41 protein-coding genes and 2 pseudogenes are annotated in these 44,398 nt (G+C 71.1%); 26 read left to right on the forward strand and 17 right to left on the reverse strand.

Annotation, left to right across the window (positions count from 1 at the left end):
* Both ACRDTB_RS17785 and ACRDTB_RS17790 read left to right on the forward strand, forming a co-directional pair.
* Positions 1-557, forward strand: a 557-nt coding sequence (locus ACRDTB_RS17785; protein WP_431431620.1) for an FHA domain-containing protein, incomplete at its 5' end; no start/stop codon positions are given.
* Positions 558-983: 426 nt separating this feature from the next.
* On the forward strand, positions 984-3,482 hold the full coding sequence (locus ACRDTB_RS17790) for a DEAD/DEAH box helicase (RefSeq protein ID WP_431431622.1): 2,499 nt from the start codon (positions 984-986) through the stop codon (positions 3,480-3,482).
* A 485-nt stretch (positions 3,483-3,967) separates the two neighbouring features.
* Here the strand turns inward: ACRDTB_RS17790 and ACRDTB_RS17795 are convergent, their stop codons facing one another.
* On the reverse strand, positions 3,968-5,257 hold the full coding sequence (locus ACRDTB_RS17795; protein ID WP_431431624.1) for a phosphoribosyltransferase family protein: 1,290 nt from the start codon (positions 5,255-5,257) through the stop codon (positions 3,968-3,970).
* A gap of 406 nt (positions 5,258-5,663) precedes the next feature.
* Positions 5,664-6,308: a DNA alkylation repair protein gene (locus ACRDTB_RS17800; protein WP_431431690.1), complete on the reverse strand. Its 645-nt coding sequence runs from the start codon at positions 6,306-6,308 to the stop codon at positions 5,664-5,666.
* A 309-nt stretch (positions 6,309-6,617) separates the two neighbouring features.
* On the opposite strand from ACRDTB_RS17800, the pseudogene ACRDTB_RS17805 reads away from it, so the two are divergent.
* Both ACRDTB_RS17805 and ACRDTB_RS17810 read left to right on the forward strand, forming a co-directional pair.
* A pseudogene (locus ACRDTB_RS17805) lies at positions 6,618-6,721 on the forward strand (transcriptional regulator); the annotation flags it as partial.
* 72 nt (positions 6,722-6,793) lie between these two features.
* The gene (locus ACRDTB_RS17810) at positions 6,794-7,447 is read left to right on the forward strand and encodes an SRPBCC family protein (RefSeq protein WP_431431626.1); all 654 of its coding nucleotides are present in this window, start codon (positions 6,794-6,796) and stop codon (positions 7,445-7,447) included.
* 236 nt (positions 7,448-7,683) lie between these two features.
* On the opposite strand, the pseudogene ACRDTB_RS17815 reads toward ACRDTB_RS17810, so the two are convergent.
* Together ACRDTB_RS17815 and nudC are read right to left on the reverse strand one after the other, a co-directional pair.
* A pseudogene (locus ACRDTB_RS17815) lies at positions 7,684-8,443 on the reverse strand (methyltransferase domain-containing protein).
* A gap of 40 nt (positions 8,444-8,483) precedes the next feature.
* Positions 8,484-9,371: an NAD(+) diphosphatase gene (gene nudC, locus ACRDTB_RS17820; protein ID WP_431431627.1), complete on the reverse strand. Its 888-nt coding sequence runs from the start codon at positions 9,369-9,371 to the stop codon at positions 8,484-8,486.
* 18 nt (positions 9,372-9,389) lie between these two features.
* Here nudC and ACRDTB_RS17825 point away from each other — a divergent pair, with 18 nt between their 5' ends.
* From ACRDTB_RS17825 to ACRDTB_RS17890, 14 genes are all read left to right on the forward strand, one after another.
* A complete protein-coding gene (locus ACRDTB_RS17825) occupies positions 9,390-9,914 on the forward strand; it encodes an XdhC family protein (RefSeq protein ID WP_431431629.1) in 525 nt (174 codons plus the stop codon).
* Positions 9,915-10,342: 428 nt separating this feature from the next.
* Positions 10,343-11,098 (forward strand): 3-oxoacyl-ACP reductase FabG, encoded by a 756-nt coding sequence (gene fabG / locus ACRDTB_RS17830; protein ID WP_431431631.1) that lies wholly within the window; start codon positions 10,343-10,345, stop codon positions 11,096-11,098.
* 1 nt (position 11,099) lies between these two features.
* Positions 11,100-11,552 carry a MaoC family dehydratase gene (locus ACRDTB_RS17835; RefSeq protein ID WP_431431633.1) on the forward strand — a complete coding sequence of 151 codons (453 nt, stop codon included), beginning with the start codon at positions 11,100-11,102 and terminating at the stop codon, positions 11,550-11,552.
* Entirely contained in the window at positions 11,549-12,733 is a 1,185-nt protein-coding gene (locus tag ACRDTB_RS17840; RefSeq protein WP_431431635.1) for an acyl-CoA dehydrogenase family protein, read from the forward strand. The genes ACRDTB_RS17835 and ACRDTB_RS17840 overlap by 4 nt, the downstream gene beginning before the upstream one ends.
* Complete coding sequence (locus ACRDTB_RS17845; RefSeq protein WP_431431637.1) at positions 12,712-13,830, forward strand: acyl-CoA dehydrogenase family protein; 1,119 nt, start codon at positions 12,712-12,714, stop codon at positions 13,828-13,830. The genes ACRDTB_RS17840 and ACRDTB_RS17845 overlap by 22 nt, the downstream gene beginning before the upstream one ends.
* A 62-nt stretch (positions 13,831-13,892) precedes the next feature.
* On the forward strand, positions 13,893-14,441 hold the full coding sequence (locus tag ACRDTB_RS17850; RefSeq protein WP_431431692.1) for a TetR/AcrR family transcriptional regulator: 549 nt from the start codon (positions 13,893-13,895) through the stop codon (positions 14,439-14,441).
* An 86-nt stretch (positions 14,442-14,527) separates the two neighbouring features.
* A complete protein-coding gene (locus tag ACRDTB_RS17855) occupies positions 14,528-15,286 on the forward strand; it encodes an NPP1 family protein (RefSeq protein WP_431431638.1) in 759 nt (252 codons plus the stop codon).
* Between the two features lie 106 nt (positions 15,287-15,392).
* A complete protein-coding gene (locus tag ACRDTB_RS17860; RefSeq protein ID WP_431431639.1) occupies positions 15,393-16,334 on the forward strand; it encodes an ROK family protein in 942 nt (313 codons plus the stop codon).
* Entirely contained in the window at positions 16,331-17,251 is a 921-nt protein-coding gene (locus ACRDTB_RS17865; RefSeq protein WP_431431641.1) for a 1-phosphofructokinase family hexose kinase, read from the forward strand. Before ACRDTB_RS17860 ends, ACRDTB_RS17865 begins: the two co-directional genes overlap by 4 nt.
* Entirely contained in the window at positions 17,232-18,062 is an 831-nt protein-coding gene (locus ACRDTB_RS17870) for a class II fructose-bisphosphate aldolase (protein WP_431431642.1), read from the forward strand. The genes ACRDTB_RS17865 and ACRDTB_RS17870 overlap by 20 nt, the downstream gene beginning before the upstream one ends.
* A 660-nt stretch (positions 18,063-18,722) precedes the next feature.
* Positions 18,723-20,636, forward strand: a complete 1,914-nt coding sequence (locus tag ACRDTB_RS17875; RefSeq protein WP_431431644.1) for a M48 family metallopeptidase — start codon at positions 18,723-18,725, stop codon at positions 20,634-20,636.
* A 57-nt stretch (positions 20,637-20,693) separates the two neighbouring features.
* Positions 20,694-21,110, forward strand: coding sequence for an NUDIX domain-containing protein (locus ACRDTB_RS17880; protein WP_431431646.1), 417 nt, complete (start codon positions 20,694-20,696; stop codon positions 21,108-21,110).
* 86 nt (positions 21,111-21,196) lie between these two features.
* The gene (locus ACRDTB_RS17885; RefSeq protein ID WP_431431648.1) at positions 21,197-21,505 is read left to right on the forward strand and encodes an ArsR/SmtB family transcription factor; all 309 of its coding nucleotides are present in this window, start codon (positions 21,197-21,199) and stop codon (positions 21,503-21,505) included.
* Between the two features lie 6 nt (positions 21,506-21,511).
* Positions 21,512-22,459, forward strand: a complete 948-nt coding sequence (locus tag ACRDTB_RS17890; protein ID WP_431431650.1) for an SRPBCC family protein — start codon at positions 21,512-21,514, stop codon at positions 22,457-22,459.
* Between the two features lie 13 nt (positions 22,460-22,472).
* On the opposite strand, the gene ACRDTB_RS17895 is transcribed toward ACRDTB_RS17890, so the two are convergent.
* The 5 genes from ACRDTB_RS17895 to ACRDTB_RS17915 form a co-directional block, all read right to left on the reverse strand.
* The gene (locus ACRDTB_RS17895) at positions 22,473-23,720 is read right to left on the reverse strand and encodes an aspartate aminotransferase family protein (protein ID WP_431431652.1); all 1,248 of its coding nucleotides are present in this window, start codon (positions 23,718-23,720) and stop codon (positions 22,473-22,475) included.
* A gap of 48 nt (positions 23,721-23,768) precedes the next feature.
* Positions 23,769-24,398, reverse strand: coding sequence for an MBL fold metallo-hydrolase (locus ACRDTB_RS17900; RefSeq protein ID WP_431431654.1), 630 nt, complete (start codon positions 24,396-24,398; stop codon positions 23,769-23,771).
* Positions 24,398-25,483 (reverse strand): S-(hydroxymethyl)mycothiol dehydrogenase, encoded by a 1,086-nt coding sequence (locus ACRDTB_RS17905; RefSeq protein ID WP_431431656.1) that lies wholly within the window; start codon positions 25,481-25,483, stop codon positions 24,398-24,400. The genes ACRDTB_RS17900 and ACRDTB_RS17905 overlap by 1 nt, the downstream gene beginning before the upstream one ends.
* A 100-nt stretch (positions 25,484-25,583) precedes the next feature.
* A complete protein-coding gene (locus ACRDTB_RS17910; protein ID WP_431431658.1) occupies positions 25,584-26,444 on the reverse strand; it encodes a phosphotransferase in 861 nt (286 codons plus the stop codon).
* Positions 26,445-26,469: 25 nt separating this feature from the next.
* Complete coding sequence (locus ACRDTB_RS17915) at positions 26,470-29,055, reverse strand: bifunctional FO biosynthesis protein CofGH (protein WP_431431660.1); 2,586 nt, start codon at positions 29,053-29,055, stop codon at positions 26,470-26,472.
* 329 nt (positions 29,056-29,384) lie between these two features.
* On the opposite strand from ACRDTB_RS17915, the gene ACRDTB_RS17920 reads away from it, so the two are divergent.
* From ACRDTB_RS17920 to ACRDTB_RS17930, 3 genes are all read left to right on the forward strand, one after another.
* Positions 29,385-29,795 (forward strand): CGNR zinc finger domain-containing protein, encoded by a 411-nt coding sequence (locus ACRDTB_RS17920; protein ID WP_431431662.1) that lies wholly within the window; start codon positions 29,385-29,387, stop codon positions 29,793-29,795.
* 112 nt (positions 29,796-29,907) lie between these two features.
* A complete protein-coding gene (locus tag ACRDTB_RS17925) occupies positions 29,908-30,855 on the forward strand; it encodes a hypothetical protein (protein WP_431431663.1) in 948 nt (315 codons plus the stop codon).
* Between the two features lie 4 nt (positions 30,856-30,859).
* Positions 30,860-31,480 carry a TetR family transcriptional regulator gene (locus ACRDTB_RS17930; RefSeq protein WP_431431665.1) on the forward strand — a complete coding sequence of 207 codons (621 nt, stop codon included), beginning with the start codon at positions 30,860-30,862 and terminating at the stop codon, positions 31,478-31,480.
* Between the two features lie 174 nt (positions 31,481-31,654).
* Here the strand turns inward: ACRDTB_RS17930 and ACRDTB_RS17935 are convergent, their stop codons facing one another.
* Both ACRDTB_RS17935 and ACRDTB_RS17940 read right to left on the reverse strand, forming a co-directional pair.
* Positions 31,655-32,272: a TetR/AcrR family transcriptional regulator gene (locus tag ACRDTB_RS17935; protein WP_431431667.1), complete on the reverse strand. Its 618-nt coding sequence runs from the start codon at positions 32,270-32,272 to the stop codon at positions 31,655-31,657.
* Positions 32,265-33,125 (reverse strand): oxygenase MpaB family protein, encoded by an 861-nt coding sequence (locus tag ACRDTB_RS17940; protein WP_431431669.1) that lies wholly within the window; start codon positions 33,123-33,125, stop codon positions 32,265-32,267. The genes ACRDTB_RS17935 and ACRDTB_RS17940 overlap by 8 nt, the downstream gene beginning before the upstream one ends.
* A 102-nt stretch (positions 33,126-33,227) precedes the next feature.
* Here ACRDTB_RS17940 and ACRDTB_RS17945 point away from each other — a divergent pair, with 102 nt between their 5' ends.
* The gene (locus tag ACRDTB_RS17945; RefSeq protein ID WP_431431670.1) at positions 33,228-34,118 is read left to right on the forward strand and encodes a MarR family transcriptional regulator; all 891 of its coding nucleotides are present in this window, start codon (positions 33,228-33,230) and stop codon (positions 34,116-34,118) included.
* Here the strand turns inward: ACRDTB_RS17945 and ACRDTB_RS17950 are convergent.
* Both ACRDTB_RS17950 and icmF read right to left on the reverse strand, forming a co-directional pair.
* Positions 34,106-34,957, reverse strand: a complete 852-nt coding sequence (locus ACRDTB_RS17950; protein WP_431431672.1) for a 3-hydroxybutyryl-CoA dehydrogenase — start codon at positions 34,955-34,957, stop codon at positions 34,106-34,108. The two genes, ACRDTB_RS17945 and ACRDTB_RS17950, sit on opposite strands and share 13 nt — an antisense overlap.
* 177 nt (positions 34,958-35,134) lie before the next feature.
* Positions 35,135-38,407: a fused isobutyryl-CoA mutase/GTPase IcmF gene (gene icmF, locus ACRDTB_RS17955; protein ID WP_431431673.1), complete on the reverse strand. Its 3,273-nt coding sequence runs from the start codon at positions 38,405-38,407 to the stop codon at positions 35,135-35,137.
* Positions 38,408-38,529: 122 nt separating this feature from the next.
* Here icmF and paaI point away from each other — a divergent pair, with 122 nt between their 5' ends.
* Positions 38,530-38,907, forward strand: coding sequence for a hydroxyphenylacetyl-CoA thioesterase PaaI (gene paaI / locus ACRDTB_RS17960; protein WP_431431694.1), 378 nt, complete (start codon positions 38,530-38,532; stop codon positions 38,905-38,907).
* Positions 38,908-39,035: 128 nt separating this feature from the next.
* On the opposite strand, the gene ACRDTB_RS17965 is transcribed toward paaI, so the two are convergent.
* Positions 39,036-39,626, reverse strand: a complete 591-nt coding sequence (locus ACRDTB_RS17965; RefSeq protein WP_431431674.1) for a hypothetical protein — start codon at positions 39,624-39,626, stop codon at positions 39,036-39,038.
* Between the two features lie 33 nt (positions 39,627-39,659).
* On the opposite strand from ACRDTB_RS17965, the gene ACRDTB_RS17970 reads away from it, so the two are divergent.
* Complete coding sequence (locus ACRDTB_RS17970) at positions 39,660-40,109, forward strand: peroxiredoxin (RefSeq protein WP_431431675.1); 450 nt, start codon at positions 39,660-39,662, stop codon at positions 40,107-40,109.
* Between the two features lie 26 nt (positions 40,110-40,135).
* Here the strand turns inward: ACRDTB_RS17970 and ACRDTB_RS17975 are convergent, their stop codons facing one another.
* From ACRDTB_RS17975 to ACRDTB_RS17985, 3 genes are all read right to left on the reverse strand, one after another.
* Entirely contained in the window at positions 40,136-41,311 is a 1,176-nt protein-coding gene (locus ACRDTB_RS17975; protein ID WP_431431677.1) for an LCP family protein, read from the reverse strand.
* Between the two features lie 83 nt (positions 41,312-41,394).
* Positions 41,395-42,081, reverse strand: a complete 687-nt coding sequence (locus tag ACRDTB_RS17980; RefSeq protein ID WP_431431679.1) for an alpha/beta hydrolase — start codon at positions 42,079-42,081, stop codon at positions 41,395-41,397.
* Positions 42,082-42,083: 2 nt separating this feature from the next.
* Positions 42,084-42,851 carry a TetR/AcrR family transcriptional regulator gene (locus ACRDTB_RS17985; RefSeq protein WP_431431682.1) on the reverse strand — a complete coding sequence of 256 codons (768 nt, stop codon included), beginning with the start codon at positions 42,849-42,851 and terminating at the stop codon, positions 42,084-42,086.
* A gap of 61 nt (positions 42,852-42,912) precedes the next feature.
* Between ACRDTB_RS17985 and ACRDTB_RS17990 the strand changes: the two genes are divergently transcribed.
* On the forward strand, positions 42,913-43,761 hold the full coding sequence (locus ACRDTB_RS17990) for an SDR family oxidoreductase (protein WP_431431685.1): 849 nt from the start codon (positions 42,913-42,915) through the stop codon (positions 43,759-43,761).
* A gap of 22 nt (positions 43,762-43,783) precedes the next feature.
* Positions 43,784-44,350, forward strand: a complete 567-nt coding sequence (locus ACRDTB_RS17995) for a nucleotidyltransferase family protein (protein ID WP_431431687.1) — start codon at positions 43,784-43,786, stop codon at positions 44,348-44,350.
* Positions 44,351-44,398 lie beyond the last annotated feature (48 nt).

The raw sequence follows: 44,398 nt of genomic DNA on the forward strand, positions 1-44,398 counted from the left end.
GTGCACCGCTCGCCGGCCGGTTCTGCGAGGCGTGCGGGCACGACTCGCTGGCCACTCCCCCGGCGGCCGGCACCCCCGCGTCGCCCGCGTCGCCCGTGGCGCCCGCGCCGCCCGTGGTCGAGCCGGTGCCCGAGGTCCGGATGCCGGCGCCGACGGCGTGGACGGCGACGGTGAGCGGCGACCGCGCGTACTACGACACGGTGATGGCCGCCGAGGGGCCGGACTCGGGCGGCATCACGTTCCCGCCGTTCTGCCCGGACCGGCACTTTCCCTTGCAAGGCAAGCAGGTCAGCATCGGCCGGCTGAGCCGCAGCCGCGGCATCACCCCGGACATCGACCTCACCGGGCCACCCGAGGACCCGGGCGTCTCGCACCTGCACGCGCTGCTGCTCGCGCAGGAGGACGACTCGTGGTCCATTGTGGACCTCGACTCCGCCAACGGCGTGACGGTCAACGACGAGACGCGGCCGCTGCGCCCGAACACCCCCCGCCCACTGGCCGACGGCGACCGCGTCTACCTCGGCGCCTGGACCCGCATCACACTGCGCCGGTCTTGAGTCGGCCAGCGGCCGGTCTTGAGTCGGCCAGCGGCCGGTCTTGAGTCGGCCGGCGGCCGGGACGCCCAGGCTCGCCGGCTCCGCGCGACCGGTCACGCGGATCATCCGGACCTCGCCAGCGCGCCCGTCCCGGTCACCTGACCGGCCGTTCACGAGCGCGCCCGCCCTGAGCACCGTCCGCCCAACCGCCACCCCGGCACCAACCGTGCCGCACCGGCGAAATGAGGAAGTGTCGGTCCCCCGGCGTAGCGTGAAGATCAGGGGACCCCCTGGGCGATTGAATGGACCGTTCAATCGGTCTGCTTGTCCACAAGCGCCGCCGACGTGCGCCGATCTGTCAGTCCCCCCGCGTAATCTGGTGACCGGGGGCCGGAGGCCGACCGGGTCGCGACAGCCCCAGGCCAATCAGGCACGATCGGTGGCACCATGACACTCATCGAGGCCCTGCCGGCCGACCCAGACCCGGACTCCCTGTTCGACGCGTTCAGCTCCTGGGCCGAGGACCAGGGCCTGTCGCTGTACCCGGCGCAGCAGGAGGCGATGATCGAGATCGTCTCCGGGTCGAACGTGATCCTGTCGACACCCACCGGGTCCGGCAAGAGCATGGTCGCCACCGGCGCGCACTTCGCCGCGCTCGCAGAGGGGCAGCGCACGTTCTACACCGCGCCGATCAAGGCGCTGGTGTCGGAGAAGTTCTTCGCACTGTGCGAGATCTTCGGCGCGGTCAACGTTGGCATGCTGACGGGCGACTCCAGCGTCAACCCGGCCGCGCCGATCATCTGCTGTACCGCGGAGATCCTCGCCAACATCGCACTGCGCGAGGGCGCGGCGGCCGACGTGGGCCAGGTCGTGATGGACGAGTTCCACTTCTACGCCGACCCCGACCGCGGCTGGGCGTGGCAGGTGCCGCTGCTGGAGCTGCCCCGCGCGCAGTTCCTGCTGATGTCGGCGACACTCGGCGACGTGTCCTTCTTCGAGAAGGACCTGACCCGCCGCACCGGCCGGTCGACCGCGGTGGTCACCTCGGCGCAGCGGCCGGTCCCGCTGTTCTACTCGTTCCGCCTGACCCCGCTGCACGAGACGCTCGAGGAGTTGCTCACCACCAACGAGGCGCCGATCTACGTCGTGCACTTCACCCAGGCGGCGGCGCTGGAGCGGGCGCAGTCGCTGATGAGCATCAACGTGTGCACGCGCGCGGAGAAGGACGAGATCGCCACGCTGATCGGGAACTTCCGGTTCACGGCGGGGTTCGGCAGGACGCTGTCCCGGCTGGTGCGCCACGGCATCGGCGTGCATCACGCGGGCATGCTGCCGAAGTACCGCCGGCTCGTGGAACGGCTGGCGCAGGCCGGGCTGATGAAGATCGTGTGTGGCACCGACACGCTCGGCGTCGGGATCAACGTTCCCATCAGGACGGTCGTGTTCACCGCACTGTCCAAGTACGACGGTCAGAAGGTGCGGCTGCTCAAGGCCCGCGAGTTCCACCAGATCGCCGGCCGCGCGGGCCGGGCGGGCTACGACACGGTCGGCAACGTGGTCGTACAGGCACCCGAGCACGTGATCGAGAACGAGAAGGCCCTCGCGAAGGCGGGCGACGACCAGCGCAAGCGGCGCAAGGTGGTGCGGAAGAAGCCGCCGGAGGGCTCGATCGGCTGGGGTGAGCCGACGTTCCAGCGCCTGGTCGAGGGGGAGCCGGAGCCGCTGACGTCGAGCGTCACGGTCACCCATTCGATGCTGCTGAACGTGATCGGCCGTCCGGGCGACGCGTTCGCCGCGATGCGCCACCTGCTGGAGGACAACCACGAGGAGCGGCCGGCGCAGCGCAAGCTGATCCGCAGGGCGATCGCGATCTACCGGGCGCTGCTGGCCGCGGGTGTGGTGGAGAAGCTCACCGAGCCTGACGAGCAGGGCCGCGCAGTGCGCCTGACCGTGGACCTGCAGCTCGACTTCGCGCTGAACCAGCCGCTGTCCCCGCTGGCGCTGGCGGCGATCGAGCTGCTGGACCGGGAGGATCCGGCGTACCCGCTGGACGTGCTCTCGGTGATCGAGTCCACTTTGGAGAATCCGCGCCAGGTGCTGTCCGCGCAGCAGTTCAAGGCGCGCGGGGAGGCCGTCGCGGCCATGAAGGCCGAGGGCATCGAGTACGACGAGCGCATGGCGCTGTTGGAGGACGTCTCGCACCCGCAGCCACTCGCGGAGTTGCTCGGGCCCGCGTATGAGACGTACCGGCAGGGGCATCCGTGGGTGGCGGACCATCACCTGTCGCCGAAGTCGGTGGCACGCGACATGTACGAGCGGGCGATGACGTTCGTCGAGTACGTCGGCTTCTACCAGCTGGCGCGGGGTGAGGGTCTGGTATTGCGGTACCTGGCTGACGCGTACAAGGCGCTGCGCCAGACCGTGCCGGAGGAGGCGAAGACCGAGGAGCTGGCGGACCTGACGGAGTGGCTGGGTGAGCTGGTCCGCCAGGTCGACTCGAGCCTGCTTGACGAGTGGGAGAAGCTGACCAACCCCACGGCCGACGTAGAGTCCACTCCGGACGACCGGGCGCCCGCGGTCACCGCGAACACGCGGGCGTTCCGGGTGCTGGTGCGCAACGCGCTGTTCCACCGCGTGCAGCTCACGGCCCGCCGGGCGTACGAGGAACTGGGTGCGCTCGACGCGGCGTCGGGCTGGGACGCCGACGCGTGGGCGGACTCGCTGGAGCCGTACTTCGACCTGCACGACGAGATCGGCACGGGCCCGGACGCCCGCGGTCCGCGGTTCCTGATCATCGAGCCGCGACCGGACCGCTGGCTGGTACGCCAGATCTTCGACGACCCGGCCGGCGACCACGACTGGGGCTTCACCGCGGAGATCGACCTGGCCTCCTCGGACGACCAAGGCACCGCCGCCGTAACGATCACCGCCGCCGGCCAACTCTGACACCGACCATCCACATTGGCCACCACCGCATCGAGAACTGTCAGCCCTCTCGAATAGACTGAAAAACAGGGGGACCCCCTCGCAGTTGTCCACAATGCATGCGGCTGTCCACAGATTCGTGCGCATACGCCGGAACCGTCAGCGCCCGCCGGTAGAATGGAAATCGGGGGCACCCCGGGCGGCTGTCCACAACATGCCGGGCCATCCACAGATTCGTCTGCGCCGGTCAGAACTGTCAGTCTTCCCTGGTAGCCTGAAACCAGGGGGCTCTCTCACGGCTATCCACAACGCGCCCGGCCATCCACAGATTCGGTCGCGTACACCAGAACTGTCGGCCCCTCCCGGTAGGCTGGAAAGCAGGGGACCCCCTCGCGATTGTCCACAATGCACGCGGCTGTCCACAGCTTCGTGCGCATACGCCGGGAGTGTCGGTGGCCGCGCGTAGGCTGGTGTCCGGGGCCGGAGGCCGAGCGCCGAGCCAGGTGTCAGCGTGGGGTACCGAGATGCTCTTCGAACCAGCTCACCGCCAGCCTTGCCACCTGTTGCAGTGCACCGGGTTCCTCGAACAGATGGCTCGCGCCACGCACAATCGTCACGTCGGCCCGGCACCGCATCTGCTCGCGGGCCTCGGTGTTCCACATCAGCACCTGCTCGTCGCGGCCGCCGACGATCAGCAGTGTCGGCGCGTCCACCGCGGGTAGCGCGTCTCCCGCCAGATCCGGCCGGCCGCCGCGGGACACGACTGCCGACACCTTCACGTCTGGCGCCGCAGCCGCGCGCAATGCCGCCGCCGCGCCGGTGCTCGCGCCGAACAGGCCGATCGGCAGCCCAGCCAGCCGTGGATCATCCCGCACGAGCGTGACCGCCGCACGCAGTCGCGACGCCAGCAACTCGATGTCGAACACCTTCGCCCGGTCGCCCACCTCCGCCTCGTCGAGCAGGTCGACCAGCACCGTGCCGAAACCAGCCTCGTACAACGACCCGGCGACCACACGGTTTCGTGGGCTGCCGCGCCCGCTCCCGCTGCCGTGCGCGAACACCACGACGCCGGCGGGGTTCGCCGGCACCGACAGTTCACCGGGCAGGCGTCCGGCCACCACGACCGGCTCCTCGATCGCCTCCCCGGGCGGCGAACCTCGACTGTCCTTTGCGGACACGGCGAGCAGCTCGCGTACCTCTTCGTCGCGCACCTGGCGGAAGTCGTCGTACCACTGGCCGACCGCGAGGAACCGGTTCGGCGCCAGGCCACACACGACCTCGTCGGCGATGTCGCAAAGCCGCTCGACCGTGTCGGCCGGCGCTACCGGGACCGCGAGCACGATCCGCCGCGCACCAAGCCGGCGGGTCACCCGGATCGCGGCGACGACCGTCGCACCGGTGGCGATCCCGTCGTCCACCAGCACCACCGTCCGATCGCGCAGGCTCGGCCGCGGGCCCGGCCGAAGCGTCGTCGCCCGCCGATCGATCTCCGCCCGTTCACGCTTCACCTGGGCGTCGAGGTCCGACCAGGACAACCCCAACTCGGCCAGCACCGTCTCGTTCCGGACGGTCACGCCATCCTCACCGATTGCGCCGACGGCCAGCTCCTGCCGGTGCGGAGCGCCGATCTTGCGCACCAGCACGATGTCGAGCGGCGCGCCCAACGCGGCGGCGATCTCGGCCGCGACCGGGACGCCACCCCGCGGAAGTCCGACTACGACGGTGTCCTCGGCACGCAGGTGGCCCAGATGCTCGGCCATCCGGCGGCCGGCATCCACCCGATCCCGGAAGCGCATGACGTCACCTCCAGCTCCCAGTGTCCCCGTGATCGCCCCAGGTCTAAACCCCCTTCCCGTTCCTTGCCGCCCACCACACAATCCGATAGTATCGAACGCATGAGCGATAGCTGCTCGTGCCCCTACTGCGACAGACCGATCATGGAAGACGACATCGACCACACCGAAGCCCCGCTCGACGACCCCTGCACACGAGACGCGAACCTGACGCCGGTCAGCCGGCGCCGGAAGGAGATGACGCCGCACTGACGAATAAACCGTGCTTTAGCCTGGTCGGAGCGACTCATTGATCGCGACGATGTGCGGTTCCGACGGAAATCACTGGACTCCAGGTCCCTCACGGCCGATTCGTATTGGGACGCCGGGTTCTGAGGAGTAGCGGTACGAGCGCGAGCGCGAACCCTTCCTACCTGTCGTGCTGTCGGCGCACCATCTCGGTGATCCAGATGGGCGCGAACGGAGACGTGCAGTTCGGAGGAGTCGGGTAGTCCTTGAGCACCTCCAGGCGCTCACCGATGTCGATCGCACGGGCGCGGTGCTCGGCGTGCTCGATCCCGATCTGAGCCAGGCAGTGGTTCATCGCCCACTGCAGGCGATCCGGGGCGTCTCTCATCGCCGCCTCGATGACGTCGAGCAGTCCTGCGAGGTCGAGGCCCGCGGGCTTCTTCGCCACGCGTTCGGTGGTCAGCGCCCAGCCGGCGCTCGCGACCACTGGATCCGGATCGGCGGACCAGGCCATGCGCAGCTCTTCGGAGTGCGGGTTCTTCTTCACCACGTAGTTCACGAGCCAGTCGTGCACCTTGGGGGTACGCGCCTCACGCAACATGACGTCCAACTCGTCACGCTCGAACGCCTTCGGGCGGCAGATCAGGATCGCCAGCAGTCTCGCCGCGGTGTCATCCGTCTCCCAGAGCTGGCGTGCGAGGTCCTGCTGCGTCTTCAGCCGCTTCGCGAGCGCGCGCAGTTTGCCGAGGTTCACACCGTGATCGTCACCGTGTTTCTCGTTCACCTCGCGTGCCTTCGAGTCCTCGAACGCGGCCAACTCGGCCATCACCTCGACCACCGTCGTCTCGGCCACCTCAGCCTCCTGTCCAGCACGTGTGAGATTCAGCCTACGAAGAAAGCTATGAAGAAAGCACAGTCAACCAGGTGATCAGCAAGCACAGCCCTCGCAGCCTGACCCCGGTCCCGCGGAAATCACTGGACTCCGCCCGGCTGTCGAGCCGGGGCTCGATGGCCACCGCATGACGCGCAATTTTCACACTTGACTTATATAAGTTTCAAGTGATATTCTTGATGTCGGGTGGGCCTTTCGACGTCCTCTGCGACCTGGTGAAGCGCCGCATTCTGGAGCGACTCGCCACTACGGGAGGTCGACACTGGTTGAAGCCCTTCCGCCGGTTCTGGAGTCAGCGTCTGGACGCGTTGGGCACCGAACTCGCGCGCGGCCGGCGCGAACGCCGACACCAACGCAACAAACCCGCCGGCACGCCGTCTACCGGCGGACAATCTTTCTACGAAGGGCGAGGCAGACACGTGATCGACATCGTCAACCAGGTCAACGCCACTCAGCGGGAGATCGGCAACCTGCCGGTCGCCACCGGCGAAGGGCGGTCGCTGCTGCTGCGCCGCGGCTACGAGGCCCCGATCGAGGACGTGTGGAACGCCTGCACGGACCCCGACCGAATCAGCCGATGGCTGGCCCCGATCGAGGGCGACCTACGGCTCGGCGGCACGTTCCAGCTCAAGGACAACGCCGGCGGGGAGATCCTGCGCTGCGATGAGCCTCGCCTGATCAAGGTGACCTGGAGGCTCGGCGAGGGCATGGCCACCGAGGTCGAGGTCCGCTTCGCACCCGACGGTGACGGCGGCACCGTTCTGGAGTTGGAGCACGCGTCGCCAGCCGAGATCGTCGACGAACTGGTGCGCGCCTACGGGCCCGGCGCCACGATCGGAATCGGCTGCGGCTGGGACCTCACGCTGCTCGGCCTCGACCTCTTCCTGCACGGCGTGCGGTTTGACCCCGCTACGTGGGAGGACAGCCCCGAGGGGAAGGAATTCGCCACCCGCAGCTGCCACGCCTGGGGGCCCGCGATCCAGGCTGCCTGGGGAACGAGTGACGAGGACCTCGCCGCGGCTATCGCGTTCGGAGCGCACCATTACGCGCCCGGCGGGGACGACAATGGCTGACCGCTGCCCGGTGGGACGTGCCATCCAAGTACCTGTGAGCGGGGTGGATCGATCACCGAGACCGTCACCCCGGCAGCCGGTAGAGCGCCCGGCGCGGTCGTCGGGTCGACGAAGGGAGCGCTGCCGACCTGAGGCATCGTCGCCGGCCCGCTCAACATCGTCGTAGTGGTTTGACCGGGGATGGATCCAGATCGTCACGCGGGATCCGCGCCACCAATCCGATCAAGACCCGCACATCAAGCAGGCTTGTGCGCCTCCACCAGGGTCCTCGACGAGTACGCGACGAACGACCCCTCGGCCTCGATCAGGTCGTGCAACTCCCGCAGCCGCGGGCGGTAGGCCGCCACCGTGAAGCCGGGCACGATCCAGATCACCTTGCGCAGGAAGTAGACCACCGCGCCGACGTCGTGGAACTCGGCGCGCAGTCGCTCCGTACGCAGGTCCACGATCTCGAGCCCGGCGGCCTCGGCGGCCGCACGGGTGCGGTCCGGGTGCCGGGTGTTGCGCTTGTCCTCGGTCTGCGAGCCGAGGAAGTACTCGGCCAGCTCGATCATGCTGGCCGGGCCGACCTCCTGGGACAGGTAGACGCCGCCGGGCGTCAGCACGCGGGCGATCTCATCCCACCAGGCGCGCACCGGGTGCCGGCTCACGACCAGATCGAACGCGTCCCCGACGAATGGGAGCGGGGTTCCCCCCGGTCGGCGACGACGGTGACGCCTCGCGGACCGAGCCGTGCCGCCGCGCCAGGAGGTTCGGCGGCCAGCCCTCGGTCGCGACGGTGACCGGTGGCAGCCGCGGAGCGGTCGCGAGCACCTCGCCGCCGCCGGTCTGGATGTCCAGCGCCACCCGTGCGCGGGCCATGCGGCCGGCCATCAGCCGGACGTAACCCCACGACGGGCGCTCTTCGGTGGCCCGGCCGTGCAGCCACGAGAAGTCCCACCCGTCCACCCATGCCGCGTCCGCCTCGGCCACGAGCTCGTCGAAGACCCGGCCCATGCGGTGATCCTCGGGCGGCCGCGCCCGCGCCGCAATGGGGCTACTCCCCGTCGAGCCAGCTCGCGATGAGAAAGGCCTCGATCGAGTCGGGCCGGTCCAGGCCCTCGGCCCGGTGCACCGCGAGCAGTGCCAGCAGCTCGTCGCGGGTGAACCAGCGCGCCTCGAGCAGTTCCTCGCGGTCCACCGAGACATCGTCGGACTCGGCCATCGCGCGGAAGCCGACCATGATCCCGGACGGGAACGGCCACGCCTGCGACGCCTGGTAGCTCACGGACCTGACCCGTACGCCGGCCTCCTCGGCGAGCTCGCGGCGCACCGCGTCCTCGAGGCTCTCGCCGATCTCGACGAACCCGGCGAGCGTGGAGTAGGCGTTCGGCGCGGCGCCCCGGTGCCGGGCGAGCAGGCAGCGTCGCGGCGGGTTCGGCGCCTCGACGAGCATGATCACCGCAGGCTCGATGCGCGGGAACAGGAGCTTGCCGCACCCGCGGCAGACGCGCTGGTGCCCGGCGTGCCGGGGATCGGTGGGACTGCCGCACGCGCCGCAGAAGCGCTGGTTGCGTGCCCAGTGGAGCATGCCGCGCGCGTACGCGAGGGCGGCGGCCTCCTGAGCGTCGACCGTGGCGAACAGCGCGCGCACGTCGGTGACGGCGTCCGCGCCGACCGCCGCGAGAGCGTCCGCCTCGTCCATATCGGACAGATCGGCGGCGAACACGCCGACGTCGCCGTCCCGGCCGAGGAACACCGCCTCGTCCCGGTCCTCGACCGTCACGAGCCGACCGCTCGCGGTGAGGCACCGGTCGCGCCAGAACGCCAGCACCCGGGTGGCCGGGTGGGCTCGCACCCGCCCGACCCAGTCCGGATCGGCGCGTCGCGCCCCGGCGCGATCGAGCAGCAACCCGTTGTACGGCAATGTGACGTTCGCTGGCACGCGTGCCACCCTAAGCGTATGGACACCGACACCACGGACGCCGCCTGCGCGGTCGCGCACGGCGACGCGGACGGCCCGCCCGAGACACGCACGCTGGTGGCGGTGTTCGCCTCGCCCGTGGCCGACTACCTTCTCCGTTACGGTCGCGACCTCGGCTACCACACGACGCTGGTCGAACCGGAGCGCGGCCGGGTCACGAACGACGAGGACGCCGCGACGACGGTCGTCTCCCGTCTGCCCGACGACATCGACGGCGACACCGACGTCATCGTGACCGACCACCACCGCCCCGAGCTGGGCGTCTACCTGCGCGACGCGCTGGAACGAGACGTGCGGTGGGTCGGCATCATGGGCAACCCGCGCCACCCCGGCCCGCACGTGGCCGCGCTCAAGGACCTGGGCGTCCCGGACGACAAGATCGCCCGCGTCCACCGACCGATCGGCCTGAACATCGGCTCCCGCACGCCACCGGAGATCGCGATCGCCACGCTGGCTGGCCTGATCGCCGACCGCAACGCCAAACCCGGCGGCTTCGACTTCTGACCCGGCGGTTGTCCCCAGGCCCGCTCCCGGCCCACCGAAACCGTCAATGGTCACCGGTAGGCTGGAAACAGGGGGACCCCCTCGCGGTTGTCCACAAGTCGAGCGGCTGTCCACAGATTCGCGTGCGCACGCCGGACTTGTCGGTGTCCGCCAGTAGCGTGGATATCGGGGGGCCCCACCCCGATTGAATGGACCGTTCAATCGGGCCCGACCCGGATCCGCGTCGGCTCGCACGCCGAAACGGTCGGTGGTGCCGGGTAGGTACGGCGAGGCCGCGGGCCGCGGCTCCGGCCGGCATCAGCCAGGGACCGGCGACTCGCGACCGCGAGTGACCCGTGGCTCACAGGACTGTTGCCGTCCACCCGATCGCCCGGTAGCTTCCTAAGCGCTTGCTTAGTTGACGCAACCCACAGTGGAGGAACAACACCGTGGCTCACTCCCGTGTCGCGATCGTCACCGGTGCCGCTCGGGGCATCGGGGCGGCGGTCGCCCAGCGACTCGCGCAGGACGGATTCGCCGTCGGGGTCATCGACCTCACCGAGGACTCCTGCGCCGCCACCGTCGAGGCGATCACCAACAAGGGCGGCCAGGCCATCGGCATCGGCGCCGACGTCACCGACGCGGACGCCGTCACGACGGCCGTCGACCGGGTCGCCGGGGAGTTCGGGCCACCGACCGTGCTCGTCAACAACGCCGGGATCACCCGCGACAACCTGCTGTTCAGGATGACCGAGGGCGACTGGGACGCCGTCCTCGGCGTCCACCTGCGCGGCGCCTTCCTGATGAGTCGCGAGGTGCAGAAGCACCAGACCGAACAGGGCTGGGGACGCATCGTCAACCTCTCCAGCACCTCCGCCCTCGGCAACCGCGGCCAGGCCAACTACTCCGCCGCCAAGGCCGGCATGCAGGGCTTCACCAAGACCCTGGCCATCGAGCTCGGAAAGTTCGGCGTGACAGTCAACGCGATCGCACCCGGTTTCATCGAGACCGACATGACCGCCGCGACCGCGGCCCGGCTCGAGGTCGACTTCGAGGACTTCAAGAAGGCGGCCGCGGCCACGATCCCGGTCCAGCGCGTCGGACAGCCGGCGGACATCGCGGCCCTGGTCTCGTTCCTCGCGGGCGAGGAGTCCGGCTTCATCTCCGGCCAGGTGATCTACGTAGCGGGCGGACCAAAGGACTGACATGCGCACCTTCGCGAACCTCGACGAGCTGGACGCGGCCAAGGGCGAGCAGCTCGGTCACAGCGACTGGCTCGAAGTCACCCAGGACCGGATCGACACGTTCGCCGACGCCACCGGTGACCACCAGTGGATCCATGTCGACGCCGAGAAGGCGAAACAGGGCCCGTTCGGCGCCACGATCGCCCACGGGTACCTCACGCTCTCGCTGATTCCCATGCTGGGCAAGCAGATCTACCAGGTGAACGGCATCAGCATGGGCATCAACTACGGCCTCGGCAAGGTCCGCTTCCCCGCGGTCGTGCCGGTCGGGTCGCGGGTGCGGGCGAGCGCCGAGCTGGTCGACGTCGTCGACAAGCCGCAGGGCAAGCAGATCACCGTCCGCACCACGATCGAGATCGAGGGCGGCGGGAAACCCGCCTGCGTCGCCGAGACCATGGCGCTCTACGTGCCATGACCCCCGACCAGCTGCGCGAGCGGACACGCGAGTTCCTGGCCGCCAACGATCCGTCCACCATGGACCGGATGGACTTCCTGCGAGCGCGGTTCGACGCCGGGCTCGCCTGGGTGCACTTCCCCGAGGGGCTCGGCGGGCTGGGGCTCGCCCGGGAGCCGCAGAACGTCGTCGAGGCCGAGCTCGCCGGCACACCCGACAACGACCCGCGCCGGATCGGCATCGGGCTCGGCATGGCGGCGCCGACCATCCTGGCCTTCGGCACCTACGAGCAGAAGCGGCGCCTGCTTCGTCCACTGTGGACAGGCGAGGAGGTGTGGTGCCAGCTGTTCTCCGAGCCGGGTGCGGGCTCCGACCTCGCCGCGGCCGGCACCCGGGCGGTGCCCGACACCAAGGACGGCGTGGCCGGCTGGCGCCTCACCGGCCAGAAGGTGTGGACCTCCAGCGCGCACACCGCGAAGTGGGCGATCCTGCTCGCCCGCACCGACCCGGACGTGCCCAAGCACGCTGGCCTGTCCTACTTCGTCCTCGACATGATCCAGCCGGGCGTCGAGGTCCGGCCCCTGCGCCAGATCACCGGCGAGGCGGAGTTCAACGAGGTCTTCATGACCGACGCGTGGATCCCCGACACCGACCGGCTCGGCGCGGTCGGCGAGGGCTGGAAGGTCGCGCAGACCACGCTGATGAACGAGCGCGTCGCGATCGGCGGCCGGCCGGTCCCCCGTGAGGGCGGCATGATCGGCACGGTCGCGAACACGTGGCGGGAGAACCCGGACAAGCGCACGCCGGAGCTGCACGACCAGCTGCTCGACCTGTGGGTACAGGCCGAGGCGTTGCGGCTGGCCGGGATTCGGCTGCGCCAGCGGCTCGCGGTCGGCTCACCCGGCCCGGATGGCTCGGCCATGAAGCTCGCCTTCGCCCGGCTCTCCCAGCAGCTGACCGCACTCGAGGTGGAGATGCTCGGCGAGGACGGTCTGCGCTACGACGACTGGACGATGCGCCGGCCGGACCTGGTCGACTTCACCGGGCGTGATGCCGGCTACCGCTACCTGCGGGCCAAGGGCAACTCGATCGAGGGCGGCACCTCGGAGGTGCTGCGGAACATCATCGCCGAGCGCGTGCTCGGGCTGCCCGCCGAGGCGCGGGTCGACACCAAGGTCGCGTGGAAGGACCTGCCGCGGTGAACCTGCTCTACTCCGACGTCGAGGACCAGCTCCGGGCGAGCGTGCGCGACCTGCTCGCGGACCGCGCGCGGCCGGACGCCATCCTGGCCCGCTGCGAGACCGACAAGCCCTACGACCTCGACCTGTGGCGCACGCTCACCGGCGAGCTGGGCGCGGGCGCGCTGCACGTTCCCGAGGAGCTCGGCGGGCAGGGGGCGTCCACCCGGGAGGTCGCGGTGGTCATGGAGGAGCTCGGCCGCTCCGTCGCGCCGGTGCCCTTCCTCGGCAGCGCGGTACTGGCCACCACGGCGCTGCTCGGCTGCGAGCCGACCGACGCCGTGCGCGAGCTGCTCGACGAGCTCGGCTCCGGGCGGGTGGTCGGTGCGCTCGCCGTTTCCCTCGGCGCCACACCGGGTTCGTCGTTTCCATCCACTGTGGAGGCTGATGGCGACACGCTGCGCGGCCGGGTCCGCTCGATCGGCGACGCGCTCCCCGCAGACGTGCTGATCGTGCCGGCCGTGGGTGCCGCGGGCCCACGGCTGCACGCGGTGCCGGTCGGCCAGGACGGGGTGAGCGTGACACCGGTGGTGTCGCTGGACCTGACCCGGCCGGTCGCGGACGTCTCGTTCGACGCGGTGTCGTCCACCGTTCTCCCCGGCACCGCCGAGTCCGCATTGGATGGTGCACTGTGGACAGCGGCGGGTCTGCTGGCGTCCGAGCAGGTCGGGATCGCGGAGTGGTGTCTGACGACGACGGTGGCCTACCTCAAGGAGCGCCACCAGTTCGGCCGGCCGGTCGGCTCGTTCCAGGCGCTCAAGCACCGGCTCGCCGACCTGTGGCAGGAGATCGCGCTGGCCCGTGCGGCCGCGCGCGCCGCCGCCGACACGCCCGGTACCTCCGACGAGGCACGGCTCGCCGCGAGCATCGCGAACTCGCTGTGCTCGAACGTCGCGGTGCACGCGGCCGAGGAGTGCGTGCAGCTGCACGGCGGGATCGGCATGACGTGGGAGCACCCGGCGCACCTGTACCTCAAGCGGGCCAAGGCGGACCAGCTCGCACTCGGCACCCCGGGCCGGCACCGCCGGCTGCTCGCCCCGCTGGCGAACCTGCCGGCGTGACCCAGCTGCCGATCCCGGACGAGCTGTGGCCGGACATCCGGCCGGAGGCGGCACGCCGGCTCATGGCCGCCGCGGTGGAGTCGTTCGCCGAGCGCGGCTACCACGCCACGACCACCCGTGACATCGCGACCGCGGCCGGCATGAGTCCCGCCGCGCTGTACGTGCACTTCCCGGCGAAGTCGGCGGTGCTGTTCGCGATCAGCCGCAGCGGCCACCAGCGCACGCTGACGATGGTCGAGTCGATCGTGGCCGCGGACCCGGACCCGGTGGCCACGATGCGCACGCTGGTCGAGAGGTTCGTGGCCTGGCACGCCAAGCGGCACGTGGTCGCCCGCGTGGTTCAGCACGAGCTGCACGCGCTGCCGCCCGACGAGTACGAGACCGTCGCGGACCTGCGGCGGCGCACCGAGCGGCTCGTGCGGGACGTGATCACGCGCGGTGTGGACGGGGGCGTGTTCGCGGTGCCGGACGTGCGGACCGCGGCCCGCGCGGTGCTCTCGCTCGGCATCGACGTGGCCCGCTGGTACTCCCCCACCAGCAAGCCGTCGCCGACGATGCTCGGCCGCCAGTACGCCGACTTGGTACTGAGCATGCTGGGCCACCGCACCTGAGACCGCGCGGAAACTGGGAACAACAGGGAACAAGACGGTCCGTTCGTCGGTGCCGCGGATGATCACCCGGCTGGTTCGCTGGGCCGATGAGGGCCGTGTCGCGCACTTTCACCGTCATTGTCGGAGCCGCCGCGGTGATGCTCGCCGCATCGGCCGTCGCGTGGGCGGAGCCGCCCACCGCCCTGCCGGCGAACTTCACCGACGAGGACGGCAAGTGGCAGCCGGCGTTCGACTACGACGGGGACGGCTGCTACCCCACCCCGGCGATCGGTCCGGACGGGGCGCTCAACCCGGGGCTGAACCCGTCCGGCGCGCTTGACGGCGAGTGCCACGACCAGTCCGACCTGGACAACACGAACTCCTACGCCCGGTCCATGTGCAACAACGGCTGGTGCGCCCACCTGTACGACCTGTACTTCGAGAAGGACCAGGCGGTCTCCGGCTGGGACCCGTTCGGCCACCGGCACGACATCGAGCACGTCGTGGTGTGGGTGAGCGACGGCGAGGCGCAGTACGTGTCGGTCTCCCGGCACGGCGACTACGACGTCTTCCCCCGGTCCGAGGTCGCCTGGGAGGGCACGCACCCGAAGATCGTCTACCACAAGGACGGCCCGACCACGCACTGCTTCCGGCTCGCGGGCGCGGACGAGGATCCGGAGAACCACCACGACGCCTGGCACTACCCGGCCCTGGTCAGCTGGGACAGGTTCCCGGCCGGCATCCGCGACACGCTGACCGGCGCCGACTTCGGCTCCGCCAGCCTCGGCATCAAGGACAGCGCCTTCGCGAGCAACCTCGCCGAGGCGATGCCGTCCGGCATACCATTCCGCCTCCCCGGAATTTAAGTCTTGGTCGCGTTTGGGGAGTGACAGTTCTGTTTGGTCACGTACTTGTGGCTGGGTTGCGTCCCGTTCCCCTTGGGTGCGGTTGGGAGGGGCTACATTCCACCACGTGGATGGAGACCTCAAGGCAGGACAGCTGGTCGCGGCCATCGACGTCGGCGGCACCTCGATCAAGACCGCGCTCGTGGCCGAGGACCTGCGCGTGGTGCACACCCACCGCACGGCCACCCGGCGAGTCGCCGGCAGCGTCGACGTCGACCAGATCGCCGAGCTGATCGAGGAGCTGCGGAGCGCCGCCGGCACCGCCACCGTGTGCGGGGTCGGGGTCGCGGCACCCGGGATCATCGATGAGCGGCAGGGCGTGGCGCGGGCCGCGGTCAACCTCGGCTGGCGGGAGCTGCCGCTGCGCGCGCTGCTGAGCGAGGCCGCCGGCATGCCCGTCGCACTCGGCCACGACGTGCGGACCGGCGGGCTCGCCGAGTTCACCGTCGGCGCGGCCACCGGTGTGCGCAACGCGATGTTCATGCCGATCGGCACCGGCATCGCCGCGGCCGTGCTGGTCGACGACCACCGGCTCGACGCCGACGGCTACGCGGGCGAGATCGGCCATATCGTCGTCGATCCACAAGGGACGGTCTGCGGCTGCGGGACCCGCGGCTGCCTGGAGACCGTCGCGTCGGCGATGCACATCGCCCGCCGCTACGCCGAGATCACCGGCCGGCCCGTGATCCGCGCGGCGGACGTGGCCGACGCCGTGCGAGCCGGCGACCCGGACGCGGTGGCCGTGTGGGGCCGCGCGGTCGAAGGGCTCGCCGCCGCGCTGACCACGGCGTGCACGCTGTTCGCACCGGAGATCGTGGCGATCGGCGGCGGCCTGGCCGAGTCCGGCGACACGCTGCTCGCGCCGCTGCGGGAGGCGCTGGTCGGCCGGCTGACGTTCCAGCGCGTGCCGAAGTTGGTGCCCGCGTCGCTCGGCGACAACGCGGGCTGCATCGGCTCGGCGATCATGGCCTGGCAGGCAGTGAGCGGGCGAGCCGAGGGGCCGGCGTGATCCTGACCGTCACGCTGAACGCCGCGCTCGACGTGACCTACCACGTGCCAACGCTCGTGCCGGGCGGCACGCACCGGGCCGAGCCGAGCGGCGCGCGGGCCGGCGGCAAGGGCGTCAACGTGGCCCGGGTGCTGCACGCGCTCGGCCACGACACGCTGGTCACCGGCTTCGCCGGCGGCGACACCGGCAGCGCCATCCGGGCCGACCTCGCGGCCGCGGGGATCCAGGAGGCGCTCGTCGAGCCGTCCGCGCCGGCCCGCCGGACCGTCACCATTGTGTCCACAAAGGACGATTCGGCGACGGCATTCAACGAACCCGGGCCGCGGCTGTCCATCGAGGACTGGATGTGGTTCACCGATCGGTACCACGAGCTCGCCTCCCGTGCGGAGGTCGTGGTGCTGTCCGGCAGCCTGCCACCCGGGCTCCCCGACCACGTCTACGCCCAGCTGCTCGGCGCGACGCGCACGCCGGCGATCCTCGACACCTCCGGCCCGCCGTTGCTCGAGGGCGTCGCCGCGCGCCCGCGGGTGGTGAAGCCCAACGCGGACGAGCTGGCGGCCACCGGTGTCGCCGACCCGGTCGTCGCGGCGCGGCGGCTGCGCGAGCGCGGCGCGGGGGCGGTCGTCGCGTCGCGGGGTGCCGACGGTCTGCTGGCGGTCACCGGTCACGGCTCGTGGCGTGCGGCCGCGCCGGAACCGTTGCGTGGCAACCCAACCGGCGCGGGTGACGCGTGTGTCGCCGCGCTCGCCGCCGGCCTGGCCACGGGTTCGCCGTGGCCGGCTCAGCTCGCGAACGCCGTGGCGCTGTCCGCCGCCGCGGTGGCCTGCCCGCTCGCCGGCGACGTCGACCTGGACATCTACCGGAGCCTGGTGCCGCTCGTCTCGGTGGAGGACCTCGATGCTGACGCCGACCGCTGAGATCGTTGGTGCCGCCGCGCGGGACGGCCGCGGCGTCGGCGCGTTCAACGTGATCCAGCTCGAGCACGCCGAGGCGCTGGTCGCGGGCGCGGAGGCGGCGGGCGCGCCGGTGGTGTTGCAGGTCAGCGAGAACGCCGTGCGCTACCACGGCGCGCTGGAACCACTCGCGCTCGCGACGCTCGCGGTCGCGCGGACGGCGTCGGTGCCCGTGGCCGTGCACCTCGACCACGCCACGGATGTGACCCTCGTGCACGAGGCCGTGCGACTGGAGCTCGGCTCGGTAATGTACGACGCCTCCACGATGTCCTATGCGGACAACGTGTCGTCCACTTCGGACGTCGTGGCGCACTGCCATGCGCACGGCGTGTACGTGGAGGCGGAGCTGGGCGAGGTCGGCGGCAAGGACGGCGTGCACGCGCCCGGCGCGCGGACCGATCCGGCCGAGGCCCGCGCGTACGTCGAGGCCACCGGGGTCGACGCGCTCGCCGTGGCAGTGGGCACGTCGCACGCCATGCTCACCCGCGACGCGGCGATCGACCTGGAGCTGATCACCCGCCTGCACGAGGCCGTGCCGGTCCCCCTGGTACTGCACGGCTCGTCCGGGGTGCCGGACGCGGACCTTGCGAGCGCCGTCGCCGCGGGCCTGACGAAGATCAACATCGCGACCCAGCTGAACAAGGCGTTCACCGCCGCCGTGCGCGCGTACCTGGCCGAGAACCCACAGGTCGTCGACACGCGCGGCTACCTCGCGGCCGGCCGTGCCGCGGTCGCGGACGAGGTCACCCGCCTCCTCGACGTCCTGTCCGCCTAGAGCGTTGATCGGGCGGGCGAGCTGGCACGGATCGAACGGCCTCGTCATCGGTCAGGCCGTTGTCCCGAACGGCGCGCGCGAACACCAGATCCGGACGCCCCTCCCACCGAAGCACGGTTATCTCGCGGACGAGCAATCGTCGTGTTCCGTGCGTTTCGCACCGTCTCGATCGGCATCGAACCTTTCACGATATTCGAGTCGAAATCGGCGATATCCCCGCGCGGAAATCGCGAGACACATCCCTTGCGACCTCTTCAACGCGGGCATCATCATGCCGATCGCACCGGTAACCCATGGTTCACCCTCATCCAGCGCCCGGCGCACCGACCACAGCAGCCATCCAGCCAGAGGGTGCGGGTGATGCGGTCAACTCGGCACCCCTGTGCTCGGAAGCAGCCGGGTGAACGCGACGAATCTCGGGTTGCCAACATCCGCGCCGGAATGGCATGCACTGAGCGCCGCTCGACGCCGTCACAATCCCCACCAGGACGGTATCGAAAGGCCACCCGCGCCGACCAGCACGCGCGAGTCTGCACCAACCGCCCGTCCCGGCCACGACCGCGACGGCGGAGACCCCCTGCCGGCCGAGTCTGCCCGGTTCCGCCTCCCCGCGGGGCTGACCTCAGAGGACTGTTGCCGGTCGAGTATGCTCCGCGAAACATGAGAATGTTTCGCTCTTCGCTCGCCGCGGCGATTCTGCTGATCATCGTCCCGCTGAGCGGCCTGGCGATCTCCGCCGCATTGATCGGCTTCGGTGTGTTCTTGGGGTTGGTGACCGACGCCCCCACCTCGTCCTTTGTGCTGCGCCGGGTGGACTGGGGCCGCCAGGCGATCATCATCTTCAGCATCCTGCTCGGCCTGTTCATGCTGGTGAGCACGATCCGAGGGATGATCCGGGCGCTCCGCGACCGGCCGATGACCGATGGAGTGCGGCTGCCGCGCGACCGAGCGCCGCAGCTGTGGTCCTTCGTGGACGACGTGGCCCGACGGGTTGGTGTGCCGCCTCCGGACGAGATCCGGCTGCTGCCGGAGTCGACGGCGCGAGTGAACGAGCGGTCACGCTGGCTCGGCCTGCGCACCGGCCGCCGGACGCTGGGGATCGGACACCCGTGGCTGGTTGCCCTGACCGTGCAGCAGCTCGCCGCGGTGCTCGCCCACGAGCTCGGCCATTTCACCAATGGGGACACCAGATGGGGCGCGTTCGCACTGCGCGGCAGCAAGACCATCGGCCACGTCGTCGAGGAGTTCCAGCGGGGCAGCGTGCACTACCGGCTCTACCGCCGGATGCTGGCGTGGTACCTGCGGCTCAGCCTGGCCGAGCAGCGCCGGCAGGAGCTCAGCGCCGACCGCATCTCCGCGACCGTGGTAGGCCGGGCCGGGGTGGCCGACACCTTGTGCCTGGTCCCGGCGATCGACCAGGCGTGGTCCAGCTACGCCGAACGGGTCAGCGACCTGGCGAGCGAGATCGTCGCCGTACCGAGCGACGTTGCCGGGGGCTTCGCCAGCTACCTCGCGGAACCGGAGATCCAGCAGCTCATCGCACGCTTCAGAGACGTCCGCAACCACGCCGACCACACGGATCCGTTCGACAGCCATCCCTCCACAGTGGAGCGTGTGGCCGCCCTGCGGGACGCGCCCGACGTAGCCGAACGGCCGGACCGGCGGCCGGCGCTGGCACTGCTCGGCAACCTCGCCGTGCCGCAGGTGTACGCGCCGCTCGTCGGTGTCCCGGGGCCGGATCGCCCGCTGCTCGACTGGCCCACGCTGTTCGCCCGCGCCCTCGGGGAACGCGACCTGCACGAGACTCGGCACCTGCTGGCTTCGGCGGAGCAGGTGACCAGACAGCGCGGCGCCAACGGGCACAGCGTGCTCTGGCTCCTGGAGCACGGCTACGCCGCGAACCTGGCCGGTGCACTGCTCGGAGCCGACGGCCCGGTCGAGGTCTCGGCGGGCTCACCCGGCGGACCGGTGGTGGCGTCCGCCGTGCGCGCCCTGGTCAGGGCCGCCGCCGTGTCCACCGGCCGCTACCGGTACCAGGTCGGTTGGCTTCGCCCGGTGGTCGTCGACGAGAACGGTATGCCGCTGCTGCCCACCACACCCACGCCGGACGACCCGTTCGGCGTCGCCGCACTACAGTCGAGCCGGCTCGACTTCGTGCCACCCCCGATGCCGGCCACCCGGCCGCCAAAGCCGGCGAGCCTGCTGCCGTGGATGTTCCTGCGCGCCAGCGCCGTCGACCTCCTCGGCTACCCGGAGAGCCTGGTCATCGTGCGCAGGCCGAGCGGGCGCGGGCTGCGCACCAACACCGCCACGCCGGACGTGCTCAACGAGTACCAGGCCGGCATCGCCGCGAGGACCCCGGCCGAGCACGCCGCCGACGGTGCGCGGGTGATCCCGCTCGCGGATGTCGTGCACGTGCGGCTCAGCGGCGAGGCACGCAAGATGACCTTCCTGATGCTGCGCGGCGAGTCGAAGGTCAAGCTCGCCAGGCACGCCGGTGGGCGGGGCCCTGCACGTGCCGAGGTGACCGGGTTCTTCACCGGTCTGCTCGGCGCCGACCGTGTCACGGCGTGACGGAGGTGGAGGCACCTAGGCACCGGCCCGCGGCACACGGTGGACGCCGCCCACCGTGTGCTTCTCCTGCGCTGGCGTGATCCGTTCGATGGGGCGTGGCTTTGGGAGCCGCCCGGTGGAGGTGTCGAACCGGGCGAAACGCCGTTGAAGGCGGCACGGCGTGAGCTGGTCGAGGAGACCGGGCTGGACCCGGCCGAGGTCCGCGACCGGTCGGTGCTGGTCGAGCGTGATGTGCGTGGCACGGCGACCGGTTCGTTGGTCCGGAGCATTTCTTCGTGGCCTGTTTCGTCGAGGAGCGACCGGCCCGTGGCGCGAACCGGCCTACTTGCCGACGAGCAGGTCAACCTGCATGAGTACGCCTGGGTCTTGTGGTCTGACCTGGATTCGTTGCCGGATCGGCTCAAGCCGCCGCGGCTGCCGGCCGTGCTCGCCGCTTTGCTGCCTGATGGGCCTTGGCGCGACTCAACGCCCTGACCATGCGTGGCCGTTGTCGCTGGCGTCGGAGCATCGGCGTGGGCTGGGACTTGGCCAGCACATGCCAGTTGGGCTATATTGCTCACGTGGCATCAACGTTCGAAGTACTGGCCGAGCCACGGCGGCGAGAGATCCTCGATCTCCTGCGCGGCGGCGAGCGGCCGGTCGGCGAGCTGGTCGAGCGGCTGGCCCTGACCCAGCCGACGGTGTCCAAGCACCTCAAGGTCCTGCGCGGCGCCGGGCTGGTCGAGGTGCGGCAGGACGCGCAACGCCGCCTGTACCGGCTGCGGCTGGAGCCGCTCGCCGAGATCGACGCCTGGCTGGAGCCGTACCGTCGCATGTGGACGGCCAGCCTGGATGCCCTGGAACGACGTCTGGACGAGATGGAGGACTGATTCGCCGTGACCGAGGGTGCGACTTTGCGGACGATCGACGGGCAGCCCGTGCTGCGCCTCGAACGCCGGCTGCGCCACTCGCCCGCCAAGGTGTGGCGGGCGGTCACCGATCCGGCCGAGATGGCCCACTGGTTCCCCGCGACGGTCGAGGCCGAGCTACGCCCCGGCGCGCCGATGCGGTTCACGTTCCCGGCGGAGGCGGTCGTGGACGGGTCGTGGGACGGCGAGGTGCTCGAGGTCGACCCGCCGCGGGTCTACATGTTCCGGTGGAACGCCGACGTGCTGCGCATCGAGCTGATCCCGGACGGCGACGGCTGCCGGCTGGTGTTCACCCACACTCTCGGCGGCGGCTGGGTCGGCCGGCTCGGCGCGGGCCGCACGGCGGCCGGCTGGGACCAGTGCCTCGACGAGCTGATGGCCCGGCTCAACGGCGAGACCGTGGAGCCGCGAAGCGACTGGCTCACGCCCATGGAGCGCTACATCGAGGAGTTCGGCCTCGGTTTCGGCTCGACGCGGCCGGTCGCGGACGGGTGGGAGCTGCACTTCGCCCGGGACCTGGTGTGGAAGCCGCCGGCGGACGTGTGGGCGCTGCTCGTCGAGGGGGCCGAACCCGAGGTCGGTGGCGAGCCGCCGACGCGGGCCACCAACGAGTACGTGCCGGCGGGCCGGCTGACCGAGGTGAACCGGCCGCGCCTGCTGGAGTACGAGTGGCTACACGACGGCGCGCCCGCCGGCCGCGTCCGCTGGACGATCACGTCCGACGACCGGCTGGGCGTGCGGGCCGAGGTGACACAGACGGTGCCGACCCGGCTGGCGGATGTGCGGGCGACTGCGATGGCCGCGTGGCACGTGCAGCTGGAGCTGCTGTTCGCCGCCATCCACGGCGAGGTCCCCTGCCCGAGGCCGAAGGACCGCACCGAGGAGCTGGCGAAGCAGTACGCCGACCGGCTCTGAGCCGGCCTCGGCCTCAGACCGCCGTGATCGCCTCCCGCCACAGGGCCAGGCCTTCGTCGATCTGGTCCGCGGTGACGACGAGCGGCGGGATCATCCGGACCACGTTGCCCGCCGCGCCGCACGTCAGCAGGAGCAGCCCCGCCGTCGCGGCGGCCTGCTGGGCACGGGCGGCCGCGGCCGGGTCCGGCTCGCCGTCGCGGTCGACGAACTCGTTGCCCAGCATCAGGCCCAGGCCGCGGACATCGCCGATCGCCGGCACGTCGGCGGCGACCTTCGCGAGGCCCTCGCGCAGCCGCGCGCCCATCCGGTCGGCGTTCTCGACCAGGCCCTCCGACTGCACGACGTCGAGCGTGGCGAGCGCCGCCGCGCACGCGACCGCGTTGCCGCCGTACGTCCCGCCCTGCGAGCCCGGCCACGCCTTGGACATGAGATCGCGCGACGCGGCGATCGCCGACAGCGGGAAGCCGCTCGCGAGCCCCTTGGCCGTGATCACCACGTCCGGGCGGATAGCGAAGTGGTCATGGCCCCAGAACCGGCCCGTCCGGCCGAAACCGGTCTGCACCTCGTCGACGACGAGCAGGATCCCGTGCCGGTCGGCTCGCTCGCGAAGTCCCTGCATGAACTCCGTGTTCGCCGGCACGTACCCGCCCTCGCCGAGCACCGGCTCGACGAAGAACGCCGCGGTCTCGGCGGGCGCGGACATCGTCGCCAGCACGTAGTCCAACTCGCGCAGCGCGAACCGGGTCGCCTCCTGCTCCGACCAGCCGTACCGGTACGCGGTCGGGAACGGCGCCACCACGACCCCGCCCATCAGCGGCGCGAACCCCGCGCGGAACTTCGTGGCCGACGTGGTCATCGACGCCGCTCCGATGGTCCGCCCGTGGAAGGAGCCGTGGAAGACCACGACGTTCGCGCGGCCGGTGGCATGGCGGGACAGGCGCAGCGCCGCCTCGACGGCCTCGCTGCCAGAGTTCACGTAGAACAGCGCGTCGAGGCCCTCGGGCAGGACCGCGCCCAGCCGCTCGGACAGCGTCAGCAGCGGCCGGTGCATGACCGTCGTGTACTGGCCGTGGATGAGCTTGGCGGCCTGCTCCTGGACGGCTGCCACCACGCGAGGGTGGCAGTGACCGGTGCTCGTCACCCCGATCCCGGCGGTGAAGTCCAGATACCGGCGCCCGTCCTCGCCGTAGAGGTACACGCCCTCGCCGCGCTCGGCCAGCACCGGCGTCGCCTGCTTGAGAATCGGGGACAGCTCAGCCATCGGCACTCCTCGTCTGGGATTGTCGACAATCCTACAGATGAGCCTATTCTAGTGGCCCCTGGCGATCCACTCCCCCAGGTGCGGGGCCTCGGCGCCGATGGCGGTGTCCTCGCCGTGCCCCGTGTGCACCACGGTCTCCGGCGGCAGCGTCAGCAGCCGGTCGCGGATGGAGTCGACGATCGTGCCGAAGTCCGAGTGCGAGCGGCCGGTGGCACCGGGCCCGCCGTTGAACAGCGTGTCGCCCGTGAAGACCACGCCGAGCGCCGGCACGTGCAGGCACACCGCGCCGGGCGCGTGGCCGGGCGTGTGCAGCACCTGGACCTCGACCCCGGCCACCGACAGCGTGTCGCCGTCGGCGAGCTCGCCGGCCGGGCGGGTGTCGCCGTGCGTGAGCCGCCAGAGGACGTCGTCGGCCGGGTGCAGCAGGACCGGCGCGCCGGTCTTGGCCGACAGCGCGGGCGCGGCGTTGACGTGGTCGTCGTGGGCGTGCGTGCACGCGATCGCGACCACCTCACGCCCACCGGCCGCGGCGGCGATCGTGCCCGCGTCGTGCGCGGCGTCGATCACCAGGACCTGCTCGTCGTCACCGAGGAGCCAGACGTTGTTGTCCACCTCCCAGCTGCCGCCGTCCAGGTTGAACGTTCCGGAGGTGACGACCTTCTCCACCCGTGCCGGCACTAGAAGACCACCACCGATCGCAGCACGTCGCCGTGGTGCATCTTGGTGAACGCCGCCTCGACCTGGTCGAGCGCGATCGTCTCGGTGACGAACGCGTCGAGGTCGAGCCGGCCCTGGCGGTAGAGGTCGATCAGGTAGGGGAAGTCGCGCGAGGGCAGGCAGTCGCCGTACCAGCTGGACTTGAGCGAGCCGCCCCGCGAGAAGAAGTCGATCATCGGCATCTCCAGGCGCATGTCCGGCGTCGGCACGCCGACCAGTACGACCGTGCCGGCGAGGTCGCGGGCGTAGAAGGCCTGCTTCCAGGTCTCCGGCCGGCCGACCGCCTCGATCACGACGTCCGCGCCGAACCCGCCGGTGAGCTCCTGGACCGCCTCGACGACGTCGACGCCGTTCGCGTGGATCGTGTGGGTGGCGCCGAACTTCCTGGCCCACTCGAGCTTCCGCTCGTCGACGTCGATCGCGACGATCCTCGTGGCCCCGGCGATCGAGGCGCCCGCGACGGCCGCGCAGCCCACGCCGCCGCAGCCGATGACCGCCACACTGTCGCCGCGGCTGACCCCGCCGGTGTTCACTGCCGCGCCGATGCCGGCCATGACCCCGCAGCCGAGCAGTCCCGCGGCGGCCGGGCTCGCCGACGGGTGAACCTTCGTGCACTGTCCACTATGGACAAGCGTCTTCTCGGCGAACGCGCCGATGCCCAGGGCGGGCGAGAGCTCGGTGCCGTCGGTGAGCGTCATCGGCTGCCCGGCGTTGAACGTCGAGAAGCAGTACCAGGGGCGCCCGCGCAGGCAGGCGCGGCAGGTGCCGCAGACCGCGCGCCAGTTGAGGATCACGTAGTCGCCGGGCGCGAGGTCGGTGACGCCCGCACCGACGGACTCGACCGTGCCGGCCGCCTCATGGCCGAGCAGGAAGGGGAACTCGTCGTTGATGCCGCCCTCGCGATAGTGCAGGTCGGTGTGGCAGACGCCGCAGGCGTGGACCTCGACCACCGCCTCGCCCGGCCCCGGGTCGGGCACGACGATCGTCTCGATCTCCACGGGCTCGCCCTTCGACCTGGCGATGACGCCCCGAACCTGCTGAGCCATGTGCCACCTCGTCTTTCATGCACGGATGCGTACGAGTACTTCTACCAGTCGGGCAGGTGGCGCCGCCGGACCGAGTTTTCGCGATCAGCCGGAATACGGCTCAGTCGGCCGTGGAGAGCCGGCCAAGCAGGTCCCGAAGAGCCGGGTCCCAGCCCTCCAGGCGGCCGAAGTCGTCGTGGAAGACGATGAGGGCCAAGGCCACCTGTAGGGTCCGCAGCCGGCTACAGCTGGCGAGGCGGTCGGGATCGGGCCGATGGTGGGTCACCTCGGCGCCGGCGTCCATCATCGTAACGATGTCCCACTCGACCGGGCCGCGGCACACGTCCTCGAAGTCGATCCACACCAGACCGTCCCGCGTGGCGACCAGGTTGCCCGGATGGGCATCGCCGTGCACCGGTCGCCAGTCGTCGTCCGGCACCGCCAGGAACGGGGCCAGCCGCTCCGCCGTGGCGCGGAGCAGGTCGGCCTCCGCCGCGCTCAGCACGCCACCGGCGCCGTCGAGCAGCGCCAGCCCGCGCGGCACGTCGTTGGCGCAGAGGAGCGGAAGCTCACCGGGATAGGACCGGAGCTCGGCATGCAGGTCCGTCAGCATCGCCGCGCCGTCCGCGGCCGTCGGTTCCCGGTCCGGGTCGGGCTCGAGGTAAGTCCAGAAGGTGATCCAGAAGCCGTCCGCGAGGTGCGGCCCCGGCGGCAGCTCCGGACTGGGCGTGACGACCGGCGCGTTCCGTGCGGCCAGGTACGTCGTCACGTCGACCTCCAGGCGCAGCCAGTCGTCGATCGGCGAGCGCAGCCTTGGCATGCGGGTCGCCACGCGGGCCACGACCGGGGCGGGGCGCAGGTGGACCATGAGCGAGAACAGGTCCGCGAGCACGACCGGCTCCGTGACGTCCAGCCCGTTGTCCCGCGCCAGCGCGGTGGCCGCCGACATCGCACGCCGCGAGATCTCGTCATGCGGGCTCACCCGGTGGTTCCCCCCTTCATCGTGATCAGCCGCTGAGCAGGGGCAGCGCCTTCGGACGCCACACGCCGTCGTGTTCGCGCCCCGTGGCCAGGCGTTCCGCGGGCACCTCGCCGTAGGTCGTCGTGCGCTGGCGGGCCGGGCGGCCGGCGGCGCGGGCCAGGGCCTCCAGGTCGGCGATCGTCTTGTAGCTGCCGTTCTCCGAGCCCGCCATGCGGCTGATCGTCTCCTCCATCAGGGTGCCGCCCAGGTCGTTCACGCCGCCCCGCAGCACGGCGACCACGCCCGCCTCGCCCAGCTTCACCCAGCTCGTCTGGATGTTCGCGATCCGGCCGTGCAGCAGGAGCCGGGCGAGCGCGTGCACGGCCCGGTTCTCCAGGTGCGTCGGCCCGGGGCGGGCGATGCCGGCGAGGTAGAGCGGGGCGTTCGTGTGCACGAACGGCAGCAGCACGAACTCCGTGAAGCCACCGGTCCTGGCCTGGAGGTCGCGGATCAGCTTGAGGTGCGCCACCCAGTGCGACGGGTTGTCCACGTGCCCGTACATCATCGTCGACGTCGTGGGCAGGCCCAGCTCGTGAGCGGTAGTCACGACCTCGATCCACGCGGCCGCCGGCAGCTTGCCCTTCGTCAGGATCCACCGGACGTCGTCGTCGAGGATCTCGGCGGCGGTGCCCGGCAGGGAGTCCACTCCGGACTCCCGGGCGGCGGTCAGCCAGTCGCGGATGGACAGGTTCGTCCGGGACGCGCCGTTCACGACCTCCATCGGTGAGAACGCGTGCACGTGCAGGCCCGGCGCCTGCTTCTTGACCTCCGCGGCGAGGTCGAAGTACGCCGTGCCCGGCAGGTCCGGGTGGATCCCGCCCTGCATGCACACCTCGGTCGCGCCGACCGCCCACGCCTGCGCGGCTCGCTCGCCGACCTGCTCCAGCGACAGCGTGTACGCGTCGCTGTCGGTACGCCGCTGGGCGAACGCGCAGAAGCGGCACCCCGTGTAACAGACGTTGGTGAAGTTGATGTTGCGGGTGACCACGTAGGTGACCTCGTCGCCGACCGCGTCCGCGCGGACCGCGTCGGCCAGCGCGGCCAGCGCCTCGATCTCCGCCCCCGGCGACGCCGACAGCAGCATCAGGGAGTCCTCATCGGACAGTCCACCCGGGTCGGACTCGGCGTGCCGCAGCGCGGTGGCGAACGGCGGCCGCAGCCGGTCGGCCGCGCCCGTGGCACCCGACGGCGTGAACGACACCCGCGAGCGCAACTCGTCCCAGTCGCCGTACACCGAGTCGAAGTCGTCGCGGCGGACGCCCGTACGGCCCACCGTGTCGATGCTCTCGTGCAGGTCCGTGCGACCCGAGTCGGCCAGCGCGACCTCCGGTTCCTGCCACGGCCGGCCCACCGGGACGGCACCGGGCGCGGCGAGGCCGGTCGACGGGTCGGCGAGCGCGGCCACGTGTCCGGCGATCCGCGGGTCCAGCCACGGCTCGCCCCGGCGGACGTACTCGGGATAGACCGGCAGCCGCTCGGCCAGGCGGAACCCGGTCGCGCCGGTGCGCTCGGCCAGCTCCTCGAGCCGCGGCCACGGGCGTTCGGGGTTCACGTGATCGATGGTCAGCGGCGACACGCCACCCCAGTCGTCGATGCCGGCACGCAGCAGCAGCTCGTACTCGCCGCCGATGAGGTTGGGCGGGGCCTGGATACGCGTCTTCGGGCCCAGCACCAGCCGCGCCACGGCCACGGTCGCCGCCAGCTCGCGCGCCTCGACGTCGGCCATGCCGGCCATCGCGGTGTCCGGCTTGGCGCGGAAGTTCTGCACGATGACTTCCTGGATCCCGCCGTACTGCCGGGCCACCCCGCGGATCGCGAACAGCGAGTCGACGCGCTCGGCGAGCGTCTCGCCGATGCCGATCAGGATGCCCGTGGTGAAGGGGACGTTGGTGCGGCCGGCGTCCTCCAGCACGCGCAGTCGCACGGCCGGCTCCTTGTCCGGCGAGCCGTAGTGCGGGCCGCCCTTCTCCGACCACAGGCGGGTCGCGGTGGTCTCCAGCATCATGCCCATCGACGCCGACACCGGCTTGAGCCGCTGGAAGTCCGTCCAGCTCAACACGCCCGGGTTGAGGTGCGGGAGGACGCCGGTCTCCTCCAGGACCTTGATCGACATTGCCCGCACGTAGGACAGCGTGTCCGGGTAGCCGGCCTCATCCAGCCACTCGCGCGCGGCACTCCAGCGGTCCTCCGGACGGTCGCCGAGGGTGAACAGGACCTCCGTGCAGCCCAGCTCCGCGCCGCGGCGGACGATGTCGAGCACCTCGTCGGGGCTCAGGTACGCGGCCGGCACCCGACCCGGCACGGTGACGAACGTGCAGTAGTGGCAGCGGTCCCGGCACAGCTTGGTGAGCGGGACGAACACGCTGCGCGAGAATGTGATCACCCCGGGTCGGCCAGTGGCCTCGAGCCCCGCGTCGCGGACCCGGGAGGCGGCCGTGAGCAGCTGGTCGAGCTGCTCGCCACGGGCGTGCAGCAGCGTCTCCGCCTCGGTCCGGTCGAGAGCCGCCCCGTCCCGGGCGCGGCGCAGCGCGCGTCGGATCGCTGACTCGCTGGGCACGAAACCCTCGGTCACGGGCGCCCCCTCCTGCTCATGTGCGGCCGCCGTGCCCCCAAGCTATCCGTCCCGACCGACATCCCAGACGTGATGGTCATCGCTCAACGACAACCCCGCTCCACTCGGGATCATTCCGGTCCTGCTGGGTTACCGAGCCGACCGGCCCGCCGATCGGCTCGGTACCCAGCAGAACGCGGGTCGAGCCGCAGGCACAGCGTTGGTAGCGAACCCAGCCCTCGCTGGTGACGTGGGCTGATCCGCCTCCCCGGAATCAACCCGTGTGGTCACCTTGAGTTGGTGCCGTCCAGTTCAGCACGTACCTGTGGCTGGGTTGCGTCCCGTTCCCCTTGGGCGCGGTTGGCAGGCTCGCGGTTCGACAAGATGTCCTCGAAAGCTGGCTCACGGTCGTCGACGCCGACACGCCGCGGCTGCGCGCCGAGCGGCTCAACGAGCTGCTCGCCGAGACGTCGGCCTACCCGCGCCTCACCGACCACGCGGGCGACGGCTGGCACATCCACTACCGCGACTCCGACCTGAGGCTCGGCGCCGTGCTGCGCGCGCTCATCAGCGTCGGCACCGCCCTGCACCTGACCGGCCGGGGCATGGACCGACTACGCCACTGCGCGCTCACCGAGTGCCGACTGCCGTTCGGCGACTTCACGCGCGGCGGCCGCCAGCGCTACTGCTCCCCCACCTGCGCCAACCGGGACGCGGTCCGCCGGCACCGCGCGAAGGTCAGCCGCCTGACGCACTCCTGACGAGGGTCCGGCGAGGCCGGACGTACGCCGCCGGGCGTACGCGCGAAGCCGACGCCGTGCTGACGACTTCCGCCGCCCGCCGGAGGAGTCTGACGTCCGGAGGTGGGGCATCATGAACACCGCGATTCGCGCGATGGGCCGGTCACTGCGGCGCAGCTGGGACGAGGGCACCCGGGTCGAGCGGGCCGCCTTCGTGGTCGGCGCCGTGCTGTTCGCGAGCGGGCTGGTCAACCTGCTGGTCCTGGTCGCCACGGGCGGGCCGTGGACCGGGCCGACCTCGCTGCGCAAGGCCGCGACGTTCGGGCTGTCGTTCGGGCTGACGCTGGCCACGGTCGCGTGGGTCACCCACTTCATCCAGCTCGGCACGGCCGCCCAGCGCGTGTTGCTCGGCGGGTTCACGCTCGCGTGCGCCGTCGAGACCGCGCTGGTGTCGATGCAGGCGTGGCGTGCCGTGCCGTCGCACTTCAACTTCACCACCCCGTTCGACGCGGCCGTCGCGACCTCGCTGGCGTTCGGCGGCCTGCTGATCGTCGTGCTCGTACTCGGGTTCACGCTGTCGGCGTTCCGCCACGTCGGACGGAACTCGCCGAGCATGCGGCTGGCCCTGCGCTTCGGGTTCGTCGTCCTCATGGTCGCGCTGGCCCTGGGCGCCGCGATGATCGCGGTCGGCGTGCCGATGAGCCGCACCGACCCGCGGGCCGCGTTCGAGACCGCGGGGTTCCTCAAGCCGGCGCACGCGGTCACGATGCACGCGATCCTCGTCATCCCGGGCCTGGCCTGGCTGCTGACGTTCACGTCGTGGCCGGAGCCCGTGCGGATGCGGCTCGTCCGGCTCGGCGCCGGTGGGTACCTGCTGCTCAGTGCGGTGGTCGTGGCCGAGTCGATCGTGCGGGTGTCGCCGCTGTCCGCGTCACTCGTGCCGACGCTGCTCTCCCTCGCCGGGCTCGGCGCGCTGGCCACGGCCGGTGGGATCGCGGTCTATGGCGCGCTGTACCGGCGGCCGGAACAGACCGGCGCCCGGCGGAACCTGCCGGCATCGGCGCACGAATCAGTAACCTGACAGGATGCGCGCGCGAAAATCGAAGACCGGCCGGACACAGCAGGAACGCAGCGCCGCGATGCGCAAGCGGCTACTCGACGCCACCGTCGACTGCCTGGTCCGATACGGCTACACGGGGACCACGACGACCCGGGTCACCGAGCTCGCGGGCGTGACCCGGGGCGCGCAGGTGCACCACTTCCCCACCCGCGCGGACCTCGTGGCCGCGGCGGTCCGCCACCTCGCGGCCCGGCGCGCCGAGCTGGCCTTCGAGAAGATCGACGCCGTGCGCCGGGCCCCCGATCCGATCGACGCGGCGCTGGACCTCATGTGGGAGATCCACCAGGGCTCGCTCCAGTACGCGACGGTCGAGATGTGGGTGGCCGCGCGGACCGATCCCGAGCTGCGCGAGCAGCTGGCCGCGGTGGAGCCGGAGGCGCGGGCGGCGCTGCTGGACTTCTCGGCGGCGGCGTTCGCCGAGCACGCGGACAACCCGCGGTTCCGCCACATCATCTACACCGCACTGGACACCGTGCGCGGCATCGTCCTCGTTGGACTGTCCAATCCGGACAAGGCGCAGCTGGACATGTGGTGGAAGCGCGCGAAGGCCGACCTGCGGCTGATGATCGACGCGGGACTCACCTAGTGCCCGGCTCGTGGATCATCGCGTGAAGTCTTGGACCGACCACCGGAACCTCAGGGGACCGTGACGGCACCCAGCCACAATCAACCGCCCACCCGCACCATCCGCTGGAACGCAACCAACACTTTTAATTCCGGGGAGGCGGGCTGGGAGGCGGGTTGATTCCGGGGAGGCGGACTAGCGCATCAGCGGGGCGAGGTAGCTGCGCGCGAACGCACGCACATCGTCGTCGGTGTGCAGGGGGATGGCGCCCTGCGGCAGCAGCGTGAACGAGATCGCCAGCCGCACGAACACCTCCGCGACACCGGCCGGCGTGCGCCCGGCCACCGGTACGTCGGGGCCCTGCCGGGCGAGCCCGTCCGGGGCCTGCCAGGCGAGGAAGTCTCGCGCCGCGGCGACGACCAGGTGTCCGTTCGTGGTCAGGTACGGCAGCAGCGCCTCCGGGTCGGAGGCCAGCAGGCGGTTGAGCAGTCGGTCGTCCCGGGCGTAACGCACGCCGACGACGAAGCCCTCGACCAGCCGTTCCTCCGCCGTGTCGAGGTTGGTGACCGCATCCGCGATGCTGCCGAAGAACCGCCGGGACTCGCGCACCAGCACGGCCTGCACGAGCGCGTCCTTGCCGACGAAGCGCCGGTACAGCGTCGCCCGGGACACCCCCGCGCGCCGGGCGACCACGTCCACATTGGTGCGCCGCAGACCGTAGGCGAGGAACTCCGCCAGCGCGGCATCCACAATGGACTCGCTGACCGGATCCGTGGACGGCTCGGCCAGAACCAGCTCGAGAAGTTCAGACACCGCGTGGCCCGATCCCCACGCGCGCGTAGCCGCGGCGGGCCCGCTCGGTGTAGCGCAGCCGCGGCGGCACCGCGCGCCAGGCCGTGCGTACCGCGCTCCGGAACCGCCGGTGCCGGCGCTCGTCGCGCTCGGTCCACCGCTCGCCGATCCGTTCCCGGACCGACCCGGGCAGCGTGCCCACCGAGATCCACCACAGCGGCTTCGCGGTCGGCCTGCGCAGCAGGCGGTACAGCGGCGCCGGCACCAGCGGGAACGTCGCCGGCGGCTCCTTGGCGAACTCGATCAGCCCGCGCGCCGCCGGCGTGATCACCAGCTCCTCGCGGCACATCCGGTCGAAGTAGGCCTGGAAGCTCGCCCAGTCCGGCGGGACCACGCGGTCGCTCACCCCGTACGCCCGGTAGACCGCGCAGCCCTCGGCGTAGAGCTGCTCCTTCTCCGCCTCCGCCATCGGGTGGTCGAACAGGTCGATCATCCCGAACAGCGCGTCGAAGATCGTCGCGTGCGCCCAGAAGTACACGTCGGGATCGAGGGCGTGGTAGCGCCGGCCCTGGCCGTCCACACCCTTGATGTGCGTGTGGTACTCACGGATCCGGCGCGCGGTGTGGGCACCGTGCGGCCAGTCGAACGTAACACCCTGGATCTCCGGGACCGAGCGCAGCACCCGCTCCCACGGCTCGTTGAAGAAGTCCGAGTGCTGCTCGACGCCCGCGCCGAGCCCGGGATGCATCAACTGCAGCAGGCCGGCCTTGACCAGCAACAGGTACCCGCGCACCTCGCCGGCCCACCGCCAGTGCAGCGAACCCGGTCCCGGCAGGTCGAGCGCCGGCTCGACCCGCTCCACCTCAGCCGTCACGGCCGCCTCCCGTGAGTCGATGAGACACTCGTGAATCTTTGTATCACGCCACCGAGTGAGTAACAGTGGCCATGGACATAGTGTCCATGTACAGTATGACTCATGGGGACTCCGGACGAGCCGACTACGGGCTTCCTGATCTGGCGCCTGTCCACCAAGTGGCGGGCCGACGTGGACCGTGCGCTCGCGCCGCTCGGACTCACCCACGCGCAGTTCTCGGTACTGGCCGCGCTGGCCGGACTGTCCAGACAGGACACCCGGCCGAACCAACGGCAGCTCGCCGACTTCACCGGCCTCGAGCCGCTCTACGTGTCCAGGCTGGCCCGCGCGCTCGAGGCGGCCGGGCTCGTCGAGCGGCCGACCGACCCGGCCGACCCGCGCGCGGTCCGCCTCGTGCTCACCGAGCGCGGTCAGGCGAGCGCCGCCGAGGCGGTCACGACCGTGCGTCAACGGCACGCCGAGCTGACCGAGGCCATCGGTGGCCCGGACGGACGGCGCGACCGCGAGCTGCGAGAAACCTTGTTGACCTTGCTGAACGAAAGCGAGCCGGACATGACCACGCCACGCGCCCTCGACGGGCGAGACATAAACATCGCCGCAGCCGCGACCAGAGCCGTCCTCACCGTGCTGCTCGACGAGGCCGGGCTGACCTTCGACCAGTCCGTCGCGCTGCGCCTCATGGCGATCGGCGGGCCGGGAGCACGAGACGAGGTCGCCGGCCGGGACACCGCGCCGGGCGCCGACCGCGCCGCCGTGCGAGCCGCGATCACCGAGCTCGAGGCCACCGGCCTCGCCGCGGGAGACGAGCGGGTCGAGCTGACCGAGCGCGGCCGCGAGCTCTTGGAGCGGGTCACCGCGGCCACGCTGCGGGCCAGCGACCGGCTGTTCGAGGGCATTCCCACCGACGACGTCGCCACCACCTCGCGAGTGCTCGACCTGATCACCGAGCGCGCGGTCGTGGTGCGGGCGGACCTCGCCGGTCAGGCGCTGTAGTCGTAGAAGCCGCGGCCGCTCTTCTTGCCGAGGAGGCCGGCGTCGACCATGCGCAGCAGCAGTGGCGGGGGCGAGTAGAGCGGCTCCTTGAACTCGGTGTACATCGACTCGGCGATGGCCTTCGTGGTGTCCAGGCCGATGAGGTCGGTCAGCGCGAGCGGGCCCATCGGGTGCGCGCAGCCCTGCACCATGCCGGTGTCGATGTCCTCGGCCGACGCGAAGCCCGACTCCAGCATCCGGATCGCGGACAGCAGGTACGGCACGAGCAGCGCGTTCACCACGAAGCCCGCGCGGTCCTGGGACAGGATGACCTCCTTGCCCAGCACGTTCTCCACGAACTCGTCCGCGCGCCGCATCGTGGGCTCGGCGGTGAGCAGCGACGGGACGAGCTCCACGAGCTTGAGCACCGGGACCGGGTTGAAGAAGTGGATGCCGATCACCTGCTGCGGCCGCGACGTGGCCATGCCCAGCTTCATGATCGGGATGGACGACGTGTTCGAGGCGAAGATCGCGTCCGCGTCGGTGACCACCTTGTCGAGCGCGGTGAACACATCGGTCTTGATCTGCTCGTGCTCCGCGACCGCCTCCACCACGAGCTGACGGTCGGCGAACTCGCCGATGTCCGTGCTGAACCGCATCCGCTCGAGCGCGGCGTCGCGGCCGGACTCGTCGAGCTTGCCGCTGCGGACCGCGCGTCCGAGGGACTTCTCCACCCGCGCGCGCCCGGCGGCGAGCGTGTCCTGGTCGACCTCGTTGACCACGACGTCCAGCCCGGCCCGGGCGCAGACCTCCGCGATTCCCGACCCCATCAGCCCACAGCCAACGACTCCGACCCGCATGCCCGCCTCCCCGGAATTAAAACTTGTGGTCACGTTAAGGACAAATGTTTGCTTGATCACGTACTTGTGGCTGGGTTACGTCACGGTCCCCTGAGGTGCGGTTGGGAAGGCTGCGGCCACATGTGACCTTGCGATTGACAGAAGATGTCTCAACTCTTGACCTCCACCGTGATGCGCTCACACGTTGCGTCGGTACTGACCGCCGACCTCGAAGAAGGCCTCGGTGATCTGACCGAGCGTGCACACCCTAGCCGCGTCCATCAGCACGCCGAAGACATTCTCCTCGGCCGTCACCGCGTCGCGCAGCCGCCGAAGGGCCTCCTGCGCCTCCTGGGCATGCCGGCGCTGGAACTCCCGGGTGCGGTCGACCTGCGAGCGCTTCTCCTCCTCGGTGGCCCTGGCCAGCTCGATCGTCGGCGGCTCTTCGGCGTTGGCCTTGCTCGGCAGGAACGTGTTGACGCCGATCAGCGGCAGCGAACCGTCGTGCTTGCGCTGCTCGTATACCATGGACTCGTCCTGGATGCGACCGCGCTGGTAGCCGGTCTCCATCGCGCCGAGCACGCCACCGCGCTCCGAGAGCCGCTCGAACTCCGCCAGCACGGCCTCCTCGACGAGGTCGGTCAGCTCCTCGATGATGAACGAGCCCTGCAGTGGGTTCTCGTTCCTCGACAGGCCCCACTCCTTGTTGATGATCAGCTGAATGGCCATCGCGCGGCGCACCGAGCTCTCCGTCGGCGTGGTGATCGCCTCGTCGTAGGCGTTGGTGTGCAACGAGTTGCAGTTGTCGTACAGCGCGCACAGCGCCTGCAGCGTGGTGCGGATGTCGTTGAAGTGCATCTCCTGCGCGTGCAGCGACCGGCCGGAGGTCTGCACGTGGTACTTGAACTTCTGCGACCGCTCGTTCGCGCTGTAGCGCTCGCGCATCGCCACGGCCCAGATTCGCCGTGCCACGCGGCCGATGACGCTGTACTCGGCGTCCAGCCCGTTGGAGAAGAAGAACGACAGGTTCGGCGCGAAGTCGTCGATGTGCATGCCGCGCGCGAGGTAGGACTCGACGTAGGTGAACCCGTTGGCCAGGGTGAAGGCGAGCTGGCTGATCGGGTTCGCGCCCGCCTCCGCGATGTGGTAGCCGGAGATCGAGACCGAGTAGAAGTTGCGGACCTTGTTGGCGATGAACCACTCCTGGATGTCGGCCATCATCCGCAGGCTGAACTCGGTGGAGAAGATGCAGGTGTTCTGGCCCTGGTCCTCCTTGAGGATGTCCGCCTGCACGGTGCCGCGCACGTTGGCCAGCGCCCATGCGGCGATCTCCGCACGCTCCTGTTCGGATGGTTGGCGGCCGTGCTCGGCGGCGAACTTCGCCACGTTCTGGTCGATCGCGGTGTTGAGGAAGAACGCGAGGATCGTCGGCGCCGGGCCGTTGATCGTCATCGAGACCGAAGTGGACGGTGCGGTGAGGTCGAACCCGTCGTAGAGGACCTTCATGTCCTCCAGCGTCGCGATCGAGACGCCGGATGTGCCGACCTTGCCGTAGATGTCGGGCGGCGTGTCCGGGTCGTGGCCGTACAGGGTCACCGAGTCGAACGCGGTCGAGAGCCGTGTCGCCTCGGATCCCTCGGACAGGTAACGGAAGCGGCGGTTCGTGCGGAACGCGTCGCCCTCGCCGGCGAACATGCGGGCCGGGTCCTCGCCGTCGCGCTTGAACGGGAACACACCCGCGGTGAACGGGAAGTGGCCCGGCAGGTTCTCCGCGCGGAGGAAGCGGAGCAACGACCCTTCGTCGTCGTAGCGCGGCAGCGCGACCCGCGGCACCTGGGTGCCGGACAGGGTCTCCCGCCACAGCTGCGTGTGCAGCTCCTTGTCCCGCACCTTCACCACGAGCTCGTCGCCGGTGTAGTTGTCCTTTGTGGACTCCCAGGTTTCCAGCAGCTCGGCGGTGTCCCGCTCGACGCGGCGCTCCGCCTCCTTGGCGATCGCTTCGATGTCCTCAGTGGACGAACCGGCCGCGGCGAGCGCGTCGCGGGCCCGCGTGAGCGCGGACCGCTCGCGCACCGCGGCCACCTGCTCGCCGGTCCGCGCGTGGTAACTGCGCACGGCGTCGGCGATGTCGGCGAGGTAGCGCGCCCGCTGCGGGGGCACGACGGTCGCGGCACGGGTGGACACCAGGCCGTCCACCGGGGCGAGGGTCGGCTCGCTGACCGCCAGCCCGCCCTCGGCGAGCAGGTCGCGGAGGTGGTGGTAGAGCGCGGTGACGCCGTCGTCGTTGAACGTGGCCGCGCTGGTGCCGAAGACCGGCATCTCCTCCCAGGAGGCGCCGAACGCCTCGCGGTTGCGCACCAGCTGGCGGGCCACGTCGCGGCGCGCGTCCTCGGCGCCGCGGCGCTCGAACTTGTTGATGGCCACGACGTCGGCGAAGTCGAGCATGTCGATCTTCTCCAGCTGCGACGCGGCACCGAACTCGGGCGTCATCACATACAGCGAGGTGTCGACGAACGGCACGATGGCCGCGTCGCCCTGGCCGATGCCGGGCGTCTCGACGATCACCAGGTCGTTGCCCGCCGCCTTGGCCGCGGCGATCACGTCGGTGAGGTGCTCGGGCACCTCGGTGACCGCTCCGCGGGTGGCCATCGAGCGGAAGTGGACCGCCTCGCCGTCCCCGCCTGGGACGCCGGCGATGCCGCCGAGCGTGTTCATCCGGATGCGGTCGCCGAGCAGCGCGCCACCGCCGCGCCGGCGGGTCGGGTCGATCGCGAGCACGGCGATGCGCAGCTTGTCCTGCTGGTCGAGCCGGAAGCGGCGGACGAGCTCGTCGGTGAGCGAGGACTTGCCGGAGCCGCCGGTGCCGGTGATGCCGAGGACCGGGACCTGCCTGTGGCGGGCCGTCTCGCGGATCTGGTCGATGGTGTCCCGGCTCAGCCGGCCGGCCTCGAGCTTGGTGATGACCTGGGCGAGGGCGTCGTGCTGACCGGCGTACAAGGCGTCGAGCGCCGGCTCGGGCCGGTCGGCCAGGTCGACGTCGCAGGCCTCGATCATCGAGTTGATCATCCGGGCGAGGCCCATCTCCTGCCCGTCGTCCGGCGAGAAGATTCGCGCGACGCCGCGGGAGTGGAGCAGCTCGATCTCCTCGCGGACGATCACTCCGCCACCACCGCCGAAGACCTTCACGTGGCCGGCGCCGTGCTCGCGCAGCAGCTCGACGAGGTAGCTGAAGTACTCGACGTGCCCGCCCTGGTATGCGCTGATCGCGACACCCTGGACGTCCTCCTGGATGGCGGCGCGGACGACCTCGCGGACGGACCTGTTGTGGCCGAGGTGGACCACCTCGGCGCCCTGCGACTGCAGGATGCGACGCATGATGTTGATCGCCGCGTCGTGCCCGTCGAAGAGGCTCGCCGCCGTGACGAACCGGACGGGGTGCACGGGCCGGTACAGCTCTGGGGCCTTTGCCATAAGAATAGTTTGTCGTCCTACTTTATTACGTGCAACCATTGTGGCTCACGTCTCCCGGTCCTGCCAGGCGTGGCACCACGACCTGCGATGATGGCGCGATGGTCCCGGAGTCCGTACGACGCATGCTCGACGACGACCTCGCCTCGCGTTCCCTGGGCATGACGTTGGTGGACGCCGGCCCGGGCCACGCCGTGGTCCGGATGACGATCACCGACACGATGGTGAACGGCCACGACATCGCCCACGGCGGCTACGTGTTCCTGCTGGCCGACACCGCGTTCGCGTGCGCGTGCAACAGCCACGGCCCGGTCACGGTGGCCGCCGGGGCCGACATCACGTTCGTGACCTCCGCCCGCCTCGGCGACGTGCTCGAGGCCCGCGCCGAGGAGCGCATCGTCTATGGCCGCAGCGGCATCTGCGACGTCACGGTCCGCCGCGGCGGCGAGGTGATCGCCGAGTTCCGCGGCCGCAGCCGCACAGTTCCGCCTCCCCGGAATTAAAAGTGTTGGCTACGTTCCAGCGAATGATGCGGTTGTGGAGGTGGATTGTGGCTGAGTACCGCCACGGTCCCCTGAGGTCACCGTGGTCGACACAGGACCTCGCACGATGACATGAGGCAGTCGGTGGATCAGGCGAGCACGAGGAACACCGCGCCGCCGACGACCGGGCCCAGCACGGCGCCCACCACGACCTGCGGCACCGTATGGTCCGCGAGCACCACCCGCGCCCAGCACACCAGCGCCACCAGCAGTGCGAGGAGCAGCAGCCACGGCCCGTAGAGGAACGCGACCATCGCGACCGCTCCCCCGGCCACCGTCGCGTGCACGGACACCTTCCACCAGCGCGTGATCAGCAGGCAGACCACGAGCGTGAGGATCATCGCCCAGGCCAGCGCGACCAGCTGGCGCGGCGCACCGCCCAGCAGCATGATCGTCATGCCGGTCAGCGCCGACGCCAGGCACACGAGCAGCGGCACCGTGCGGTGCGCGCGGTCGCGGACCCAGTGTCCCTCCCATCGCCCGCGCCGCGCGCCCCGCACGAGGAAGGCCATCGGCAGCACGCTGAAGAGCACCGCCACCAGTACGCCCCACCCGAGCGTCGCCGGCACCGAGTGACCGGTCGCGTGCCAGGCGACCGCCAGCGGAAGCACCACCACCACGACGGCGGGCGAGAGCAGCTCGGTCACGATGTGCGCGGCGCGCCGCCCGGTAAGGTCCACGGCACAACATCATTCCCTGCCCGAGGAGCCCCGATGAAGGCCGGCGACATCGCCCCCGACTTCGAACTTCCCGACGAGACCGGCACGCCGCGCACGCTGCGCGGCTTCCTGGAGACCGGTCCGGTCGTGCTGTTCTTCTACCCGGCGGCGATGACCAAGGGCTGCACGATGGAAAGCTGCCACTTCCGCGACCTCGCCGCGGAGTTCGCCGAGGTCAAGGCGAACCGGGTCGGGATCAGCCCGGACGAGGTCGCGAAGCAGCAGGCGTTCAGCGAGAAGCACTCCTTCGACTTCCCGCTGCTGTCCGACCCCGACGGCGCGGTGGCGACGCGGTTCGGCGTCCGGCGCGGCTTCGGGCCGATGCTCACCCGGCGCCAGACCTTCGTGATCGACACCGACCGGAGGGTGCTGGAGGTCGTCAAGAGCGAGTTCCGCATGGCGGTGCACGCCGACCGCGCGCTCGAGGTCCTCCGCAAGCGGTAGCCGCCGGGGCTCGCGCTGCTCGGCGCTTACTCGTAGATCGCGTCCTTCGGCACCGCGGTGTCGTTCTTCAGCGCATCGAAGAGCTGCTGCGACTTCGCCTCGTCCAGCTGTGTCGCGGAGCCGTCGGTGACCGGCACCGTCGTGGTGACCGTGCCACCGTCGGAGATCCCGCCCATGGCGAAGCCGAGGCCGGCCAGATGGTGCAGGTGGTCGCCCTCGTCCACGGTCAGCGCGTCCGGCGCCTCGGCCAGCAGCGGGAACAGGTCGAACGGGTTGAGGAAGGTCGCCGGGCTCGAGACCTCCGCGGCCAGCGCGCCGATGAACTTCCGCTGGTTCGCCACGCGGTCCAGGTCCGACCGCGGTGTCGCCTCGCTCTTGCGCGTGCGGACGAAGGCCAGCGCCTGCGCGCCGTCCAGCGTCTGGCGGCCTTTCTTGATCACCACACCGGTCTGGTCGTCCTTGATCCTCTTCGGAATGTCGATCTCGACCCCGCCGATGGCGTCGACGACATTCGCGAACCCGCCGAAGTTGATCTCCGCGTAGTGGTCGATGCGCAGCCCGGTCGCCTGCTCGACGGTCTGCACCAGGAGCTTCGGCCCGCCGATCGAGAACGCGGCGTTGATCTTGCTGACGCCGTTGTCGGGGATCTCCACGTTGAGGTCACGCGGCAGGCTCATCAGCGTCGCCGGCGTGTCGTTGTCCGGCAGGTGCGCGACGAGCATCGTGTCGGTGCGCTGACCGCCGGCGTCACCGGTGCTGAGCCTCTTCTTCTCCGCCGGCGTCAGGCCCTCGCGGCTGTCCGAGCCGACGATCAGCCAGTTGGTGCCGGCCGCCGCCGCGGGCCGGCCGGGGTAGTCGGTGAGCGCCTCGACGCGGTTGAGCGACGAGTCGACCCAGAAGTACGTGCCGGCGAGCAGCACGAGCAGGACCAGCAGGATGATGCCGAATGTGCGGCCGGGCCGGCGGCGCTTGCGGCGGCGTGGGGGTGGCGGCCCGAAGCCGTCACCCTGTGGGCCGTACCCGTCCGGCGGCGGGCCGTCGTAGCGACCGGGTGGCGCGTACGGATCACCGCTCGGCGGCATCGGGAGCGCGCGGGTCTCGTGGTACGCCGGCCGCCGGCCCGGGGGCTGTGGACGCCCGTGGCCGGGCCCGCCGCCGTATCCCGGCTGTCGTGGCCCTCCGTGCTGGTGTCCGTAGCTCATCTCCCACCTTCCCGTCAATCCCCAAGACGTGGAGACCGCCGTCGAGGTTGCGCTGTGGTCCAGGACACCGTAGGGGACCCGGGTCAGAGCGGGACGCTCAACCCACCGGGCGACGGCTTGGCCAGCGCGCTCGCGATGACATGATCCAGATCCGCGATCTTCAGCACACCGAGTGTGAACCGCCGGACCAGCAGCCGCCACTCGCGGGCCCGGCGCAGCATCGCGTGCCCCTCGCCGCACACGTCGAACCGGCACACGGTGTCGGTGACCACCTTCGCCCGCACCGCGTAGTCGTACGACAGCGCGGGGTCGGTCACCGTGTCCCGGTCGCCGTGTGCGATCAGGACGGTACGCCCGGCGAGCTGGCCGACGGGCTCGCTCCCCGGCGTCCACGGCGCGAGCGCGCAGACGGCCGTCACCTGCTCGTCGCCGGCCACGTGCAGCGCCACCCGGCCGCCCATGGAGTGCCCGACCAGCACGACCGGCACCCCGGGATGCGCCCGGCGGATCTCCCCGAGCGCCCAGTGGGCGTCCGCGACGGGATCGAGGTCCGGCACGTTCCACCCGCGGTACCGGTAGCGCAGCACCCACGCCGCGAGGCCCGCGGCCCGCCCGGCCGACCGCAGGTCACGGGCGAACGGCAGCATGCGCAGGTAGGCGGGGCGCAGCCGGTGCGCGGCGACCTTGCTCGTCTCCTGCCCGCCGTGCAGGACGAGCGCCACCGCACGCACGCCCGTCTGCCCGAACACCCGCAGCCCGGGGCCGGGCACCGTCACGAGCCGGCCCGGCGGGACTCGACCAGCGCCTCGATGCCGTCGAGCACCCGGCGCAGCCCGAAGTCGAACGGGTCCACCCAGTCCAACTCGACGTCCCGCCACAGCCCGGTGAGCGCCGGGTGGCGCTCGGCGTCGAGATGACCGTCGAGCAGCGGCGCGAAGTCCGACCAGAACTGCTCGTCGCTGACCCCGGTGCGCTCCTGGACCCGCGTCGACTCGATCAGCTGCTGGGCCACGCCGCGGACGTACCCGGTGACCAGCCCGACCACGGCCATCCGCTCGCCGCCCGTCAGCCCGACGCCGTCGATCGCGCGCAGCACGTCGTCGAGCGCGGCGGTCTGGTTGGGACCCATCACGCCCCGGGTCAGCGACGCGCGCAGCAGCCATGGGTGCCGGCGGTACCCTTCGAGGCTCGCGCGCGCGAACCGCTCGAGCCCGGTACGCCAGCTCGCGGCCTCGTGTACGGGCCGGCCCTCGGCCATGACCGTGTCCAGCATCAGGTCCTGCAGCTCCGCCTTGGACGGGACGTAGCGGTACAGCGACATCGTGCCGACCCCGAGGCGGTCGGCGACCCGGCGCATCGACACACCGTCCAGCCCCTCGGCGTCCGCGAGCTCGACGGCGGCGGCGACGATCCGCTCGATGGTCATGCCCGGCTTTCGGCCCCGGCTCGACGCCGGCTTGGTCCCCCAGAGGAGCTCCATGCTGCGGGCCGCGGCGGCCGAGCCGCCGAAGCTCGCCGACGTGGTGTCGTCCTTCGTCATCTCGAGCTCATCGTATTGTGCTAAATTCGCGTACACTGTACCCATATATATAGAGGAACGGATGACGATCTTGGTCACCGGGGCGACAGGACAGGTCGGCCGGCAGGTCGTCGCACAGCTCTCGGCGGCGGGCGAACGGGTCCGGGCGATGAGCCGCCGCCCGTTCACGGCGCCGGCCGGGGTCGAGACGGTGCGGGGCGACCTGCTCGAGCCCGCGTCGCTGCCGTTCGACGGCGTGACGGCGATGTACCTGTTCCCGCAGCCGCGGACGGCGCGGGCGGTGGTCGAGGCCGCGGTCGCGGCGGGCGTGCGGCGGATCGTGACGCTCTCGTCCGGCGCGGTCTCCGCCGGGCTCGACACCGACTACCAGCTGCCCGTCGAGCAGGCGGTGGAGGCGTCCGGATGCGAGTGGACCCACCTGCGGCCCGGCCAGTTCGCCTCGAACACGCTCAAGCTGTGGGGCCCGTCGATCCGCGCCGAGCGGGTGGTGCGCTACCACCACCCGGACTGGCGCGGACTGCCGATCCACGAGGCGGACACCGCCGCGGTCGGTGTCGCGGCGCTGCTCTCGCCCGGGCACCACGGGCGGGCCTACGACCTGACCGGGCCGGAGCGGCTCAGCGCGCGCGAGCAGGTGCGGGCGATCTCGGCCGCGCTGGGCGAGGACGTGCGGTTCGAGGAGGTGACCCCGGGAGTCGCGGGAGATCCTCAAGCGGCAGGGCGGCTGGGCCGCCGAGAACGTGGACTCCTCACCGGGTTCGAGGCCTACTCCCCCTCCTCCGTGCCCGAGCTGACGGCCGAGGAGTGGGACGAGGCGATCAAGCCGCTGCCGACGGTCGAGGAGGTCACCGGGCGGCCGCCGCGGACGTACGCGGAGTGGGCACGCGACCACGTCGAGGACTTCCGCTGACGCCGCTGACTACGCTCCTGTCGTGACCGTGGCGGGAGTGCTGCTCGCGGCCGGCGCGGGGCGTCGGTTCGGGAGGCCGAAGGCACTGGTGCGTTACCGGGGGGCGCTGTTCGTGGAGCACGCGGCCGGGGTGCTGCACGACGGCGGGTGCGCACCGGTGGTGGTCGTGCTGGGCGCCTCCGCCGACGAGGTGCGCGCGTCCGCCACGCTCCCCGGTTCCTCCCTTGTGGACAATCCGGAGTGGACGACCGGGATGGGCTCGTCGCTGCGGGCCGGCCTCGCGGCACTCGCCGGATCGGCGGCCGTGGCCGCGCTCGTGCTGCCGGTGGACACGCCCGGCGTGACCTCCGCGGCGGTGCGCCGGCTCGCGTCGCTCGTGTCCCCGGACGCCCTGGCCCGAGCCACGTACTCGGGGCGGCCGGGCCACCCGGTGCTGATCGGCCGCACCCGCTGGGCGGACGTCGCGGCCTCGGCGGTGGGTGACGCCGGGGCTCGCGAGTACCTGGCGGCGCACCCGCCGCTGGAGGTGCCCTGCGAGGACGTCGCCGCCGGTGCGGACGTGGACCGCCCGTCCGACCTCCCTGGGTGAGCCTGCGAGCCAGGAAGGACGCCTTCCGGACACTGGACGTCCGGAAGG

The sequence above is a fragment of the Actinophytocola sp. genome, assembly GCF_050699935.1.
Classification (GTDB): Bacteria; Actinomycetota; Actinomycetes; order Mycobacteriales; family Pseudonocardiaceae; genus Actinophytocola.

Coding starts and splice junctions, on each gene's coding strand:
- ACRDTB_RS17825 (WP_431431629.1), top strand. CDS start 9,390: ATGGACACCGACACCACGGACGCCGCCTGCGCGGTCGCGCACGGCGAC.
- ACRDTB_RS17875 (WP_431431644.1), top strand. CDS start 18,723: ATGAGAATGTTTCGCTCTTCGCTCGCCGCGGCGATTCTGCTGATCATC.
- ACRDTB_RS17795 (WP_431431624.1), bottom strand. CDS start 5,257: ATGCGCTTCCGGGATCGGGTGGATGCCGGCCGCCGGATGGCCGAGCAT.
- ACRDTB_RS17975 (WP_431431677.1), bottom strand. CDS start 41,311: ATGAGCTACGGACACCAGCACGGAGGGCCACGACAGCCGGGATACGGC.
- ACRDTB_RS17895 (WP_431431652.1), bottom strand. CDS start 23,720: ATGGCTGAGCTGTCCCCGATTCTCAAGCAGGCGACGCCGGTGCTGGCC.
- ACRDTB_RS17950 (WP_431431672.1), bottom strand. CDS start 34,957: ATGCGGGTCGGAGTCGTTGGCTGTGGGCTGATGGGGTCGGGAATCGCG.
- ACRDTB_RS17985 (WP_431431682.1), bottom strand. CDS start 42,851: ATGACGAAGGACGACACCACGTCGGCGAGCTTCGGCGGCTCGGCCGCC.
- ACRDTB_RS17870 (WP_431431642.1), top strand. CDS start 17,232: ATGCTGACGCCGACCGCTGAGATCGTTGGTGCCGCCGCGCGGGACGGC.
- ACRDTB_RS17790 (WP_431431622.1), top strand. CDS start 984: ATGACACTCATCGAGGCCCTGCCGGCCGACCCAGACCCGGACTCCCTG.
- ACRDTB_RS17850 (WP_431431692.1), top strand. CDS start 13,893: ATGGCCGCCGCGGTGGAGTCGTTCGCCGAGCGCGGCTACCACGCCACG.
- ACRDTB_RS17930 (WP_431431665.1), top strand. CDS start 30,860: ATGCGCGCGCGAAAATCGAAGACCGGCCGGACACAGCAGGAACGCAGC.
- ACRDTB_RS17905 (WP_431431656.1), bottom strand. CDS start 25,483: ATGGCTCAGCAGGTTCGGGGCGTCATCGCCAGGTCGAAGGGCGAGCCC.
- ACRDTB_RS17855 (WP_431431638.1), top strand. CDS start 14,528: ATGAGGGCCGTGTCGCGCACTTTCACCGTCATTGTCGGAGCCGCCGCG.
- ACRDTB_RS17970 (WP_431431675.1), top strand. CDS start 39,660: ATGAAGGCCGGCGACATCGCCCCCGACTTCGAACTTCCCGACGAGACC.
- ACRDTB_RS17800 (WP_431431690.1), bottom strand. CDS start 6,308: ATGGCCGAGTTGGCCGCGTTCGAGGACTCGAAGGCACGCGAGGTGAAC.
- ACRDTB_RS17925 (WP_431431663.1), top strand. CDS start 29,908: ATGAACACCGCGATTCGCGCGATGGGCCGGTCACTGCGGCGCAGCTGG.
- ACRDTB_RS17840 (WP_431431635.1), top strand. CDS start 11,549: ATGACCCCCGACCAGCTGCGCGAGCGGACACGCGAGTTCCTGGCCGCC.
- paaI (WP_431431694.1), top strand. CDS start 38,530: ATGCTCGACGACGACCTCGCCTCGCGTTCCCTGGGCATGACGTTGGTG.
- ACRDTB_RS17990 (WP_431431685.1), top strand. CDS start 42,913: ATGACGATCTTGGTCACCGGGGCGACAGGACAGGTCGGCCGGCAGGTC.
- ACRDTB_RS17945 (WP_431431670.1), top strand. CDS start 33,228: ATGGGGACTCCGGACGAGCCGACTACGGGCTTCCTGATCTGGCGCCTG.
- icmF (WP_431431673.1), bottom strand. CDS start 38,407: ATGGCAAAGGCCCCAGAGCTGTACCGGCCCGTGCACCCCGTCCGGTTC.
- ACRDTB_RS17835 (WP_431431633.1), top strand. CDS start 11,100: ATGCGCACCTTCGCGAACCTCGACGAGCTGGACGCGGCCAAGGGCGAG.